A 50,292-nucleotide genomic window follows, 5' to 3' on the forward strand; every position below is an offset into this window, starting at 1 on the left:
CTTAGCTAGCCTTACTGAATCTAGCTTGCTGCAATCCAATAGTTTGAATTGGATGCTCTATGTGGCTGTATCTTTCTCAGTGAGAAGAAAATATGAAACAAAATTAAAATCATGAAACAAAAAAAACAAAGATAGCCCAATTATGGAAAAAGTGCAGCATATGTGTCGAACTAAAACTATCAAGATTATCCTGTTAGGTCCTAGCTTACTCCAGCAGGGAGGCATTTCCAATTACGAAAAACTTTTTTTGGACTATGCTCCTTCTGAAGTTAACATACGTCATGTTGTTACTCACCAAGAAGGATCTACAACGTTCAAGATAATAATATTTTTGAGTGCTATATATAAATTTTTTTGGATGTTAATCAGGGAAGAAGTTGATATTGTTCAACTGGAAATTTCTCAGCGGGGTAGTGTCTTACGACAAGCGATTATGGCACTTTTAGCTTGGGTATTTCACAAGCCGATCATTCTACATGCTCACGGTAGTCAATTTCATGTTTTCTACGCTGAACTTGCAAAATGGATACAGCAATTACTACGTTGGGTATTTTGCAAGTGTCAACGCTTAGTTGTCTTATCAGAAAGTTGGAAAACTTTTTACATAGAAAACCTTGGAATGAGACCCGAACAAGTTGTAGTTTTTTATAATCCAGTAAAAATTCCTGCTGAAGTTCCACTCCGTTCAGTCTCTAAGAAAGTAAACTTACTTTTTTTAGGACGAATTGGCCAACGAAAAGGAGCATTTGATTTGATCAAAGCCTTTTCTCTTTTACCTACTGAGCATAAAAATAAATCAAGTATGATAATGGCAGGAGATGGAGACATAGAACAAGCACGAAACTTAGTTACGGCTTTAAATCTAGAAAATTATATAAAATTGCCTGGCTGGGTAGGACCAGACGAACGTGATATTTTTTTAACTGAAGCAGATGTTTTTGTGTTGCCTTCTTATAATGAAGGTCTTCCATTAGCAATGCTGGAAGCAATGGCTTGGGAGTTACCAGTCATAGTTACACCAGTAGGAGGCATACCTGAGATAGTTACTCAATCTGACAATGGATTAATCGTTGATCCAGGTAATGTTGAGCAGTTATCAGACGCTGTTAAGTCTTTAATTGAAAATGAGGCTTTGAGGCTTTCTCTAGGATCTAAAGCAAGAACCAGTGTTTTTGCTCTCGATATCACAAATCACTGGGTTTCTTTCCTTAACTTATATCGTTCAGTGTTAAATTTAAATGATTAATAATGTGAGTGGAAACATCTAGCAACTGCAAGACTGAAAGCCATGAATATGCAGATATGCCGATTATTCAGCACCGTTTTGCCAGGTATGACTAAAAGTTACTCAAAAAGGCATATTTTAGAATTGACAAGTCAGTGTTTTATTAAACTCATTAAGAATTGAGATTATTATGGCAGTACCTAAAAAAGTACTAATTATCGTTGAAAATCTGCCAGTTCCCTTTGATCGGCGGGTATGGATGGAAGCAACTACTTTGCAAAAAGCTGGGTATGAAGTTGCCGTAATTTCACCGACAGGTAATGGTTTTGACAAAGACTATGAAGTAATTGAGCAGATTCACATCTACCGTCATCCTCTACCACCGGAAGAAAGTTCAGTCATTGGCTATCTACGAGAGTACAGTTGGGCGATTAACTGGCAATTCCGTCTAGCTAAAAGGGTATGGAAAGAGCGAGGTTTTGATGTCATACATATTTGTAATCCGCCGGATTTGCTTTTCTTAGTAGCAGGATGGTTTAAATTATTTCATGGTATATGGGTTATTTTTGATCATCATGATCTCAGTCCGGAGATGTATGAAGCTAAGTATCAACGGCGTGATATTTTTTATCATGGATTACGCTGGGCTGAACGCTTGACCTATGCCACAGCAGATATGGTAATTTCAACGAACGAGTCACATCGAGAGGTAGCTCTGAACCGCGGACACAAGAAATCAGAGAAGGTATTTGTAGTTCGTAGTGCACCTGACCTTTCGCGCTTTCGCCGAATGCCTCCAAACCCTAATTACCGTAGAGATAAAAACTACTTAATAGGGTATATGGGTGTCATGGGTGAACCAGAGGGAATTGATTATCTCCTGAGAATGGTGTATTACATTGTTAAGAAAAAAAATCGCTCCGATATTCACTTTATGCTAATCGGTAGTGGACCTGCAATTGAAAAACTTAAGGCTTTATCTAAAGAGTTAGAAGTGACTGATTTCGTCGAATTTACAGGGTTTAAGCAAGGGGAAGAACTTTTAGAGCGGCTCTCCAGTTGCGACGTGTGTGTAGAGCCTTCTCCAACATCTACTTATAACGAAAACTGCACCATGAATAAAATCCTCGAATATATGGCGATGGGAAAAGCAATTGTCCAGTTTGATTTGCGAGAGGGAAGACGTTCTGCACAGGAAGCATCTCTTTATGCCAAGCCTAATGATGAGGTGGAATTTGCTGAGAAAATTCTGGAACTTCTGGATTCTCCTGAACGTAGGGAAAAGATAGGAGCTGAGGGACGACGCAGAATGGAGGAGATCCTTGAGTGGAAATATCAAGCTCCGAAACTGTTAGAGGCTTATGATAAAATTTGGCAAAGTTAGTAGCTACTTTAAATTTCAGAATCACTGTTACGTGAGGCTGAGTAATGAGTGGATGTTTATGGTCAAAAATCACAACCTGACTAGACTGCCCATTTTTTACTTAGGCTTAGGAATTTCGGTTAGCATGTTTATTTGATAAGGGTGAGAGCAATATAATATTCGAGGAAACAATTTAAGCCTTTGATAATCCAGAAATAAATTTTCATACTAATGGTAGCTAATGACTGGCAAAAGTTTTTAATTGAACCTCCTGCTGGCAAAGGGTTGATTTCTGCTAATGCAGTGTAGTTAGAGCACCCTTAACTCACCTCAAATCCCTAATTTACCAACGTTTTTGCTCGACAATGGTGTATGGAACACCGCTGCATATTTGTACCCAAATTGAAACTAAATTTTCAACTTAAATAGTCTATACTATTGTCATATTGTAAAATAATATCAGTATTGTCAATTGCAACTGCTTATGTGATTGATCTAAGTCAATTTTTAGTTTCTTGTTTAAGACCTGTACTTTGGAAGATTTATGTCAGAAAAATCTATGGAATCTAGAGAATCTATTGATTTAGACCTTAATCGTTACTTGTTGATATTGAAGCGTTGGTGGTTACCGGCTGTCAGCATATTTGTGGCTACAGTGATTCTGAGTGCTATATCTACAAGGTTTATGAAGCCAGACTATGAAGCAGAAGGAAAACTGTTATTCAGACTTCCCTCTTTTAAGGTAGCAGGAACTAATCTTTCGCCTGGTTCCTCTGAAGGAGGAGACTCAGGAGATTTAAAACCCTTAGTAGCAACTCAAAATCCTATAAGCAGTCAGATAGAAGTTATTTCTTCCCCCAAGTTATTGCAGCGGACAATAGATAAATTACAACTCAAAGACAACGAAGGTATACCTCTAGAGGTACAAGCTCTAAAAAAAGCCCTGAATCTAAAAATTATTGGTGGTACAGATGTGTTGCTAATTACATATAGCAGTTCTGATCCCGAAGAAGCAGCGGCAGTGGTCAACACAATAATGAGCTTTTATTTAGAAAATGATATTCTGACAAACCGCTCTGAGGCAGCAGCAGCTCGTCAATTTATGGCCAAGCAGCTTCCTAAAACTCAAGCCGCTGTTAATAATGCAGAAGTAGCGCTACGTATATTTAAACAAAAGCATCAGATTGCAGATTTATCAGAGGAGACAAGATCAGCTGTTGCGACTATTGGAAATCTAGACAATGAGATGAATAGTGTTAAAGCTCAATTAAATGAGGTAAATGCCCAAACTAATCAACTCCGTCAGAAAGTAGAGCTAAATTCTCAGGAAGCGATCGCAGTAAGTGCCCTCAGCCAGTCACCTGCAGTACAGGGAGTCCTTACACAACTTCAAGAAACCGATCGGCAGTTAGCAGTTGAGCGTAGCCGTTTTCTAGATGACAACCCTGTAATTATTAACCTAGAAGCAAGAAAAGCTAGTTTAAATTCTCTCTTACAACAGCAAATTGGTCAGACTATTGGCAATCGAACACCAGTTCCTCAGAGCCTGTTGCAGATTGGAGAACTTAGACAAAACCTGATACAAAATTTTCTACAGTCAGAAATACAGCGCTTTGGGTTAACTCAAAGACTCTCTTCTCTATATAATTCTCGTTCTACCTACGAACAGCGGGTGAAACTCATACCCCAGTTGGCACAAAATCAGCGGGAGTTAGAACGGAAAGTTGAAGTTGCAGAATCAACCTATCAAACTCTATTGAAAAAGGTTCAAGAATTACAGTTAGTTGAGAATACAAATACAGCTAGTTCCCGGATTATTGCTCAAGCTTTAGTGCCAAAAGATCCAGTAGCAGGCAAAAAAATAATTGTTTTGGTACTGGGAGTGATGTTCGGTTTATTTTTTGCCACAACAACTGTGCTCTTACTGGCTATGAGAGATAGATCTCTAAAAACACTTAAAGAAGTTAGAGATATATTTGGATATACTTTGCTGGGCATTGTTCCTTTGTCTGTTAAGAAGCTTCGCTCCCGTTATTCAGGTGCAGAATCAACAGTTCAAACAATCGCCGTCAGAGATACACCCCACTCTTTAACCAGCGAAATGTACCGGATGATCCAAGCCAATCTGAAATTCCTGAGTTCAGATAAAGTGCTTAAAACTATTGTGGTAACTAGCGCAATTCCTAAAGAAGGCAAGTCTACAGTTTCAGCTAATTTGGCGGCAGCGATCGCTCAACTAGGACGTAAAGTTTTACTAATTGATGCAGATATGCGAGTTCCTTCTCAGCATCATCTATGGCAACTAACCAATGCAGTTGGTTTGAGTGAGGTTCTTGTAGGTCAGGCTGAATTTGACATTGCTGTATCCAAGGTAATGGATAGCCTTGATGTTTTAACTGCTGGAGTTAGACCTCCCAACCCACTTGCCCTGCTTGACTCAAAGCGGATGGCATCACTAATTGAGAATTTCTCATCTAAAGATAACTATGATTTTGTCATTATTGATGCTCCTCCCCTCCTTTTAGCAGCCGATGCTTTGACTTTGAGCCAAATGACAGATGGAATTTTGTTAGTCGCTCGACCTGGGGTAATTGATTCTAACAGTGCTGCTGCTGCTCAAGAAATGTTAGAGAGATCCAGTCACAACGTTTTAGGTTTAGTTGTGAATGGTCTGATTGATAAAAACGAATCTAGTAGTTATTTCAACCATGCGAAAGAATACTTTACTTATCAAGATTTGACAAAAGCCGTTAAGCGACAAAAACGTATTCCAGACAAAAGCTCTGTATAAATTAGGATTTTGTCTCACAAGTGAATTGAACACCATAATGTTTAATTAATTATCCATAAAATAATAAGCCTGCGAAAGCAGGCTTATTATTTTATGTAACTGTAGACTTCAGTCTGAGGGAACGTTACCTAATTTCGTATGCCCCAATATCATATGCACCACCAGCAGGACGAGGGTTACCGGCATAATCAGTTTTCAAATCCTTCCAATAGTAACCCTTGTTGATCGCCGGACTCGTTCCTTTGAGTCTAAAGTCACCATTTGGGGCATTTTGGAACTGTGGATCTGCAATAATATCATTAGCTCCCCTCGCCTTTGCATCGATCACCGCACCGTTGGGGTAAAGATTGTAGTTATAAGTGACGTTTTTATTCATGTAGCTGCTGTTCACATTTTTGCCAGCAACACCAAAAACAATGTTATTGAAAATCCTGGCATCATTTGAATAACCAGCATAGAGTTGCCCTTTTTTTGACAGTTCTGGACTTTGCTGATTCAAATATGCTGTGTTGTTGACAATATCGATATGCTCACTGTCATGAGCATGAATACCTGAACCGCCATTCCTGTAGGTAATATTATTTGCAATTAAAGTCCGTCCTCTATATGCACCATTTGGACCATTTTTTGATTCATCGATAATAATGCCATTACCGTCTGTGATTTTTCCATGTTGAATCCAGGGAACATAATTGCGATTGTTGTAGACCCTGTTTCTTGTCACGAACATCTTGTATCCCTGGTTGTTGTCAGAATTCCTACTCTTCAAGAACGAAATACCGCTGGTACCATACATACTATACCAGGCGTTATTGAACACTGTGTTATTATCAATCTTCACATAATCAGCGGAGATTACTGAGATACCTGGTCCTCCGCAGTTATTCACTTTGTTGTTCAGAATATTTATGTAACGAACAGAACTATTGCGTCCGTCAATACTTATGCAAGTTCCGTTTGTACGCGCATTTGATCCATTAGTCTTCTGACTTAATGCATAAGAAAGGGTTATGTTTGCATTGTCCCCGATGACCTCTAGCCCGTCGATCTCAATATATGAAACTCCATTTGACAATAGGATACCATTCCACGTATTGTGCCGAATTTTTGGGAAATGTCCAGGATATGCTTGATACCTAATCCATGCATTTGCCCTTCCAGAACGTCTTATATTGACGACACTCCCACTTCCCCCTGTATTTTTATATTCTCCATTCATAATCAACACTTTGTCGCCAGGGTTGGTAAGATTTGCCGCCCTCTGAATTGTCCTAAAGGCAGATGAGGTAGTGCGTCCGCTATTTTTGTCATTTCCGCTACCACTAACATAGTATGTTGTCGCAGTTGGAATCTGGCTGATCAACTTACGGCTAGGTAGTGGCATTACTTGATCAGTGGGAGACTGACGAACATCTTTAACTAAAGACTCTGTTATTGCCTCTCCTTGAACCAAACCTGTTAATGCCCAGGGAAGCACAAGAGATGCGCTCAAACTTAAAAAACCGAAACCATGAATCATCATAGGGAAAAATAGGGTATGTTGCAAAAACTCAATCGTCAACGGTCAGTAACTCTAGCCTTAGTTCAGTAACGTTCAGTAACTCAGTATTGGATACGGTCGTATAACTGCCATTTGTAAGTTTATACACGGTTTTTTAGGTTTGCACCTGCGGATTTTCGCGTAAATATGGCTGAACTGCCTTTTCAGCTTGTGTTTCCAAAAATGGCAGCTATCTGGTAAAACTACTGAATAAAATTTATCAGTATCCACAGCTACTCCATTAATGGACACTAAGCAACCGTACAAATGGCGTCATTTCCAATTCGACATCATTCTACTGTGTATACGCGGTATCTTTGGTTAAGATAGTATATCTGTCATCAATAAGTTAATTTACTTAAATATTTCTTATGATAATAAGAATCACTAAATGATAAAAAAACGTAAAGAGTAGCTTTTTGCGCCTCTATTCTTGAAAGTATTCTCATTATCATAAGAAATCTGAGTACCTACAACAAGGTTTTCAAAAGCCGGTCAATGCACATTAAGAATTGTTAATGTCTAAAACATGTGTCAATGAGTAATACTACTTAAAATAATTTGTAATTCGTAATGACGCTCAAGGTCTCGCTAATGTAATTCGCAATTTCGCAATTCGCAATCAAGTTTTGTAATAGGGATTAAGACTCCGCTACAAAATTTGCTGTTTATTAGTTACTGGGAACTTAAACTCCCAGAATTTGTTAAATAAAATTTTTATAAAAATAGCTAATAGAAAACACTATTTTGGAAGAAGTGATGCCTTCTCTGCGAGACGCTATGCTATCTTTCAGACACCTCTATTCTGGATGGACTTAAGAGGATGTTTGAAAAGTATTTTTGGTAACATCTAAGTCTCGGAAACCTAACCCCCCTAGCCTAGGCTGTTGACTTTGTGCATTTTTCAGGAATTTTTGGGAAAATTATTCGTGTTATTTTTTGCATGAAGTCTTATGGGCTAAAGGGTACAGAGTCAACACCCTACCCCTAGCCTAGGCTGTTGACTCTGTACCTTTTAGCCCACAAGACTTCATGCAGAAATTGTGTTTTTTATTTTGGCGTAAAGATGGCTGTTGCGGGCGCTTTCACACAAGCAAAAACCAGCACAAATAATTTTTCGGTAATTCCCAAAAAAATAGCCAAAATCAACAGCCTACCCCTAGCCCCCCTTCCCTACAAGGGAATGGGGGTTTCAAAGCCTCTCGACCTTTCGGGGAGAGGAATGGAAGTGGGGTTTTTAGTATACTTTGCGACTTTTAAAACAACCTCTAAGAGCGATCGCTTATGGTGGTGATTGAAAGCCTTAAGATATACGCCTGAAACCCTTATTATTGCGTCAAATTTCAAAATTTTTCGTGACTATTGAGCTTTGATTCAAGATATAGTGCAATTGTGGGGACGAGGAGGATTGACCAACGCCCCCAATTTGCATCTATATATTAAAAACTAGATTCCGAACAACCTCAGAATATTAAAAATAACACCTAGAGGGCCAGCTATGGTGTTTGTAGTATCCCCAGTCTTAGCTAAACCAGATCGGTTGACTACTACAACATCATTGTTACGGAGTATGGGATTAGTTTGCTCATTAATCCCAGCGGAGAAATCCACTTTTACTATACGTTTAGTCACAGAACCATTAGGGTTGAGGCGAATCAAATCAACAGCATCGCTACTAGCTCTGGCATCATTAAATCCGCCAGCAGCGAGTATAGCTTGATTTAAAGAGCTATTCGGCTGAACGTCTGTTAATCCTGGTCTTTTAACTTCGCCTACCACACCAACTTGAATGCGTGCAGGAGATAAAGTAGTGGTAGCTAATTGAGTGGCTTCTGCGGGGTTAATTTCAGTTGCCGTCGGAATAACAATTGTATCTCCGTCTTGTACGATGATGTCTTGATTGGTGTCACCACTCTGCAAGAGTTGCCAAAGATTGATATCTATAGCTTGTTCTGAGCCACTTCTTGTAGGTCGGCGTAACCTGAGATTACGAACATCAGCTTGCGCTGTAATTCCCCCAGCTAGTTGAATTACCCGCGTCACATTTGGTAGACCATTGGGAGTGGTAGTACCACTGTTAGCAGTTGCGCCCGCCTGTGCAGCATCTGTGCTGGCTGGGGTGACAAGATACGAACCGGGACGGTTAACTTCACCAATAATTGTTACCGTGCGGGGTGTTGTTTGGCTGGCGGCAAAGTTAGCTGCAAATATATTGCGAGATTCAGCCACATTGAAGTTGGTTGCTGTTGGTACAACTATAGTGTCTCCATCCCGCAAGGTAATATCCTGTGATAACCTGCCTGTTTGGATGAGTTCCTTCAAATTGATGGTGACGGCTTGCTCTGAAGAACGTCCGACTTTACGCCGTAATTGAACTTGAGTCACATCCGCAGCAAGAGTTACACCCTGCGCTGTTGTCAATGCAGCTAATACAGTGGGGAATTGTACACCTGGATTGTCTCCCGCGCCTCCGCTCAAGTTCAGAGTGTAAGCTCCTGGACGTGTCACCTCTCCGGCAACGAAAATATTGATGGGACGAGACGATAACAAATTGACTGAGATCAAGGGACGTTTGAGGAAGCGAGCATATCTTCTCGCAATTTCGTCAGCAGCCTGTTCAGTTGTTAGACCGAGGACTGACACACTACCAATTAAAGGTAGGTTGATTGCTCCACCTGGGGGAATTTGATATTCGCCTGTATATTCAGGTACTTCAAAGACATTTACACGGATGCGATCGCCGCCTCCTAATGAATAATTAGTATCTATTTGTGTTTGTGTAGCTGGTGGTTGTGTAGCTGGTGGGAATGATTGTCCCTGAGCTAGACTGGCAGATGACACAGCGGCATTGACAGCAGTTAATAAAGCCACACCCACAACAGGCTGAGTTAGGAATTTAGACAAACTTTTGTTAAGCATATTTACCTGAGACTCTGAAACTACGATCAATAAAGTACTGTCTAAACATTTTTATTTTGACTATACCTAAGTATTCAAGTTCCCCGACACTCTTATTTTCCTAGAAAAGTGTGATTTTCCGGAGGGAATTTGTTTATTGAATTTAAATTTTTAGTGAAGTTAGCTTAAAGTTAATGCTGCTTGAATATGGCAATTATCAAAAAATATAGGATTTACGCAATTAAACACAGTTTATACAATAATTTTTATCTTAGCCAATCAAGTACTTACGAAGAAATTTTTCTTGTCAAAGTTAATTTGATGACATTTTAAATCTGCCATAAGTAGTAAGAGACTACCAAAATTATGAACAAGTTCATTAAATAAATACAAACAACCTTAAAAAGAGGTAGGAATTTTATTTTTTCTGGGTTGGGTTGAGCAAAGATAATTCCAAAAGGCAGAAATTTTGAGTTTTGTTCTTCAAGTCAACCGGCAATTTGCTATTTGGTAACAAGACTAATTCAATGAGTTATCTTTTCTTTGGATTTGTTGAATAAAAAACTCTTCTAGGGAGTGACGCGACAAGTTCATGGTAATAATTTTACCTTCCATTAGACGAAGACTGGAAAGAAAATCATAGTAATCATCTTGTAGTGTACCGTGCCAGGAACCATCAGGCTCAAATATAAGAGTGGGTATCCATTTTTTGAGAATTTCCCCATCACCACCTTGACCTTTGACGTGATATGTATTTTTTCCGCCTAAGAGTTCATTGAGGGAACCAGAGCAAATTAGTTCACCTTGAGCGAGGATGGCAATGCGATCGCAAATCTGTTCTACTTCACTGAGAATGTGGCTATTGAAAAAAATCGTCTTACCAGCGGCTTTGAGTGCCAGAATAATTTCCCGCATCTGGTAGCGTCCCACCGGATCAAGCCCAGACATCGGTTCATCCAGAAAAACTAAATCTGGCTCGTTAATTAGCGCCTGTGCCATGCCAACACGCTGTAGCATTCCTTTAGAATAGCGACGCAGCAGCTTTTTACGGGCATCGGCTTGGGATAAACCGACTAATTCCAGCAGTTGGGGAATACGTTGGCGTTGGACACTTTGGGGAATTTGGAATAGCCCAGCCGCTAGCTGCAAAAACTCCCAGCCAGTGAGATAGTCATATAAATAGGGATTTTCCGGCAGATAGCCGATATGTTGCTTAACAGTGCGATCGCCTATTGGTTTACCCAACAACGATCCTCGTCCAGAGGTGGGATGAATAATTCCCAGCAACAATTTTAAAAGTGTGGTTTTACCAGCACCGTTTGGCCCCAGCAACCCAAAGGTTTCCCCTTTGTAAACCGTTAAAGAACAGTTTTTGAGAGATACGACTTTTTGATTTAGCCAAAAACCAGTGCGATAGACTTTTCGCAACTCAGAAGTTAGGACTACTGGCGGAATGTCTCTCGTATTAAGTTGAGAATTAGGGTCATCTGCAACAGACTTCATCTCGGTTAAATCACTATTTATCAGCTTGGGATTAATTACAAATTACCCGGTAGGCTGATAATAACCATCAACAACTGGTGTGTCAATTATCGTGAACTGGGGATTGGGGACTAGGGACTGGGGATTGGGGACTGGGGGTAATTATGAACAAAACTCTTCCTTTCCTTATCTACCCTGTCTCTTTTCAATGCCCCATGCCCAATGCCCAATGCCCAATATCCAATATCCAATTTGACTCCTTTCATAGAACTCCCTTAGAACTGGGAATTACACCAGCACGACGGGGGTCGATTTCCACCGCCAGCCGTGTTGCTCTTGCAAAGGCTTTAAATGTCGCTTCAATGATGTGATGGGAATTAATGCCATCCAGTTGCCGAATGTGTAATGTCATTTGGCTATGGTTCACCAAAGCCACAAAAAATTCTCGCACCAGTTGGGTGTCATAGGTTCCTACCCGCCCAGTAGGAATTTGCAAGCCGTAACTGAGGTGAGGACGGCCGGAAAAGTCTAGCGCTACCTGAACTAAGGCTTCGTCCAGTGGTGCAAGAAAATTACCAAAGCGGACAATACCTTTTCTGTCGCCTAGTGCTTGGTTCAAAGCTTGCCCTAAAGTAATGCCTACATCTTCGTTGGTGTGATGATCATCAATTTCCCAGTCTCCCTTGGCTTGGACATCAATATCAATCAGCCCGTGGGAGGCAATTTGATGCAACATGTGATCCAAAAACGGAATACCTGTTGCTGCTGTGCAAGTTCCTCTACCATCCAGGTTGATGGTAACTTGCACATTAGTTTCACCAGTGGTGCGGTGAACAGTGGCAATCCGAGGGGTTTCAGTTAAGCGATCGTAGTTTGAATTAACTTGGCGATTGGTTGATTGCATGGGGAGTGGAAAGAGTTAAAAGTTAGGAGTTAGGAGTTAAAAATTCATAACTCCTAACTCCTAACTTTATCGCGTCACATTCCCATAATTTCATATCCTGCATCTACATACAGCACTTGTCCGGTAATACCGCTGGACAAATCACTACATAAGAAAGCGGCCGTATTGCCCACTTCTAGCTGAGTGACGGTGCGTCGTAGGGGAGCTACTTCTTCAACATGATGAATCATATCTAAAATTCCACCCACTGCTGAAGATGCCAAAGTGCGGATGGGGCCTGCGGAGATGGCATTCACGCGGATATTTTGCGGCCCTAGTTCAGCAGCCAGGTAACGCACACTCATTTCTAACCCCGCCTTAGCAACTCCCATAACGTTGTAGTTAGGGATTGCTCTGACACCACCTAAATATGTCAAAGTGACGATACTACCTCCCTCACTCATCAAAGGTTTCGCTGCACCACTTAACTGCACCAGCGAGTAGGTACTAATTTCTAAGGCGGTGTTGAAGCCAGAACGAGAGGTTTGACTAAAATCTCCAGTCAAATCGTCTTTGCTGGCAAAGGCCAGACAATGAATGAGGATATCTAGCTTTCCCCATTGTTCGCGGATTGTCTCAAAAGTAGATTTAATTTGGTCTTCATCTTGGACGTTACAGGGAAGAAATAAGCTGGGGTTGAGAGGTTCTACCAACTCCGCAACTTTTTTCTCCATCTTGCCGCGTTCATCCGGCAGGTAGGTAATGCCCAGGTTTGCTCCAGCTTTGTGCAGCTGTTGGGCGATGCCCCAGGCGATCGAGCGGTTATTGGCAATACCTGTAACAAGGGCATTTTTTCCAGTCAGATTTAGCATAGAAATTGTTAATGCGATCGATCATTAGGAGCATACTAGAATCTGAGGCACGTTTTGTCTTTGTTTTATACAGGATTTGCAAAAATGAATATTGCTAAGGGTGTTTGCTGTGACAAAAATCTTGATTTTTTATAAAGATATTCTCAAGATTTCTTTATTTGTTCTTCAAAAAACCTTTTAAATACAGCTATTGGAACTACTTATCAACAATTAGTAGCTGAAAGGATCAAGAATTATGTATCATTATAAACAAAGAGTTATGAAGAGATTAGTTTGAGTATAGGAAAGTACAGAAAGGTTGACGGTGCTTTATTCATTTTTCGGGTGTATTCTTAGGTAATCAGTTTTTGTTTTTCCGGCATTGGGTAGGGGAAGGGAGATGATCGTGACACAAGATAAAGCCCTAGCAAATGTATTTCGTCAGATGGCGACCGGGGCGTTTCCGCCAGTTGTGGAAACGTTTGAACGCAATAAAACGATCTTTTTTCCTGGCGATCCTGCCGAACGAGTTTATTTTCTTTTGAAAGGTGCTGTTAAACTTTCCAGGGTGTACGAGGCAGGAGAGGAAATAACGGTAGCGTTGCTGCGGGAAAATAGTGTTTTTGGTGTATTGTCATTGCTGACAGGAAATAAGTCGGATCGGTTTTACCATGCGGTTGCATTTACTCCTGTGGAATTACTGTCAGCACCAATTGAACAGGTGGAGCAAGCACTCAAGGAAAATCCAGAATTATCAATGTTAATGCTGCGAGGTCTGTCTTCGCGAATTTTACAGACGGAGATGATGATTGAAACTCTTGCTCACCGAGATATGGGTTCTAGGTTGGTAAGTTTTTTGTTAATTCTTTGTCGGGATTTTGGCGTTCCTTGTGCAGATGGGATCACTATTGATTTGAAGTTATCTCATCAAGCGATCGCAGAAGCAATTGGTTCAACTCGTGTTACCGTTACTAGGCTACTGGGAGATTTGCGTGAGAAAAAGATGATTTCTATCCACAAAAAGAAGATTACTGTGCATAAACCTGTTACCTTAAGTAGGCAATTCACATAAAAACAATTGGAGAAAGGGGAATCGGCGCGTGTTCTATTTTGAAAAATGACACTAATAGCTAGAGGTAAATCTAAAAATTGAGTAATTTCAGCTATTGCCAATTTCCACTTCTTTCCAGACAATGCTTAAAAGTAGTAGGCTGTATCTGGAAGGGTTTCGGTAGCTAAAGATGACCACCGGATACATCCTCATCGCTGCAATTTTAATTCTGGGAGGCGTAATTGCAACCGTGGGCGATCGCATCGGCACACGAGTTGGCAAAGCCCGCCTCTCACTTTTTAAGCTTCGTCCAAAAAACACTGCTGTACTGGTCACTATTTTTACGGGTGGCTTGATTTCAGCATCAACTTTAGGGATTTTATTCGCTGCCGACGAAGGCTTGCGAAAAGGAGTCTTTGAGTTAGAGGACATTCAAACAGACCTCAGACAGAAGCGGGAACAACTAAAAACCGCAGAAACTCAGAAAAGTCAGGTAGAGAGTGAGCTAAATCAAGCCAAAATTGCCCAAGCAAAGGCACAACAAGACTTGCAGGCAATCAACCAATCTTTGCAGGCGGCCAATGCCAAACAACGCCAAACACAAGCTCAGTTGAATCGCACCATTAGTCAACAAGCCCAAACTCAAACTCAACTCCAACGCACTCAAGGTCAGCTAGAACAAGTTGTAACTCAGTACCAAAAAGCCATAGCTGAATTGCAAAGCGTTTACAACCAGAGAAAGGAGTTACAAGCGGCAGTTGAACTACTGAAAGCAGAACGTCAACGACTGTATGCTGAAGCGAAAAAAGCCATTGACGAAGCCAAAGCAGCGATTGAAAGACGCGATCGCGAACTTGCAAACCGCCAAGAAGTCATAGAACAACGCGATCAAAAAATTGCTCAATTGGATAAACTGATTCAAAAGCGTAATCTCGAAGTTGCAGCGCGAGAACAAGTGATTGTCAAACGGGAATCTCGTCTTAAAGAATTGGAAGGACAACAGGAGCAACTAGAACAGGAAGTTGCAAGGCTGGAAAAATATTATCAGTCCTACCGCGATTTGCGTCTGGGTAAGCTGGCCTTAGTTCGCGGTCAAGTTTTGTCCGCTGCTGTAGTTCGTGTTACCCAACCGGCTGCTGCTCGTCAGGCAGTTGTACAACTCTTACAAGAAGCCAATCGCAACGCCAACCTGGAATTGAGTGAACCTGGTGCAAATCCTGCAAATGCAGAGCTAATACGCTTCACCCAGGAGAGGGTTGAGAAATTGAGCAAGCAGATTGAGGATGGTCAAGAATACGTGGTGCGAATTTTTTCCGCTGGTAATTACGTCAGGGGAGAAAAGCAGATAGAATTTTTTGCCGATACAGCCCGGAATCAATTGGTTTTTTCGGGAGGTGCGGTACTGGCAACAACTAATACCGATTCCAAAAGCATGACATCCTATCAGTTACAGCAACGGCTGGAAATACTGATTTCTGCTTCCCAATTTCGGGCCCGTAACGCCGGAATTGTCGAAAATGTCCAAGTAGACGGGACTTTTTTGCGCTTTGTCAACCAATTAAGACAGTATAATCAACCCTTGGAGATCAAAGCGATCGCAGCAGAGGACACTTATACCGCTGGGCCATTGAGAGTAAAATTAGTGGCAACAGTCAACGGAAAAATTATTTTTAGTACTTAAAAAATTATTTGCACACTGTTATTATTCAGGAGGCAGGAGGCAGTTCTTGCAAGATTTAAACATATTGAACAGCAGCCAAAATAGTTGCTGTGATTGCATTTCTTAATTTCTAATTTTTAATTTCTTATGGCTTTCCGTGAATTTTCACCAACGCAACCAGTCATCTTGGGGTTTGATCCAGGTCGAGATAAGTGTGGTTTAGCGGTGATGGGACTGGATCGGCAACTGTATTATCATCAGGTTGTACTAGCCAAAGAGGCGATCGCTACCATTGAGACACTACGTCAAAGGTTTCCGATCTCTTTGATGGTGATGGGCGATCAAACTACAGCCAAGCAGTGGAGACAGCAACTATACCAAGAATTGGCAGAACCGCTGAGTATTATTTTAGTGGATGAGCGCTATACAACCTTAGAAGCACGCGATCGCTATTGGCAAATGTTCCCACCCAAAGGGCTAATAAAGCTATTGCCACAAGGTCTGCGACAGCCACCAAGACCGATAGATGACATTGTTGCCATTCTCTTAATCGAAAGATACTTAAATCGCCTCACTGAATCAGCAGTCAACCAATTTTAGATTTTGGATTGAAGAAAAAATCTAAAATCTAAAATCTAAAATCTAAAATCTAAAATTGAATTGCTTCTAACTCCTAGAGTTCCGCCCGAATAGTAAAAGCATAGTCTCCTCCAGGCTCTAGCTGGTAATCTTGTTGCTCCAAGAATCGACCGAGGGGTTCTTTGATTAAGGCGCGACCTTGGGAAGGCTTGACGGCAAGTTCTCCCCGGCGAAAATGCCACTGGAAATGCCACTCAAACTCACCCGCACTCACTTCGCCCTCAAGGAAGCCGTGTTGCCAGGATTGGCGAGTAATTCTGACATGGGCAATGGTTTCTGGCAGACGTTTTGCACTCACAATGCTTTATGTCAAGTGTGGAATAACAGCCGATCATGTAGGCTACTTATTTTATTTACCAAACTTAGCTTAATTAGACAAACTGACAAAGTGGGTATTTGTAGTTGACTAGGTTGTGTTACGACTTCATGATATTGGAGTTGCGGCTATAACCCAATACGGTTCGGTTAAAATTCGATCATCCCTCACCCTCCTTAAAAAGCAGGAAACAAAGCAAGCTTTTTTAGGCATCTTTCGGGGCAAAAAATCACTAAGCCAAGCGTATTGGGCTATAAGCTGCGCGGACTTAATACCGAAAAATTTGCTTTAGCAGACTATCCTGCGGGGAATTTTTATTAAATTTTTAGGAATGAATGTATCCGAGAAACTGCATATCGGATACTCCTTTCATCAGTATATTGTGGATTAATTGGGATTTCCTTAAAGTATTTCACCACAATTACAGCCCGATAAAGCTTCGAGTATTTAAATTGCTTTTCTTGGATATCAAAACTCATAATATTCTCTAGTGGATGTTCAATAATTTGATTGCCACGAAGACTTTTACGTTCGACAAATACCTTATCAATACTTTTATAAAAGGTACAGGTAGTTACAGGTGATGTGGCAAAATAAGCAGCGATCGCCATCATAATCAATATAAATAAAATTAATAAAAGTAGATAGTAGCGCTGATTTTGCTGCACCAATAGGGAAGTTTGACCAGAGTTGATAAAATTGTTGATTTTAAAGATAATTTCCTGATTCTCTTCATAGTTAACATGGGATAAAAGAGCAAAGCTTCCAAAAGGAGTCACAATCATAACTTGATAGGTTTTCCCTCCTTTGCTACCAGTATTTGTAAGAATGTATGCTTCCTGGAGATCAAACATTTTGAGTTTCTCCATACTTCCCAGTAAATTAAATCGTCTTAATTCACAATTCATTTGGTTTGGGGAGAGGCGATCGCAAGTTATTTGAACTGAAGCAGACTCAAAAAATAAGCAGTAAATCAAAAAGCCGAAACAGACCGTAAAAATGCACCATCCGGTGAACCAATCTCTGAGTGGTCGATGCTTTAGCTGCAATCTAGTACGGGTTTCCTCTACAATTTTCATCGGTGTCTGTGTATAGAATACTGAACCCCTGAGTAGAGTATTCCCCTCGCAGACCATTTATATATCGTCAAGTCTAAGTACCAGGGAGGATTTATGATGAATAGCTACAAAAGCTTTGCCTAACTGATAGATAATTGGGGCAGAAAACTATAGCTAGAAGCATGGAAACCAAACAGCTAGGAAAAACTGGTATCTTTGTGAGTGCGATCGGTTTGGGTGGTATGCCCATGTCAATTTCTAATCGCCCTCCCGAATCGGAATCAATCGAAGTAATTCATCGGGCCTTGGATCTGGGTATTACATTTATTGATACTGCCGATTCTTACTGCAAAGATGAGTCAGATAAGCACCACAATGAGCGGCTAATTCACAAGGCACTTACGAGTTACAAAGGCGATGTTAGCCAAGTAATTGTGGCAACGAAGGGCGGGTTGATGCGTCCCGATGGCAACTGGACAACCAACGGTAATCCAGAACATTTGCGCCAAACAATTCAAGTCAGTTTTGAGGCGTTGGGTGGTGCTAAACCCATCGATGTTTGGCAATACCATGCGCCTGATCCTAATTACACCATTGAAGAATCTCTTGCGCCAGTGAAAGAAGCAGTGGAGGCGGGTTTGATTCGGTTTGTGGGAGTTTCTAACTTTTCTGTTGAACAAATTAAGCAGGCGCGGGATCTGGTGGATATTGTCTCGGTGCAGAATCAATACAGCCCTTGGCAACGACAGCCAGAAAATGACGGGGTGTTGAAGTATTGTGAACAGCAAGGATTAACATTTTTGCCTTGGAGTCCCTTTGGTGGTAGGCGTCGCCATCAGGATTTGCAAGATATTCCTGCGATCGCTAAATTAGCTCAAGAAAAAGGCGTATCAGTGTATAATATCGTCTTGGCATGGTTGCGTTCCAAGTCACCTGCTATTTTGCCGATTCCTGGTGCTAGTAAGGTTTCCAGCATTGAAGACTCGGCACTTGCTATCAAGGTAAAACTATCTGATGAAGAAGTGCAAAGAATTGATCGGGCAACTTAATCATTCCACTAAATAACGTAGATTGAGTGAAAGTTGCCAAAGATTTACGCGCCATCTTTAGCTAGATAAACAATTCCAAATTTCAAGTCAACATAATTTTAAAGGACTTTATCAACCCGGTTTATTAAAAAAAACCGGGTTTTTAAGAAAGTACGACATACATCAAGTTTAATTTGATGTAGTATTTTCATCTAATTAATCTAAAATTTATGCTGCTAAATTCTGTAACAAATAGATTAAAGCAGATGGTAAAGATGTTTGCTATTTTGCTACTGGTTTCCCCTTTTGGCTGGCAAAATTCAGTGAACGCGCAGCCACAGTCCAATAAGCAACTTCTGCCGTTTTTTGATAATGTAGATAACCCTGTTCCTGTTCGTTTTCCCCCAGGACAACAGTTAGATATCACACCACCTCCACCACTACTAAACCCTTTTGACAAGGCTGTACTAAAACTCTGCGGCCCCATTGGTACAAAAGTTAGTCCTAATAATTTTAAACAATTGTTATCTTATTACCCAGATGTGCTGCAAAAACTTCAGCAAGTTAGTGGCAGTGAACTACATCCAGGACGTAATAATCAAGCACAATTTATCGAAGATTTAACCAATATTTGGTTCCAACGTCGGGGGTTTGAGCATATATTTTGTGGTGAAATATATAACGCCAATGATATTGGTGGCTTACATTTTCACGGCAGATATTTACAGTTACAAAATGAAGGCATAGGCGGACGGTTGCCAAATAATCAGGGACGAGAGGAAGTTGTTCCAAATGTAATTTATACAATGGGTGTAGTAATTAAGCAGGAAAATCGGACAGTAATAGATGTCATTAAAGGCTATGGCTATCTCAGTAATGCCGAAGAAATGCTTTTAGATGCCACCAAAATATTTAAGCTCCAAGGTAATAATGAGGGAGCATGTATTTATAATGTACGTGACCGAGAAACAGGTAAATCCTTTCCTACAGTTTTTATTAGGAAAGACAAAGCAATCATTACCTATTATCCTGATGCTACTCCTCAAGGTGCAAAATGTAAAAGTTAAAATTTATAGATTGCCTGTAATCAGCGCATAAAGAAAAGACATGATCTTAGAAACACACCGCTTGCTAATGCGTGACTTTGTAGAGACAGATTGGCAGGCGGTTTTGGTTTATCAATCTGATCCTTTGTATTTGCGTTACAACTACTGGACACACCGCACACAGAAGGATGTTTGCGAGTTTATTCAGATGTTTATTGATCAGCAAAAAGAGCAACCACGGACAAAGTTTCAGTTAGCTATTATCCTCAAAGCAGAAAATCAGCTTATTGGCAATTGTGGTATTCGTGTAAATGACCCAGAAATGCGGGAAGCAAACATTGGCTATGAACTAAACACTCAGTATTGGGGACAAGGTTATGCAACAGAAGCAGCACAAGCCATTTTAAAGTTCGGCTTTGAAGAACTGGGAATGCATCGTATCTGGTCTTGGTGTGTTGCAGAGAATGTTGCTTCTGTAAGGGTATTAGAAAAAATTGGTATGCGTCGTGAAGGTCATCTGCTGGAAAAAGAGTTAATCAAAGATAGATGGTACGACAATTTTCTTTACGCTATCCTTGACCACGAGTGGAAAGCAAAGTAATACTGCTTCTATGAGCTACCTCAGAGACAATATCGTAAATTCCTGAGAAATTGAGGATAAAACAAGTTCAGAGGGTCGCAGAGATGACCAACACTATCCTCAATTTCCAAACAGCTAGCGGACACGAAGTTTTAGCAGCAGCAGGTAAAAAATATCTGCGTCCCGGTGGACGAATAGCTACAGATAAATTATTTGAGTGGGCAAACTTTCAGCCTGGAGAGAGAGTTTTAGAGCTAGGTTCTAGCTTTGGTTATAGTGCGATCGCTTTAGCAAAAAGCTACGATGTCAAAGTAGTAGGCGTTGAAAAAAATCCTGATAGTGTAGCTTGTGCGCGTGCTAATATCTGCGCTGCTGGGTTAGAAAATCAAGTTGAAATCATTGAAGGTAATATTTTCAACCTAGAGACAATCCCAGGAAAGTTTGATTATGTATTGGCAGAAGCCATTCTTACAATGCAATCGCCATTGGGAAAAGCCAAGATTTTAGCTGAAATTTACAATCGACTTAAACCGGGAGGTAAATTTCTCTCCCATGAACTATTAGCTAGTACAATACGGCGTAAATAAGCAGACCATTAAATAGCCAAGACTTTACCTTTGTATGTCAACTTAAAAGGTTTAGCCATTCTTTGATTAAAATTAGCCTATCCCGCTTTCTAACTCCTCGCGCAATTGTAAAAACTTTGCTTGATGAGTTTTTGGTATAATTTTAATGGCTCGATTGCAATATATTAGAGAATCTTGCCGGTCTCCATACTCCTGTATATCTTGAAGCAACTGAAACCATCGATCAATCAATATATTTATGCCTTTAGTATCATTAATCTCTGGTTTTTGTTTAATCAATAGGCTCCGCTCAAAGCTAGCGTTCGCATCTTCAAACTGTTCCAACTTCCCTAATAATTCTCCTAATTTTAACAAACTTTTTGATAGATTTCTTTCTGTTTTATGCCCCAACTTTTCATTCAACTCATTACTTTGACGAAGGATGTTCACTGCCTCTGTCCAATATTCTCTTCCCCAATCTTTCAGTGCAATTCCCAGGTTAGCCAAGGCAGTTGCCCAACCCGACTCATCTATTGTATCGCCATTGTCAAACATCTGTTTTTCTAAGTTAACTGCCTCACGCAGTTCTTTAACCGCAGCCTGGTACTTCCTTTGTTTTTGAAGGATACTACCCACATTGGTTAAAGCTTTAGCCACTCCTTGAGGTTTATTTTTTTTGTAAAGTTTGATCACTAAACGAAGCTGAATCAAAGCATTCTGATATTGCCCATCAGCATCCAAAAGATCTGCATACGTACTACGATACCGAGCTTCTATTAACCACTTATCAGATGATTCAAATAGATTTAGAAAATTTTGTATTGGTTTTAATAATTTTAGTATTTTACGCAGATCACTTGAGCGACTTTGATGCTCATTAAGTGAGCGGTTTCTAAACATCATATATTTTGCCTGTTCTGTCCCAAATTGGACAATATATTCCCAATCTTTGACGATTTCAGCAAGCTCTCTAAAAATTGACATTAATTTGATAGCTGTATTATTGTAATTAATGTTGCGATCAAAGAACTTGCAGAATCTAAAGCCAAACGAATATTCACAAATCCTTTTTTCTTTTAACCATTCTGCTGCATAGATAATATTATCGAGTTCCTTAATAATTTTTTCGGAAGATCCGTTAGCAAGCTCCCCTAATGCTTTAATTTCATGAATTTGATTGATAAATTCTTCATGTCTACTTGTAGCTCTGGTTAACAAACAACGTTCTTCTGCTAATTCTTTGGCAAATTCTCGTAACAGTGTTTGAAGTCTATATCGTTGTCTCACTTCATAGTTGTCTTGATACAAGTTATCATTGTCGAGGAGGGAGTATCGACAAATTTCTGGCAGTAGCTTTATCCGAGTCTCGAATGCAGTCCGTCCTCCCGCTGCAATCGCAGCATCCCCCGTAAATCCATCTGCGCCACAGACCGATAAACAGGCAAACAAATTGCTTGACTCTGGTTTGAGTTGCTTAATACTTAGTTTAAAACAGGCTCTTATATTTCGTTTTATATCTTCTTCTTGACTCAGTGAATCTAACCTCGCCTCGTTTAAGAAGTCAACATAGTCAGATAAACTAAAAGAGGTATCTATACCCAGCGTCGAACCAGCAATACTCAATGCAAGGGGTAAGTTCCCAAGCAAATGTACAATTTGATGGGCTGCATTTAGTTCTGCTTTAATACGTTGTTCACCTGTTTCACCCATTTTTTTTGTAAGTAAATCAATCCCATTTTTTTCTGAAGAAAACGACTTGAGCAGTATCCGTTTCATTTGGAGATTCTCGCAAAAACGCCGATCACGGGTAGTAACGATTGCAGCACATTGTCGTCCACTAGGAAAAAGTTCTTGAATTTCTTCGCTGTCAGCATTGTCAAAAATGAACAACATACGTCGCTGTTGAAACAGCTTTGTTAAGCGGTCAATTGGATTATCGTCTTCAATTTTGCAATGTTTCAAAAAACGATGGGCAACTTCCTCAATGCTTTTACCATTTACATCTTGATACAATGCTCCATCTGCAAACCTATCCTTGTAGTATTCCTGAGCAAAATGGAAAGCAAGTGTCGATTTGCCCACACCGACTGAGCCGACTATGCAAACTAAGTTTGTCCATTGGTGATCGTTGTCTGGAATTAACCAGCTACGTAGCTTGTCTAATTCTGATCTCTCGACAAACTTATTTGGATCTTGCCCCGGAATGTAATAAGGAACTGATTCCCACGAGTCAGACCAATCACCAATAGATCTATCAATATTGCCTGATCGAGGTTCTCTTCGAGTGTAAAAGTTTTCACAATCTTCTAAATCTTTTTTAAGTCTAGCAATATCTTTATTAATGCGATTAAGTTCGATTGGATCGCGGGTTTGTATAAGTTCGTCACGCAATTTTTCGAGCGTATCACGAATGTTCGCACAATTGTCCTCCTCCCGCAGCAACTCTGGTGGATATTTCGGCTTACGCAAAGGTTGAGGCGACAATTCCACTTGCTATTTCCTCCAACGCAAGCTTGCAATTACTTGTTTCCATAATTCTTTGGGCTTCTCCAGAGCCGTCAATAAATCCATGCCAGTTCCAAACTCAATCTCGCTTTCTAACTCTACAAACGGAATAAGTGGAATTGCGATCTTCAAACGGTGCTTGATATCTAAGCTGGCATCTTTGACGATCTCTGCTACTTCGCTGGTAGCAGGGGGTAGAGTCGGCAGCACTTGTGTTTCGACAACACTCAATATTTGCTCCATTTGCGATTGAGATAGTTGATCGAGTGTACTTAGCATTGTGTACGCTAACTGCATTTGGTTTTGATTAAACGTTTCAACAACAACTTGAATAATGTGTTGCTCTCTTGCGTCGTAGGACAACAACAATTCCCGTCGCATTTTGCTCAGGGATTGGTATAAAATTGCCTGCCCACCTACTACGCGATCAACCTTTGCATTTACCTGATCGACCGTGACCTGCAACTGTTGTAATTCAGTGTGCAGTGTTTCAATTTTGGTTGGAATCTCCTGTATCCCCATTGCTGACGATTGTCCGACTGTGACTATTTTCTCGTATAAATCTTGATATTCTTGCGAATACTCGACTATATATGCTTTTAGACGTTCAATATCACTTTGATACCGCCGTAGGTCAATGGGATCGCGAGTTTCATTAATTGCCCGCTTCAGGGTTTGAATAACCGATTGAGTGTCAGCAATACTTTCGTTAAGAGATGTCAAACTATTACGCAGAGATTGAGGGAGCATAGAACTAGGTATAATTAAGAAGTTTAAGCTAGATTATCCTCTGGCATCTAAGTATTTTTATGAAGACTACTTTTGTTCGGTTTTAGGAAGTATATATAAAGACTACAAATTTTTATATCCTAACATAGCACATAGCACTTTACTTTTCACTTTTCATGAGTGCGGTAGCCATGACTGGGCAATAGAGATGCACAACACTGGCTCTCAAAACCATTGGTATCCATCGGCTATAGCAACCAATTTAAGAAAACTTGTCCTGAACTTTCTTACTTGCTTTAAGGGACTTCCAAGGAATAAAATTACCATTTATCAGAATGATAATCATTATTAATTAGGTAAGGAAACAGCAAGCGAACTCAAAGGTCAGCAAGACGGCGTTTTCAAGCACAAATTGTGATGGAGTTAGGTTACGGAGGACAATTACTAGCTCAAAAAGAGTTGGGGTGGGATAGAAATACTATTCGTAATGGCAAGGCGAACAATAGCTCTTTCAGAAACTAATCCGTGAACTGTTTCATGTAATTGCTGAATCCGACTGTTAAAAACCATCAGCATTCGTAATGCAATTTCAGGATTTTCTCCAATAGCTTTTAATAAAGCATCTCGCTCTACAGTGAGAATTTCACAATCAGATTCAGCAGTTACATTTGCCGGAGAAATTCTATTTCCTAACAAAGCAGGAGCCGCAAAAATTTCCCCAGCAGTTAAGGCGCGGAGAATCGTTTCTTTCCCCGTTGTTGCTATTTTGGTAACTTGAATTGAACCACTGACAACAGCATAAAGTTTTGCTGGTAAGACATCGCCCTCATGCAGAATAATCTCTCCTTTGTGATAGTGTTGCACCTGAGTGTAAGGTTGCAAACTTATCTTTTCTGCTGTTTCTAAACCTGCAAACACGATAATTTGCGAAAGTTGTTCCAGGGATGCTTGCATGATTAGCCCTATATTGCAAAGGCTGGACGATGATGAATCCAAGGGTTAGCCGCTTCTAATTGTGCTGCTAGGCTGATGAGTGTGGCTTCAGCGGCAGGTTTACCAATTAGCTGCACACTGATGGGTAAACCTTTACTATCAAAGCCTACAGGAATTGCGATCGCAGGTTGTCCAGTTGCATTCGCAGGCGGACAAGGGGCAACCCATTGAATAATATTTTGGAATGTCTCTTCTGCACTCAAAGAAGCCCATTCCCCAACGCGGATGGGTGAATGTAGATAAACTGGCAATACCAGCACATCCACGGTATCAAAAAATGCGACAATCTGCCGTGCCACTACCTGCATTTGGGAAACTGCTTGCAGGTATTGGGCAACAGAACCTGTGCGTGCAAATAGCCAGCGATTCAATGGCTGCAAGGCTTCAACAGGAAGTCCCGATGCAGCTACCCCAGCTTGCCAGACGATTTGGAATGGTTCAACTAAACCGCTAAAATCTGGGGATTTTTGTTCAACTTGGTGGCCGAGTTGTTCCAATAACTCAACTGTTTGGCGGACACCTTGCTGACAGTTGGCGTCAGCTTCTCCCAAAGGAGAAATGCTAGTGTCAAAAGCAATTCGCAAAGCACTGAGTTTTGTCTGAGTGGCGGCGAGAAATGATGGTTCAGGATCGGGCAACCAGTAAGGATCGCCTGTGACATAGCCAGATATGGTATCCAAAAGGGCAGCAGCATCAGCGACGGTACGCGCGATCGGGCCGTTGACGGCAATTCCAGCGAGGCGTTCGCCTACAGGTGCTTTACTCACCCTGCCTCTGGATGGTTTGATTCCCACCAAACCACAACAAGCCGCAGGCCCCCGAATCGAACCACCGCCATCAGAACCTTGAGCGATCGCACACAATCCCGCTGCTACCGCCGCCGCCGCGCCACCACTGGAACCGCCAGGAGTGTATTCTAAATTCCACGGATTTCTAGCTGGGGGAAAACCCGTAGGTTCGCTGTAAGGTAATGAACCTAATTCGGAAGTAGCTGTTTTACCGAGAATAGTAAACCCAGCTTGCTTAATCCGCGCCACAACACCATCATCATAGTTAGGGATATTGTTTAGTAATGCCGGATTCCCAAAAGTACAGGTAATACCCGCTACAGCGTTTAGGTCTTTAATGGAAATCGGCACACCAAAAAATGGCGGTAATTCTGAGGTAGTTGTCAATAATTCTGTTTTAGCTTTAGCATCTGCGATCGCTAATTCTGCCGTCACCGTAAAATAACTTCCTAATTGGGGATTTAATTGTCCAATCCGTTCTAAATATATTTCTACCAACTCTAGTGGTGATACTTCCCGGCGACGAATTAATTCCGCCAACTCTAGTGCTGGGGTAAATGCTAAATCAACTTCATTCATAGGTTAGTGAATGGGTAATTTTACCTTTCTCTGGGATTTTGAAACTGAAATTGTTACTTTAGCAGGATTTGTGGGAATTATACATTTTATAGCTCCTGAGATTTGTGACTAATTTAGGATGCTCAGATGCAACAGACGAGGTTATGTTCTTACTCAAGCCATTTTAATTGTTTTGCATAAACTTTCGACAAATCCCTAAGGGGTATTTATGGCTAACTTAGAAATACTTGTTAGTGAATTGCCAACACTGATTCAGAGTCTAAAACTGACTATTGGCGATTCTAATGAAATCATGGAACAAATTATCTTGATCAATAATGCTCAGGAACAACTACGGAATCTTAAAAAATTAATTGCTCAGGAATTGAGATTTGATCACAGCAAAAATTCTGCGATCGCTACACTTCCTCGAATCAGTACAGTCGCTACTTTGTTTATCCCTAGTCTGGGATTAGTAGATCCAGTCATAGCTGAAAAATTTGGGAACTCAGAAACTAAAATTTCATTAACTGATTTACAATCGAAAATTGATAGCTGGATTGAATGGGGTTATTTTTTGCAAGCAATAGCCGCTGATATTCTTAGTGATATGCAACTAGTAAATCAACTAAATTCTGATATTAGTCATCCAAGCATAGCTACTGAATTTAAAGCACTTAATGACAGCTTAAAGATTAATTCAGACTTCGGAAAACTTAATATTATACAACGTCAAATTCAAAATATTAGCAACACCAAAAAAGAACTATTACAGTTACAGCAAAAATTAAATTATATTTTTCATACTATTAAAAATAGTCGTAGTTTATTAAATATTTTATTAGGAGTGTCTGCTTTCTATGGTAAATCTGGCTTCGCTTTAGAGTGGTTAGATGATGACCACGAATTAATTATATCGAGTGAGGGGAAATTTCAAGAATTGACAGATATTCTCAATGATTGTGATTTTTTTCAAGAACAAATTGCTGCTTTAATTATTCAGGGGGATGCTTTAAGTGAACAAGCAGAAAAAGCCCTGAAAAAGATTGAGCAGGAAAGTAATAAAGAAGCAATCATTAGTCAGAAAGTAGAAATAGTACCAAAGTTTTGGACACCAAAAATAGTCCGTTCGGCTTTGATTATAGCCTCAAGTTTATTAATCTTGGGTTTTGGCGGTTGGAAAATTAAACAGCAAAGTCCACAATTGCAACAGATTAGTCTGAGTTTTACTCAAGAAGGAAGTGCGAGTGCTAAGTTTAAATCTGCTCAAAAACTCGGAATGGAAGCTGCTTCTCTAGTTCAAAATCCACCGCATCCTCTAAAAGTTTGGCAAGAAGCAGAAACTAAATGGCATCAGGCAATAATACTATTGGATAGTATTCCTGATAAAACATCAATTAATGACCAAGCCAAGAAGAAATTGGCTTACTATCAAATTAACTACAAATCTATCAGTAAAAGAGTCTTAATTGAAAAGAAAGCTGTAGCAAACTTAGAATCAGCTAAAAAACTAGCAATAGAAGCTAATTTATTTCTTCACAATCCACCTCATTCGCTACTAGTTCGGCAGCAAGCACAAGGTAAATGGAAACAGGCAATCAAATTATTAGAAGCTATTCCAAAGAGTACCTCTGTCTATATACAAGCTAAAGAGTTGCTTCTTATTTATAAAAATAATTCTGACTTCTGACTTATGGGTGCTGAATTCTTACTATTTTACGGATAATTTATTGCATCATTGCTTTGGTTACTATAGCAATCTATATATTGAGAATTAATCCACCCTTCTCTTCCTACAACTCTGGTGTTTGAAGTATTAGTTACACGCACATTAACCCAAGGTGTTGGGGGGTCTTGAAGTGATACAATATGAGGCTGAAGTAATGTGACATTATTCCCATTATCTAAACCTGCTGTTGACTTTCCGCCAGCTGTAGCACGTAAAGCTAATTGCCCTGATTTCAAACCAGTTACTTGGCACGTTGCAGGCTTAACTTGAGCTACATTGCCAGTACATTTTAAGCTATTACTACTCATCCAACCTTCTAAGTCTTTTTCCGCAAGACTATTTGTATCGATAACCCTAACGTAAATCCAATTTTCAATCCCTTTAGCTAGTACTTTTAACTTTGCGTCTTCATATAAAGTAATTATGCCTCCATCTTGAATTTGTCCTTGCGGTTTTTGTAGGTATAAAAAAAGTGCTTCTTCATATCCTAGTTTCTTGGCTTGACAAGTCACTTGTCTGTTAGCACTTTTTGGAGTAGCAGCGTTTGCTATTGGTAACAAATTAAGAGTAGAAAGCCACAGATAAAATACAGCAAAAGAAATGTGAGGTAGAGATTTAAGAAAACTTGCCATTTTGAGTAAAGTAAGTACAAGTGTTTTTTCCTACCTTATCCGTGATAAATTTCATCGTCCAGCATAATTTTACCTAAATCGATAAGGCGAAGAAGACAGGATTTAAACCTGAGTTGGTATTAATATTCTCTGCAATATTCTCTGCGTTCTTCTGCGTTTACCTCCGTGAACCTACCTGAAGCGCATCTACTTTCATAAAAATAAAGAGGCAAATCGCCCTATTTTGACGCTTCACCTCTCTCAACAACAGATAATTACAACTAACAATTACAATTTAGAACGGTCAGTCAAAATCTCATAACCTGTCTCTGTCACTAATACTGTATGCTCAAACTGAGCCGACAAAGAATTATCCATAGTGACTGCTGTCCAACGGTCAGATAATGTTCGCGTATGTCTAGAACCCGCATTTAAAATTGGCTCAATTGCCAGTGTCATCCCCGCACGGAGTTTAACATTTGGCATCTCGCGGGTACGGTAGTTAAATACTGAAGGTTCTTCGTGCAAGTTACGACCGACACCGTGTCCAGTGAACTCTTCGACTATACTAAAGCCGTTAGCTTTCACATGGTCTTCAATTGCTCCAGCTAAGTCAAGCAGGTATACACCAGCCTTTACTTGTTCAATGCCCTTATATAAAGCTTCTTCTGCTACGCGAATTAATTTAGCAGCTTCTTGTGTCACTTCACCGACAGCAATTGAAATGCAAGAATCACCATGAAAGCCTTGGTAATAAGCGCCTGTATCTACTTTTAATACATCCCCTGCACGAATAAATTTCTTGGGACTAGGAATGCCATGTACAGCTTCATTGTTAATGCTGGAGCAAATAGAACCTGGAAAACCGTGATATCCTTTAAAACTTGGTGTTGCACCCATTTCGCGGATACGTTTTTCTGCATAAGCATCTAAATCAGCCGTAGTCATTCCCGGCTTTACTAGCTCGGAAATTTCTTTTAAAACAGTTGCGACAATTGTCGCTGATTGCCGCATGATTTCAATTTCACGTGGCGATTTAATTTCAATTCCTCGGCGTTGTTTTTTCGCAGGTGCAGGCTGAGTAGCTTGAGAAAGTAAGTTACTGAAAATGTTCATAGGAAATTAATAATTACTGGTGGCTCTGCCGCTGAAGTATGAATGCTTTCTCTAGATTACTTGAGAAATAATATCTATAATTTAGGTTATTTTAATCCCTGATCGAGATTCTTCCAGTTTAGCCGCTAACGTATATAGAATAACACATTCGCATACTCTTAATGTGTTGGACTTGAATCAAAACTGCTATAACTGATTTTTGGATACACACTATGGTATCTAGATCAATTATCTTTAATTGAAACATTAGATGGCTACCAAATACTTAGTCGAATAGTTTCTAATTCTTAATGGCAATCTCTCCAGTCATACCTGCTTCCGTATGTCCCGGTATTGAACAACGCAAGCCATAAGTACCAGATTTCAGAGGCACAAATACCCATTCGGCCTCAGCACCAGGCTTAAGTTCTAGTTCGTGAATGGCTCCTTTGATTTCTACTTTGCCTGCTTGGACTTTTTGTGTCCAGATGCCATCAGCAAAATCTTTAGCTGTGAAATAGTGCTTCAGTTGGCTGGGATTAGTAAGCCGTAGTTGATAGCGTTTGCCAGCCTCGAATTCCAAATGATTTGGTTCAAACTTGAGTTCGTTAGCCGAATTACCCAAGCTAATTGTAATTTCTGTAGCTGGTTGCTTGAGCAAATCGCCAGACAAATTCGCCGCCATTGCTGGAGTAACAGCGATGAAATTTAGTCCTAAAAATAACGTTAATATCACGTATTTGTGTTGTAATATTTGCAGCCAAGCAGTAGTTATGAAAGTAAGAGATGTAACTATGATTTGGTATAAATGGTTGTAAGTTATCATCAGTAGTTCTCAAAAGGCAATGCTATTAATAGGTAGCGGGAAAAACCACTTTACCCATTCTTTATATTATCCATGCCTAATGCCCATCTCTACTAGTGTGTCAACTTTAAATTGATGGGTAATACCAATAATTAATGACTGCAACACATCCTTGGGTAAAGACGCGATGAATCGCGTCTCTACAAATGGTCTATTTGTCGCATTCTTTTTTCAAATTGGTATAAGAAAGTTCGTAGTAAGGACTTTAGTCCTTATTTTTTAAGCACTTTAGTGCTTACTACAAACCCTCAATAGCTTGACAAAGTACTACCTAATGCTTTTCTCTGCTAACACAGATGGGCCAGCAGTAACTACCACGATTTTATCTGGGTGGAGTAACTCACGAGCCGCTTGATTAACTTGCTCAAGGGTGACTTTCTGGATTTTATCAGTGAAGGAGTGCAATTCTCCTTTCTCTAGTCCATACACCTCATTCATCAGAATTCTATCTGTTAATTCTTCAGGGTTTGCCAGGGAAACATTGTAGTTGCTGATGAGGGTGCGTTTAGCTGTTTCTACTTCCAGTGCAGTAACACCTTGTTGATGGATTTGCTGTAGCATTTGGCGGGTACTAGCGATCGCTTTGGTGCTATCTTCTGGACTAGTCTGCATCTCAATCAAAAATGTCCCTGAATTCTTCCCAGCTTGGAAGGAGCTATAAATTCCATAGCTCAAACCTTGGCGATCGCGCACTTCTGCACCCAGTCTACTAGATAAGGTATCGCCTCCCAAAATTTGGTTCAATACTAAGGCTGAGTGAAACCGAGGATCATAACGGTTAATACCCGTATAACCCATATATGTAACGGCTTGGGCTTTACCTGGTAAAACTGGGTTGACACTCACTATTTTCTCCGGCATTGCCACTGGGGGATATTTTAATGTTGCTGCTTGGCCGCTAACTTCCCAGTTACCAAACTCATTTTTAATGAGCGATCGCACTTTGTCTAGATCAAAATCTCCCACCAGCGCTAGCACTGTCGTGTCTGGACGATAATGTTTAGCTTTGAAATCAATCACATCCTGGCGCTGAATCTGCTGTAAACTCTCCTCTGTGGGAAAGGTGTGTAAGGGATGTTTTTTCGGATAAATTGACTGGACAAATATTCTTCTAGCTACTTCTGATGGCTCATCTAATTCCTGTTGCAGATCAGTTAAAGTTTGTTGACGGTGCAATTCCAATTCTTTTGCTGGAAAGCTACTATTTTTAACAACATCAGCCAATATCTCCAGGAGTATTGGCAAATCCTCGGCTAAACTATCACCCTCAATCCGCACACCTTCGCGGTAAGCTTCAAAGTCTAAACTCGCCCCTCGTTCTGCCAAGATTTTGGCAATAGTGAATACATCTTTGCTGTCAGTGCCACTTAGCAAATTCTCTGCCACAAAAGCAGCTAGTCCAGCTTGCTCATCTGGATCAAATTCCGTCCCGGCTTGAATGTGCCCGCTCAGAGTAACGGTGGGAGTACTATGATCTGGTAACAGTAATAACCGCAGTCCGTTAGTAAATTTAAATTCCTGTGGTAAGACTTGAGCGATATCTTTGACGGCAAACAACGCATCTGTAGCCAAATCCACAGGTGGTAAGTACTTCCCTACCTCAGAAGGAAGCACAGGTGCGCCAGGAGAGAAATTTTCTGTAGTTTGGGCTGAGTCTGGTTTGTCACCAAATTCTGTTATTAACTTCTGAGTTGGTTCAAAAAAACCTACTGTCCGTGCTTCTTTTGTTAGGTATTTGTTAATCACAGCGACAACATCCGTTGGCTTCACCAGACGAACAGCTGCTAAATAGCGGTCTGTGTAGCGATAATCACCAACAGTTGTCTCATCAGTGCCCAATCGCATTGCTTGAGAGGTGATATCACGGTTACTCAAAATTACATCTGCTGTTAACTGGGTTTTGGCTCGTTCTACTTCCTCAGATGTCACACCTTTTTCTGCTACATTAGCGATCGCACGACTCAATACTGAGTCAATTTTTTTCAAATCTTGTTTAGCTCCAACCGTTACCAACACTTCATACCAGCCAGATTCTCGCAAACTGGTAACGGATGCTGTAACTTCACTAGCTAAACCTGATTCCACTAATACCTGATAAAGTCTAGAATTCCGCCCCTCTGTCAAGATGTAATCCATCACATCCAGCGCAGGTACATCTGATTGATTTGCATCCGGTAGCGGATACACAACTTGTAACAGTCTTCCTGCTCCAGGTTCTCGCAATATTATGGGAGTGCTGAGTGCTGAGTGCTGAGTGCTGAGTGTTGAGTGTTGAGTGTTGAGTGATGGAGAAATAACTCCTGCTTCCTGCCCCCTGCCCCCTGCTCCCTGCCCCCTGCCTCCTGCCCCCTGCCTCCTCGGTAGTTTTCCAAACACCTCTTTAATTGTTTCAAGGGTGTTTGCAGTTTGAAAATCTCCAACAATTACTAAGACGGCATTATCGGGAGTGTAAAAGTTGCGGTAATATTTTTGTACCTGTTCAACTTCAAATTTTTCGACATCAGCTTTGGTACCACCTACAGGCAACCCGTAAGCATGATTGGGAAACACCGCCTGCATGACGGCGCGGTTGAGGCGATATTCTGGGCTATTTTCGTAACCTTGCAACTCGGAAATTACTACCCGCTTCTCACTCGCCAGTTGTTCTGGCTCAATCTGGGAATTTTGCATTCTGTCCGCTTCCAGCACTAAGAGCGCTTTTAGCTTGTTTCGTTCCACAGTACCGTAATATGCAGTTTGGTCATAGCTGGTAAAAGCATTGGAATCACTACCCAAAGCACTAAACAAACGTCCAAATTGAATCGGACGATTTTTCGTGCCTTTAAACATCATGTGTTCCAGCTGGTGGGCAATGCCATTCACGCCCGGTTCTTCATTTCGTGAGCCAACCTTGTACCACACCTGCACCGTCACCACTGGCGCAGTATGCACTTCTTTTGTCAGGACAGTTAGACCATTCTCCAGCACTGTCTTACGGACATTTTCTGTCAGTGTTGAGGGCATTATTCTTTTTGCTATCAAGGTTGACTGGTATTTTTCTTTGTTAGATGTGGCTGTATGTTGACTACGAGCAGGTTGATCACTCAGTAAAAAAACCGCTACTAGCCATAAGCTTAAAAGTAATAACGGTAAAGGATATTTATAAAATCTGGAAAATCCATACATCTATTTAGTAAATATATCTGTAATTTAAGTTACATAATTATTTTGGAAAGTGACCATAATTTAATCTGGCAAAAAAATCTGTTGCCTCAGTAACAATACAGAAAAACAATATATTAGCAATAAAGGTAATAAAAAAGCTAAATTACGGGAGTTTTGCTAAAACTCGAATGAATTCCAGAGGTAAACCATCGGTATCGGCGATAAAAGCTACTTCGTAAATGCGATCGCCTATTTGCTGTTGTGTCGGTTCTAAAAGTACCTTCAACGGTTCTAATTCTCCAGGTTGAGTCTCAGCAGCTATCACTGCACGTTCTTGTAAATTTGTCAACCAGCTAGGTAAATCTGGTGTAATCTCAGTTAAATCGAACGAGAGATGATAATACCCGACATAATGCTCATCAGCAAAGGCATCTGGGGCTGGTTTTGGCTCAGGAATTTGGATCAGTTCAATTCTCCCGCCCAATCCTTCCATCCAGCAAGCCAGGGTGTAGCCGGTAGTAAAGCGTTCCGAAATTGTAAACCCTAAAAGTTCGTAGAAAGCGATCGCTCGATGAATATTCGCAGTCCGAATAGAGGCGTGGTGCATATTAGTCCTTAGTCCTTAGTCCTTAGTCATTTGTCCTTTGTGATTCACTAATGACAAATGACTAATGACAAATGACCATTACTCAAACAACCTGAAATAAGGGTAGCGTACAGGGACACCAGGCTCTTTTTCCAAGTCAAAATTAATCACTTCCCAACAGGGATCATCTGAGTTATCGGGGCTAAACTCCACGGGTAAACCGTACAAACGCGCAGCAGTAGCTTCTGGTTGTCCAGAACGCCAAGGTGTACTGCGTTCCAAATAGCCACTCATTAATTCCTGATAGCGTCGAGCAATAATCACTCTTGTTGCTCGATAGCCTTGGGTATACAGCTTGTCTAATGCTTCGTGAATTTCAAAGCGAATACCATCGGGATGAGTATGCTGTCTATACCATTCATTATTCCACCTCCGCCAATGACGTCCTGATTGCAAATGGATTAACTCTCCATTTTTAGGATCAGCTTCAAACGCGCCATGACGCGGACACAAATAGGTATCTGTCAAAGTCAGTGCCGGAATAGTCTGGCGACAATGGGGACACTGTATTTCCGGCCCAAACATCGGGTACTGAAAGCCTGGATTCATCATGAAGTGCGTACAAACATAATTTTGTCTTCACCAGCACTAGTGGATTGGATTATACACTTCGGCTCCACTACTTTGGGTTACTTGCTCACTGCTACACAGACACGGAGTTGCAGTAGTAGAAGCATTTCTCACTAGTGTTTTCCTCTCCGTAGAGGCTTGACGCTGTGATATCCTGGTTGTGCAACCAGCCTCAAAGGTTGGAGTTTCTCCAGTGTTCCTGGGTACCATATTAATATTCTATCGTGTCTACCGCTTCTTACTGGACATCTCCCGATTTTTCTCAAGCTGCCTTCATCGCAGCCAATGCTGTTGTAATGGGTTCGGTAAATATAGCACCAGGAGTGAGCATTTGGTATGGAGCAGTGGTTAGGGGAGATCTAGAACGGATTGAAATTGGCGAATGCACAAATATTCAGGATGGTGCAATTCTACATGGCGATCCTGGTTTTCCAACAATTTTAGAAGATCATGTTACCGTAGGGCATCGCGCTGTGATACATTCCGCTTACATTGAGCGTGGAAGTTTGATTGGCATTGGCGCAGTGGTTTTAGACGGGGTACGAGTAGGTACTGGTAGTATTATTGGTGCTGGCGCAGTGGTAACAAAAAATGTCCCGCCTCTGTCCCTAGTGGTGGGTATTCCTGGCAAAGTGTTACGCCAAATAACAGATGTTGAAGCCGCAGAACTGATTGAACACGCTAAACGTTACCAAAAGTTAGCTTTAGTTCATGCTGGCAAGGGTACTGATATTGGTTTTAGCAAGGCTTAGGGAGTGGGGACTGGGGACTGGGTACTGGGGACTGGGTACTGGGGGAGAAGTTGGAGTAAGTTTTTTCCTCTGCCCAATGCCCCATGCCATGCCCAATCCCCAATCCCCAATGCCCCATAATTTAAACATTCTTTACATTTGTATTTGGAAAAATTGCCCACTTCAGCTAAAAATAAAAATGAGAGCAGTTGACAAAACTTTAATTTCTACTTAAGAGAGGGGTTCTAGATATGGATATCGATTACCGCATAGCGATCGTTTTAGCACCAGTTGCGATCGCAGCTAGCTGGGCAGTGTTTAATATTGGCGCTGCGGCTTTAAGACAAATTCAAGGCTTTTTGGATAGAGAAGCTTAAATTCATTAATCGGGGATTGGGCATGGGGCATCGAAAAGAGGCAGAGGTGCGGAGGGGCAGAGGGGCAGAGGGGAGAAAACTTTAACTTTCTACAACTTCTCTTCTCCCCTGCTCCCCTGCTCCCCTGCTCCCCTGCTTCTTCCTTATCCCCCCACTCCCTATTCCCAACCCTTAAGACTTGGATATCGATTCTGTAATACAACCCTTGCAACGCTTTGGTGTCCATCTGGGACTCGATCGCATTGTCAATCTATTGGCAAATCTCGGCAATCCCCATCACCAAGTCCCGGTAATTCATGTTGCTGGCACTAATGGCAAAGGTTCAGTCTGTGCCTATCTTTCCTCCGTACTAACTGAAGCTGGTTATCGTACAGGGCGCTACACTTCCCCCCATCTAGTCGATTGGACGGAACGTATTTGTCTGAATGAACAGCCAATTTCTTCTGAGGAATTGAGCCAATTATTAGAAAAAGTTCAAGCTGCTATTCGTGCGGGTGATGATTCTGCAACTCAGTTTGAAGTAATTACGGCAGTTGCTTGGTTATATTTTGCCCAGCAGCAAGTCGATGTGGCTGTGGTAGAAGTCGGACTAGGAGGGCGCTTAGATGCTACCAATGTCTGTTTGGAACCATTAGTTACAATTATCACTTCCATCAGTCGGGAACACTGGCAGCAACTCGGCCCTACCATCGCTGACATTGCTAGAGAAAAAGCAGGTATTCTCAAACCAGGATGTCCCGTTGTGGTTGGAGGATTGCCAGCGGATGCAGAAGAAGTTGTGCGATCGCGTGCTTTAGAATTACAATGTCCGATTTTTACGCCTCAACCCGCCCATCAAATCGCTACAGGATGGGCAGAATATCAAAGTATTCAAAATTCTGAATTAATTAAATACCCATTACCGTTAGCGGGACAAATTCAATTAACTAATTCAGCTTTGGCAATAGCAGCTTTAGAAATTCTCCAACAACAGGGTTGGCAGATTTCTGAAGAAGCCATAATTAACGGTATGGCAAAAACTAAATGGCCAGGGCGGATGCAATGGACTACCTGGAAAAGCCATAAATTATTACTTGATGGCGCTCATAATACCGCCGCCGCCCAAGTTCTTCGCCATTATGTTGATAGCTTAGACGCAGTTAATCATAACCCCGTCAATTGGGTTATGGGAATGTTTGCGGATAAGGATCATGCTGATATTTTCACCGCCCTGTTGCGGCCAGGCGATCGCCTTTTTCTAGTACCAATACCAATAGAACCCTGGCCAGGTAGAACTTCCGCTGATCTACAAGAATTAGCAAACCTAGCTTACAGCCTCTGTCCCAAATTAAGCGATCGCCAAATCCATCCAGATTTATTCACAGCATTAGAAGCCGCAACCTCAACCGCCACCACAGACGATTTAATCGTTTTATGTGGTTCCCTTTATTTAGTCGGCGATTTTTTATCAACCACCAATATATAGCCATTTTCAATGGATTGAAAATGGCTATATAGGTGAGGTACAAGTATGCAAATAGACCTAACCCCCTAACCCCCTTCCCGATGCGGGAAGGGGGAAAAATTAAAAGCCTCTCTCCTTTTAGGAGAGAGGTTTGGAGAGAGGTCAAAATTGTACCTCACGCTTGTCGAGAACCGCTATAATTCGCAAATCATAACTACGAATTACGAATTACGAATTACGAATTTATCTATTGTTCCACTCTTGCGCCGCATCTTCTACAGCTTTATCTACAGTCTTTTGGTTTAACATTGCTGCTTGTAAGTTCTCGTAGACTGCTTTTTGCAGTTTCTTAGAATCTTTCAAAGTAGGAGTTAATATTTCTGCTTTTTGCAATTGTTCAGCAGTAATAACTCGTGCTTTTTCAACTGTTGAAGCATTAGCTGGAACATCTTTAAAGTAACTATCAGATAATGCCTTGACTGTAGAAGGTAAGACATTTGCAGCTTTAGCAAAAGCTAACTGATTTTCGTCATTGGTGACAAATAAAGCAAACTTTACAGCGCCGTCTGGTTGTTTGCTATCGCGGGGAATAACTATGTTCATCACTGCGACATTTTTCTTACCTGTGTCCCCAGTCAGTTGAGGTGCTATTGCCGAAGCTTGAGCAATTTTCGGGGCATTATTTGCGATCGTTTTCAGAAACTCTGGCCCAGAAGCTAGAAACACAGTCTCTCCAGATTGGTATAAATCGATCGCGTGGCGATGTCCTTGGGTTAAAGCCTCTTTGGGAAGCAGCCCTTTTTTATACAAATCTACCCAATACTGAAACGCCGCCTTACCTTGTGCTGAATTAAAGGCCGCTTTCCCCTCAGTATCTATTAGCGTGACTCCCATTTGCACAAAAGATTCCAGCACTTCACCGGAATCTTGCGGTACGAAAGTCACAAAAAAGGCATATTTCCCTGTCTTATCTTTAATTTGTTGGGCTGCTTGTGCCAATTCTGCGTAGGTTGCAGGGACTTTATTGATACCTGCCTGTTTTAATAAATCAGTGTTATAAATGGTTAACCGTGTGGTGAGATACCAGGGAATCCCAAAACTCTTGCCATTAAGGGTACTTGCTTTCCATATATTCGGTAGATAGGAGGAACGTACATCGTTTGGAACTTTCGCATCTAAATCTAACCAGGCATTTCGTCCAGCAAGTTGGGAAGCAAAACCTGGATTGAGGTTAACTACATCAGGTGGCGTTTTTGCTGAGACGGCTGTTAATATTTTGTTCTCCATCGCCGCCCAAGGTACATCGACCCAGTTAATCTTTATACCTGGATTTTGCGATTCAAAATTCGTAATTAGGCTTTTGAAGTAGTCGGTAAATTGAGGTTGGAGTTGCATTGTCCAAAACTCAACAGTTGACACTCCTGAAGTAGCTTGTTTTGTATTTGTACTAACATTACCTGTGCTGCAACTTACCATCCAACTGGTTAATAAGCCAAGTAGTGTAAAAGCAACAAGTTGTTTAAATTTTCGCAATTGAATCATTTTCCCAGTATTTTTACGCTTGCTCAGTGTCAAAAGCTTAGATCAGAATTGTCGAGATTATAGGCTAAATAAATTACTTAGCACCAAGTCCGTTTTTAGTATCATTTAAATTTTCAATTTAGCAGTCCAGCGGGCACAACTGTGGTAAAAACCTTCAAAAGTCTGTTTGGCAAATCGAAGAAAGGGGTCGGCATTGAACTTGCTCCCGAACGGGTAAATGTAGTTCAGTTACGCAAGCAGGGTCAAGGCTTAAAACTAGAAACCTTTACATCTGTAGCAGTTCCAGAAGGTGTAGTTACCGATGGTCAAATAACCGACCCCGCAGCAATGGCGCAATTAATCCAGCAGGCGCTAGCTGAGAGCAAAATCAAAACTTCTCGTGTTGCTACTGGTGTACCAGGGCGAGATTCCATCGTTCGGATTATACCAGTGCCAACGGAGTTAGATGACAAAGAACTGCGAGAAATGGTGCTAAACCATGAAGCAGGTTTGTATTTACCCTATCCTCGTGAAGAGGCTGATGTAGATTATCAGAAACTTGACTACTTTATAGACGAGGATGGCATTGAAAAAGTACATGTACTTTTAGTTGCAACTCGCAAGGAGATAACGGATACCTATATAAGCACTTTCGAGCAGGCAGGATTGCAAATTGATGTTTTAGAAATTAACAGTTTTGCGCTGATTCGGACTATTCGCGAGCAACTGCGGCAATTTGGACCGCAAGAAGCAGCAGTACTAGTTGATATAGAGTTCGATAGTACAGAAATTGCCATCATCGTTAACGGAGTGCCGCAATTTTCGCGCACAGTCCCAATCGGGACTTATCAAATGCAAACTGCCTTAGCAAGGGCAATGAGCTTACCCACATCACGAGATATGGAACTGTTACACGGAATGATTATTCCCCCAACTCCTATAGACGGCGGAAAAACTGGCGTCACCGAAATAGATCCTGGTATGGCAGCCATATTAAGAGTATTGGGAGAACTAACGGATGAACTGCGCCGTTCCATCGATTTTTACCTCAATCAAAGTGAAAATTTGGAGGTAGCGCAGATTTTATTAGCTGGGCCAGGAGGTGGACTCCAACAGCTAGATGAATTCTTTACCCAACGCTTGAGCTTGCCAACTACCCAAATAGATCCAATAGGGTCTTTGTCCTTAGAAGTTGACACTGATAAATATCCACAGGTACAACGCTCTGGTTTAGCGATCGTACTCGGTCTAGGAATGCGGGAGGTGTAATAAAATGTACAGCCTAGATGTTAACTTTCTTAAAGACCGCCCAGCATACCAGAAAAAGCCTGAGAGAAAGGGAGGAATAGGCCTAAAGCTGCCTACAGGGAATATGACACCAGTGTATGTGGGAGTTGCACTAGGTGTAGGTCTTCCAGCTTTATTAGGAGTTGGTTGGTGGTTGTTGCAAGGGAAGATTGTTGAGTTAGAGGGGACGATAGCACAACTAGATCAGGAAAGCAAGAGGTTAGATACAGAAATAGGAAATCTGAATAAGATCAAAGCTGAGACGAATGCCATTAAAGGTGAAACTCAAGCTTTAGTGACTGTATTTGACCAGATTCGTCCTTGGTCAGCAATGCTGCAAGATTTGCGCGATCGCATTCCAGCAGCAGTGCAGATTGAGAATATCAAGCAAATCTCACCCACTGCGGCAGTGGCAGGGCAGCCAGCAGGCAATCCCGCCGGGGGATTAGAAATTACCGGATTGGCTCGTTCATTTAACGATGTCAATGATTTCTTGTTGAGTTTACAACAGTCTCGCTTCTTGAAGTCCACAGAAAGCAGAATTCTGACGGCATCGTTAGTAGATGCTCCCTTACCACCAGGTGGAAGTCAATCTCCTGCTGCTGTAATAATTAAGCCACCCCAGGTAGTTAAATACACTATTCAATCGAGTATGAGCGATGTTCCAGCTTCGGAATTAATCCGAGAGTTAGAAAAAAAAGGCACAGTGGGGTTAGTTACTCGAATTCGTAATATGCAACAAACAGGAGTCATTTCAAAATGACGCTGAGTGATGATTTAAATTTTGCTGAACATGGCGGAGAATTCGATTCGGAAACGCCAGCTCACCCCGTGGTATTTGGTATTGCCTTCACACCAAAAATTATTGGGATCTTAGTGGGGGTAATTGGTTTAGCAGGAGCAGGTTATATATTGTTAAACCTACTGATGCCAGCTTGGGAAAGCTATCAGCAGCAGCAAGCAAAAAGCACTGAACTGCAAGCGCAAATTGAGCAAAAAAAAGCCAATATCAAACAGATTGAAAAAGTTAAAGACGAACTAGCACAGGCAAAACAGCAAAAAGTTCAGGTTTTAGGTTTATTTGCTAACGAAAAAACCTTAGATACATTGCTGTTGGATCTGAACCGCTTAATAGAGTCTGGTAATACTCCAACTTCTATTAATGCAGTGAGAGCCAAACTGAAGAAATTTGTGCCCGTTTCCCAAAAACCAGAACCAGTTATCGATGGAACTCTAGGACTACAGGTTGACGGTAAGCTGCAACGCAGCATTATCAATGCCGAAATTACAGGAACTTACGAACAAACACAATCGATAATGCGTAACATTGAGCGCTTACAGCCTTTGTTAATAGTTAAAGATTATGTGGCAACTTTGGCTCCAGTAGAGTCAAGATCCCCATTAGATAAAACGCCTGTGCGGGTAGGCCCAGCAGAGATTAATACATCATTCCAGTTACAGGTATTGATGCCACTTAGTCCAGAAGAAATAGCGGCGGCGGCAGCAGCGACGGCTAAAAATGCTCCGAAAAAGTAGTCAACTAAATCCAGGGCAAATAGAATTCGCGGCTACACAAGCGTTCGCCCTTGGCGTTCCCGCAGGGTAGTCCGTCTCCGCAGACTAAGAAGAAATTGAGGGTTTGAAACCCACAGAGGTGGGTAAAGTCTCGTGTAGACGTGGTTTCTAAGCGCCTACGCACAAATTGTCTGTAAACAAGGTTTTATTAGGTGAGGAATGAACTGTGAAACAGCTTCACGGTAATAGTTTTATATTGAGTACTGCTGCTTTTGTATTTTTGGCAGCTCAACCAGTTTGGGCACAAATCAGCCAAGTTACTAATGTACAGTTAAATGCGGTTGATGGTGGAATTAGCGTTGCTTTGAAAACTTCTTCCGGGTCACGCCCCCAAGTTTTCACTACGAAAAGAGGCAATGCTTTAATTGCAGATATTATCAATACTCAATTACGATTACCACAAGGTAATAGTTTTCGTCAAGATAGCCCAGCACCAGGAATTGCCTCTGTTGAGGTTAATCAGCTTGATGCCAATAGCATCCGAGTGACGGTAACTGGCAGTAACAACGCACCTGGCAGTCAACCCGTGGTGCGATCGCAAAATGGAATTACACTCAGCTTTAGCCCTTCCACAGGCACTACAGCATCAGCACCAACGCCAACAGCGCCTACATCCACAGCACCACCTACTTCAACCCCAGCCCAACCTGGTCAAAATTCAGGTGTTCTCGTTCCCAACCCGCAAGTCACCATTGACGGACAACCTGCACAAGCTGCTGGGCCAGGTCAACCTCTGAGTCAGGCTCCACCTTTCTTACCTAGAGCCGTCGCCCCACCAGTGGGAGATATTGCCATATCTAATACCGATGCTTCTCCTAGCACAGTTGACTTAGGAACTCAGGAACGTGTACCCCGTTTAGTACTGCGAGATGCACCGGTGCGTGAGGTTTTGTCACTGCTTGCTCGTGCTGCTGGTTTAAATCTGGCTTATATCGGAGGTGAGCAAGCTGCTGGAGGTCAACAAGGTAATGCTGCTAATGCACCAGCAGTTTCTCAAACAATCTCGCTAGATATAGAAAACGAGCCAGTGCAAGATGTGTTTAACTACGTCTTACGCTTGAGTGGTTTTGAAGCTAACCGCAGTAATCGCACGGTTTTTGTTGGGCCTAAACTACCTAATTCCACTCGTGACATGGTTATGCGTAGCTTGCGACTCAATCAGGTAACGGTGGGAGTCGCCCTGAATTTTTTGGTCAGCTTGGGAGCAGAAAGTGCTGTCAGCCGCGAACGACAAGTTACCAGTGTTAATGCCGTACCCGTGGGTACTGGAGTTGCTCCCATCACCCAAACTCAGACAACTACAGAAACTAAAGTTGAAACTCAACGCGTTGATTTTAAAGACTCTAGCCCATTACTTAGAGGTTTACAAGCATTAGGAGATGAGCGTACCAATGCTCTAACTTTGATTGGGCCTCCTCGGCTAGTTGAGATGGCTATGGCTCAACTAACTCAGCTTGATATCCGCCGTCGTCAAGTGGTAGTTAACGTAAAGATTATTGATGTTAACCTCTTGAACACCCAGGACTACAACACTAGCTTTTCCTTTGGGGTTGGTAACAACTACTTCACAAGTGATGGTGGTGCAGCATCTCTGAATTTTGGTGGTTCCAGACCAGCTACTAGCGCTGAAGCATCAACCAGTGTGACTAGTACGCCAGTTATCCAGAATCCTGTTACAGGAGGAACATTTCTGGGTGATGGATTTTTTAATTCTCAAGGCAATACACCATCAGCTACCGCTGATGTAGGTAATCCACTAGAACCAGGTATTACAGATTTTACTCCAGGAACTCCACCAACAGCCACAAGTCCTGGAACTCCTGATCAATATACATTTGCTCTCCCAACTTTATTTCAGTTCCCTAAGCGTCTTCTCGCTAGCTTGCAAGCTCAAGTGCAAAATGGCAATGCCAAGATTTTGACAGACCCGACTTTAATTGTGCAAGAAGGTCAAACAGCCAATGTAAACTTGACTCAGGAAGTGGTAGGCAATATTAAAAGGGAAATAGTTCGGGATACGAATCTTGCTACAGAAACGATTTCAGCAGAAAAAGACCGAGTAGGTTTAACCCTAGCTGTTAAAGTTGAACGGATTGATGACAATGGTTTTGTCTCTCTATCGGTAGCTCCCGTTGTCAAAGCACCCCAAGCTCCAGCTACCATCAACGTTGGAGGAGGCGGTACTCAACAAATCTTCTTAGTATCGGAGCGCTCTCTTAATTCTGGCTTGATTCGCTTGCGAGATGGTCAGACCTTAATTCTCTCAGGCATCATTCAAGATTCAGACCGGACTTCTGTTTCCAAAATTCCTATTTTGGGTGATCTTCCACTAATTGGTTCGCTGTTTAGAAGTACAAACAGACAGAACCAGCGTAATGAGGTGATTGTATTGCTCACTCCTCAAATTATGGATGACACAGAAAACTCCTCATATGGCTATAACTACGCTCCAAGCCCAGAGGTGCGGCAAATCCTTGAGCGTAGGGGGTTGAAGGTTCCAGGTAGATAATAAAGATGATATGCAGGTGAGTCAGTTCTGGCAAAGGCTCAGATCCTCGACTTCTTAAAGAAGTCGGGGATCTTCTTGTTCACGAATTCTCCGCGCAGAGCAGATAAGCGGCTGAAGCCTCGCAGTGAAATGCTGTAAGTTAGTATTTCATTGTCCTGTAGAACAAAATAGATATAGATTTGTAGCCCAGTCAGCTAACAAAAACGGGACATACTCCTATGACAGCACTTACATTAAACCTCAATTCTGTAATTAAACTGACAAGAGAGCAGTTTTATCAATTGTGTGAAGAAAACCCCGATTTAAAATTAGAACGCAATGCCGAAGGAGAGTTGATTATAATGCCACCTACGGGAGGAGAAACAGGAAAAAGTAATTCTACTATCAACGCTCAAATATGGTTCTGGAACGATCAAAATCAATTGGGCGAAGTTTTTGATTCATCAACTGGATTTACTTTACCTTCAGGGGCTGACCGTTCTCCAGATGTTTCTTGGGTGGAAAAATCTCGTTAATATGCTTTGACTAAAGAACAAAAAGGAAAATTTATTCCCCTCTGTCCTGATTTTGTGATCGAGATACTTTCGCCTAATGATAGCTTGAAAAAAACTCAGAACAAGATGCAAGAGTATATCGAAAATGGTTGTCGTCTAGGTTGGTTGATAAACCGAAAAAAACAGGAAGTAGAAATTTATCGTCCAGGACAAGATGTGGAAGTTTTAGAATTTCCTCAAACTATTTCCGGGGAAAATATTTTACCTGGTTTTGTACTCAACATACAACGAATTTGGGAAAATTTAATTTTCATATCCACACCTCTTTAACTGACATTTTTTAGTAGTGTAAAACAGTAAGTGGGGTTGTGGCTACGTTGGTAGACCTCCGGCTTGAAAAATCTGTTCGGCGGTTAAATTCACTTCTGGGAAAGTAGGCGAGAGGATACGGTCAGTGCCTCTAAATTGAGTAACTTGGTATTCACCATCGATTAATTGATAAATAGATATAGTAGGCTGTTTCGGGTTGCCAGTGAACTTTTTAGCGCCTAGACCGAGATAATCTACAACCCAGTATTCAGGAATTCCAATTCCCTCATACTTACCTTGTTTTGTGTAGTAGTCATCATCCCAGTTGGTACTAACTACCTCAACTACTAAGGGAATTGATGCTGCAAGGCTTACAGTTGATTCTTTTTTCCATAGCGGTTCATTCACTAAATTAGGGCGATTCAGTAATAACACATCTGGGGAATAGGCAGATTCCGAATTCGTTGGTTTTACCAGCGCAGTTTTGGGGATTGTATAAGGTAAATTTAATCGGTCAAATTCTACTATTAGTTTTCTTGCTACAAAACCAACAACATCTTCATGGTCTCCCGCTGGTTGTGCCATTTCAACAATCACTCCATCATGTAATTCATATCTTCCACCTTCGGGTCGCCACGCTGCAAAATCTTCAAAGGTTACTAGTTTTGGTATGGCTTGAGTCATAATCTATTACCCCTAGTAGTCGTTTCGATCGTATCGCTTTCTTACGTTCTGACAATTCAGGTTATGTGGAAAAGTCCACCAAAAACCTAACCCCCTAGCCCCCTTCCCGTGTCGGGAAGGGGGAAAATTCAAAGTCTCTCTCCTTTTAGGAGAGAGATTTAGAGAGAGGTTTTCCAGATGCCGTGAAAAGTCAGTTCTTACGTTCAGATCAAAGATTTAGTGGTCTACAAGACGCTCGCGGACTCGCTAACGCTACGCTATCAGTGGTGGGTTCAAGCCCCCAGTGATTGCAATTTTTAATTTTACATTTTTAATTTTTAATTGGAGCGAAGCGACTTGACTCACTCCGGCATGAATGCGCGGGTATTCAACAGGTACATACTCAGGGGTTTTCGACATTTTTCTTACAAGGGTTTGTTGAGTGCCTGCGTTCGTTATACCCCTATGGAGAAGTAAGCTACGCGTAGCGTCTGTCTGCGACACGCTGCGCGAACGCAGAGAAGAATTTGTGATAGTGAGCGATCGCCATCATAAATGTTAAGAAAGATGTGGCTAATTAATAGCCTTCTAGGGGAGAGGCTTTAATTTTTTCTTTTTTTTTATTAGAGAAGCTTGCTAGGGGATTAGATTTCGCGTTGGTTTTTCCAGATGACGTGAAAAGTGATCAAAATCCCCGACTTTTTAGAGAAATCGGGAATCTGAGCCTTCGATTTCCATAAAAATTGGTTAATCTCAGCAATAACTCTTCAACAACGGTAATTAATCCCAACAAATGCTGACCATCTTCCACCTCTTTACTCCTCTGTTTTATTGGCAATAGGGGTATTTACTAGGTATTTTTTCCTACTTTTGGGGTGGTTTTTAGTGAAACAAGTACCCTAAAATTACAAAAAATCCTGAAATCTATATAAATTAATGGTTTCATCTATCCACATCAGGCTACAACACCTTAGAATGATTCATTGAAAAGTCGAGCCGATGGGATGTACAGCCGTTTTGAGTAAAAATACTCCCAAAGGATGATTTTTGTATTTCTGCGAACAGAGATTCCAGTACTGATGTATCAAGGTGCATCCGTAAAAAAATCTCAAGTAAACCTTCAGGAGATTGACATGAACAAAGGTGAATTAGTTGATGCCGTAGCTGAAAAAGCTAGTGTTACCAAGAAACAAGCGGATGCAGTCTTAACTGCCGCTCTGGAAACGATTATTGAAGCGGTTTCCTCTGGTGATAAGGTAACGTTGGTGGGATTTGGCTCATTTGAATCACGGGAACGTAAAGCCCGCGAAGGTCGCAATCCGAAAACAAATGAAAAGATGGAAATCCCAGCGACGAGGGTTCCTGCCTTCTCGGCAGGAAAACTGTTTAGAGAAAAGGTAGCACCCCCAAAAGCATAGGTTCTGTCTTCGGGAACTCTTTTTTAATGCGGCAACCTGCACACGGGGGAAATTTAGCCTGGGCAGCAGCACTGGCTGGCTGTCCCCCTGACGCTATTCTGGATTTTTCTGCTAGCATCAGCCCATTGGGACCTCCAAACAGCGCGATCGCTGCTATACTGTCCCAAATTGGTAATCTTAAGCACTATCCAGACCCAAACTATAGTGAACTGAGACTAGCTCTCAGTCACTTCCATCAATTGCCTTCTGAGTGGATTCTGCCGGGTAACGGCTCCGCAGAATTACTCACTTTAGTAGGTAGGGAATTAGCTCAATTAGCCGCGATAATTTTAATCACTCCAGCCTTTGGTGACTATTACCGAACCTTGGCAGCGTATAACGCTAATGTGCTGGAGTGTCCTTTGTCATTAGTCACTGGTCATTGGTCATTATTCCTTGACAAAGGACAGAGGACAAAGGACAAAGGACTATTGTTGAATAATCCCCACAACCCAACCGGAAAACTATTTTCGCGGGACTCTATATTGCCCTACCTGGAGCAATTTGCTTTGGTTGTGGTGGATGAAGCATTTATGGATTTTGTGCCGCCCAATGAGGAACAAAGCCTGATTCCGGTGGTGCAAGAATATCCGAATTTAGTAATATTGCGATCGCTAACCAAATTTTACAGTCTCCCAGGACTGCGATTAGGATATGCGATCGCACACCCCGACTGCCTAGCTAAATGGCAGCTATGGCGTGACCCCTGGCCTGTAAACACACTAGCGGCGGCGGCGGCAATTGCGGCACTCCAGGATAAGGAGTTTCAGCAGCAAACCTGGGCATGGCTACCACCTGCACGAAATCAACTCTTTCAGGGTTTAGCTAAAGTACCAGGATTGCAACCCCAAGCAAGTGCTGCTAACTTTTTACTGGTTGAGTCCCAAGAGTCTACGTCGCAGTTACAGCAACAATTACTCAAGCATAATCAGATTTTAATCCGCGATTGCCTTAGTTTTAAAGAACTAGGCGATCGCTTTTTCCGGGTTGCTGTACGTGAAGAGTCCGATAACCAACGCTTACTCACAGCGCTAGACTCAGTGCTGAGTGCTGAGTGCTGAGTGGGGAGTAGGGGAGATGAGATAATTTTTCACTCTCCCCAATGCCCAATGCCCCATGCCCAATGCCCAATGACAAATGACAATTGACTACGATGTTGTAATTATTGGTGGCAGTCTTGCTGGATACTACGCTGCTCTTGCTGCAACCCAACTACGTGCTACAGTTGCCCTGGTGGAACCTAAAGTAGACTACGGGTTCACTCATCATCATGCTCTTACCGAAATCGGTAAACTGGCGCAGAAGTTGAATGATGCTGCTGGTTTTGGTATTTATGCCACACACACTAATACCTCAGAAGAACGCCACATATCTATGGCATGGCAAGAAGCGATGCTATATGCTCAATGCGTCGCCTCAAATCTCAGAGAACAGCATTCTCCAGCCATCCTAGCCGCACAGGGAGTCGATGTCATCGTTGGCAGTGGTCAATTTCAATCTTCACCCCAACTAGCTTTTGCAGTTAACAATCGCCTTCTACGCGCCCGTACCTATTTGCTAGCCAGTGGTTCACGTCCAGAAATTCCAGAGATTGACGGATTGCAAACCACTGGCTACCTTACCCTTTCTAATATTTGGCAATCCTTACAGGGAAAGACATTACCTCAAAATTGGGTAATTATTGGTGGAATTCCCCAAAGTATTGAAATTGCTCAAACTTTAGCGCGGTTTGGTTGCAGTGTGACGTTGGCAGTCAAGCATCCATATCTTCTACCCAATATTGACCCTGAGATAGCCATATTGCTTCAAGCACAGTTGGAAGTCGAAGGTGTGCGCGTCCTCACCGATAAACCAGTGACTCAGGTGAGGGTAATTGAGAATAAAAAGTGGGTTCAAGCAGGAGATAAGGCCATTGAAACTGATGAAATTTTAGTGGCGACTGGACAACAGCCGAATCTTGAATCTCTAAATTTGGCAATGGTAGGCGTGAAATGGCATCGGCGTAGCTTAGTGGTGAATGATAAACTGCAAACCACTAACCAGCGCATTTACGCTTGTGGTGATGTAATTGGTGGTTACGACTTTGCGAATGTCGCTAATTATGAAGCAAAAATTGCACTGAACAATGCACTGTTTTTCCCCAGATTACGAGTAAACTATCGTTCCATCCCTTGGGCAATGTTTTCTGTGCCGATGGTGGCGCAAGTTGGTCTGACAGAGATGCAGGCAAAACGCCAATTTCGTCGAGATGAAGTTTTAGTTTTGCGACAGTATTTTAAAACAGTGGCAGCAGCTCAACTTCGAGACGAAACCACTGGTATATGTAAATTAATTGTGCTACGCAATGGTGAAATTTTGGGAGCTTCAATATTGGGATTAGAAGCTGGAGAATTAATTAATTTGATTGCCTTGGCAATGTCACAAAAAATTAAAGTCAAAGATTTAGCGAATTTATCTCCCGTCTATCCTAGTTTTTCAGAAATCCTGGAACAAACAGCAAGAGAGTGGAGTAAGCAAAAGTTAAATAGCAACATTGCTTTGCAAGAGTTTTTAGAAGGCTTTTTCCATTTCCGCCGCAATTGGAATTTGTGAGTTTGCGAGTTAGGAGTTTGGTTAAGGCAAGAGACGCGATAAATCGCCGTCTCTACAAAAGATTGATTCTTGTAGAGACGGCGATTCATCGCGTCTCTTGCCTTAACCGAACCGTATTGATTG

General features: G+C 41.6%; 39 protein-coding genes and 3 pseudogenes. 23 read left to right on the top strand and 19 right to left on the bottom strand.

The window, feature by feature from the left end; genetic code table 11:
• Positions 1-142 precede the first annotated feature (142 nt).
• The 3 genes from ABF638_RS13620 (at position 143) to ABF638_RS13630 (ending at position 5,379) form a co-directional block, all read left to right on the top strand.
• Positions 143-1,246 (top strand): glycosyltransferase family 4 protein, encoded by a 1,104-nt coding sequence (locus ABF638_RS13620; RefSeq protein ID WP_435023208.1) that lies wholly within the window; start codon positions 143-145, stop codon positions 1,244-1,246.
• 169 nt (positions 1,247-1,415) lie between these two features.
• The gene (locus tag ABF638_RS13625) at positions 1,416-2,609 is read left to right on the top strand and encodes a glycosyltransferase family 4 protein (protein ID WP_435023209.1); all 1,194 of its coding nucleotides are present in this window, start codon (positions 1,416-1,418) and stop codon (positions 2,607-2,609) included.
• 523 nt (positions 2,610-3,132) lie between these two features.
• Entirely contained in the window at positions 3,133-5,379 is a 2,247-nt protein-coding gene (locus ABF638_RS13630; RefSeq protein WP_435023210.1) for a GumC family protein, read from the top strand.
• Positions 5,380-5,503: 124 nt separating this feature from the next.
• Here the strand turns inward: ABF638_RS13630 and ABF638_RS13635 are convergent, their stop codons facing one another.
• From ABF638_RS13635 to fabI, 5 genes are all read right to left on the bottom strand, one after another.
• Positions 5,504-6,940 carry a choice-of-anchor Q domain-containing protein gene (locus ABF638_RS13635; protein WP_435023211.1) on the bottom strand — a complete coding sequence of 479 codons (1,437 nt, stop codon included), beginning with the start codon at positions 6,938-6,940 and terminating at the stop codon, positions 5,504-5,506.
• Positions 6,941-8,365: 1,425 nt separating this feature from the next.
• Entirely contained in the window at positions 8,366-9,838 is a 1,473-nt protein-coding gene (locus ABF638_RS13640; protein WP_435023212.1) for an SLBB domain-containing protein, read from the bottom strand.
• Positions 9,839-10,336: 498 nt separating this feature from the next.
• Positions 10,337-11,320, bottom strand: a complete 984-nt coding sequence (locus ABF638_RS13645; RefSeq protein WP_435023213.1) for an ABC transporter ATP-binding protein — start codon at positions 11,318-11,320, stop codon at positions 10,337-10,339.
• Between the two features lie 241 nt (positions 11,321-11,561).
• Positions 11,562-12,203 carry an imidazoleglycerol-phosphate dehydratase HisB gene (hisB, locus tag ABF638_RS13650; RefSeq protein WP_435023214.1) on the bottom strand — a complete coding sequence of 214 codons (642 nt, stop codon included), beginning with the start codon at positions 12,201-12,203 and terminating at the stop codon, positions 11,562-11,564.
• Between the two features lie 74 nt (positions 12,204-12,277).
• On the bottom strand, positions 12,278-13,054 hold the full coding sequence (gene fabI / locus ABF638_RS13655) for an enoyl-ACP reductase FabI (RefSeq protein ID WP_435023215.1): 777 nt from the start codon (positions 13,052-13,054) through the stop codon (positions 12,278-12,280).
• Between the two features lie 379 nt (positions 13,055-13,433).
• Between fabI and ntcA the strand changes: the two genes are divergently transcribed.
• The 3 genes from ntcA (at position 13,434) to ABF638_RS13670 (ending at position 16,344) form a co-directional block, all read left to right on the top strand.
• Entirely contained in the window at positions 13,434-14,105 is a 672-nt protein-coding gene (ntcA, locus tag ABF638_RS13660) for a global nitrogen regulator NtcA (protein ID WP_010998529.1), read from the top strand.
• A gap of 169 nt (positions 14,106-14,274) precedes the next feature.
• Positions 14,275-15,765: a DUF3084 domain-containing protein gene (locus tag ABF638_RS13665; protein WP_435023216.1), complete on the top strand. Its 1,491-nt coding sequence runs from the start codon at positions 14,275-14,277 to the stop codon at positions 15,763-15,765.
• Positions 15,766-15,891: 126 nt separating this feature from the next.
• Positions 15,892-16,344, top strand: coding sequence for a resolvase (locus ABF638_RS13670; protein WP_435023217.1), 453 nt, complete (start codon positions 15,892-15,894; stop codon positions 16,342-16,344).
• Between the two features lie 73 nt (positions 16,345-16,417).
• On the opposite strand, the gene ABF638_RS13675 is transcribed toward ABF638_RS13670, so the two are convergent.
• Together ABF638_RS13675 and ABF638_RS13680 are read right to left on the bottom strand one after the other, a co-directional pair.
• On the bottom strand, positions 16,418-16,681 hold the full coding sequence (locus tag ABF638_RS13675; RefSeq protein ID WP_069070640.1) for a DUF3146 family protein: 264 nt from the start codon (positions 16,679-16,681) through the stop codon (positions 16,418-16,420).
• A 335-nt stretch (positions 16,682-17,016) separates the two neighbouring features.
• Positions 17,017-17,778: a hypothetical protein gene (locus ABF638_RS13680; RefSeq protein ID WP_435023218.1), complete on the bottom strand. Its 762-nt coding sequence runs from the start codon at positions 17,776-17,778 to the stop codon at positions 17,017-17,019.
• A gap of 161 nt (positions 17,779-17,939) precedes the next feature.
• Between ABF638_RS13680 and ABF638_RS13685 the strand changes: the two genes are divergently transcribed.
• The 4 genes from ABF638_RS13685 to ABF638_RS13700 all read left to right on the top strand — a co-directional run bounded on the left by ABF638_RS13685 (position 17,940) and on the right by ABF638_RS13700 (position 20,998).
• On the top strand, positions 17,940-18,806 hold the full coding sequence (locus tag ABF638_RS13685) for an aldo/keto reductase (RefSeq protein WP_435023219.1): 867 nt from the start codon (positions 17,940-17,942) through the stop codon (positions 18,804-18,806).
• 245 nt (positions 18,807-19,051) lie between these two features.
• Complete coding sequence (locus tag ABF638_RS13690; protein ID WP_435023220.1) at positions 19,052-19,852, top strand: EndoU domain-containing protein; 801 nt, start codon at positions 19,052-19,054, stop codon at positions 19,850-19,852.
• Positions 19,853-19,892: 40 nt separating this feature from the next.
• Positions 19,893-20,432, top strand: a complete 540-nt coding sequence (locus ABF638_RS13695) for a GNAT family N-acetyltransferase (RefSeq protein WP_435023221.1) — start codon at positions 19,893-19,895, stop codon at positions 20,430-20,432.
• A gap of 83 nt (positions 20,433-20,515) precedes the next feature.
• The gene (locus ABF638_RS13700; protein WP_435023222.1) at positions 20,516-20,998 is read left to right on the top strand and encodes an SAM-dependent methyltransferase; all 483 of its coding nucleotides are present in this window, start codon (positions 20,516-20,518) and stop codon (positions 20,996-20,998) included.
• 72 nt (positions 20,999-21,070) lie between these two features.
• Here the strand turns inward: ABF638_RS13700 and ABF638_RS13705 are convergent, their stop codons facing one another.
• Together ABF638_RS13705 and ABF638_RS13710 are read right to left on the bottom strand one after the other, a co-directional pair.
• Positions 21,071-23,467: an NB-ARC domain-containing protein gene (locus tag ABF638_RS13705; RefSeq protein WP_435023223.1), complete on the bottom strand. Its 2,397-nt coding sequence runs from the start codon at positions 23,465-23,467 to the stop codon at positions 21,071-21,073.
• A gap of 3 nt (positions 23,468-23,470) precedes the next feature.
• A complete protein-coding gene (locus ABF638_RS13710) occupies positions 23,471-24,232 on the bottom strand; it encodes a hypothetical protein (protein ID WP_435023224.1) in 762 nt (253 codons plus the stop codon).
• A gap of 340 nt (positions 24,233-24,572) precedes the next feature.
• Between ABF638_RS13710 and ABF638_RS13715 the strand changes: the two are divergent.
• Positions 24,573-24,703 (top strand): annotated as a pseudogene (locus ABF638_RS13715) (ISAzo13-like element ISMae28 family transposase); the annotation flags it as partial.
• Here ABF638_RS13715 and ABF638_RS13720 read toward each other — a convergent pair.
• Together ABF638_RS13720 and ABF638_RS13725 are read right to left on the bottom strand one after the other, a co-directional pair.
• Positions 24,701-25,165 (bottom strand): annotated as a pseudogene (locus ABF638_RS13720) (Crp/Fnr family transcriptional regulator); the annotation flags it as partial. The pseudogenes ABF638_RS13715 and ABF638_RS13720 sit on opposite strands and share 3 nt — an antisense overlap.
• 8 nt (positions 25,166-25,173) lie before the next feature.
• Positions 25,174-26,571 (bottom strand): amidase, encoded by a 1,398-nt coding sequence (locus ABF638_RS13725; RefSeq protein ID WP_435023225.1) that lies wholly within the window; start codon positions 26,569-26,571, stop codon positions 25,174-25,176.
• A 208-nt stretch (positions 26,572-26,779) separates the two neighbouring features.
• Here ABF638_RS13725 and ABF638_RS13730 point away from each other — a divergent pair, with 208 nt between their 5' ends.
• Positions 26,780-28,240 (top strand): hypothetical protein, encoded by a 1,461-nt coding sequence (locus tag ABF638_RS13730; RefSeq protein ID WP_435023226.1) that lies wholly within the window; start codon positions 26,780-26,782, stop codon positions 28,238-28,240.
• Between the two features lie 26 nt (positions 28,241-28,266).
• Here the strand turns inward: ABF638_RS13730 and ABF638_RS13735 are convergent, their stop codons facing one another.
• The 6 genes from ABF638_RS13735 to ABF638_RS13760 form a co-directional block, all read right to left on the bottom strand.
• Entirely contained in the window at positions 28,267-28,911 is a 645-nt protein-coding gene (locus ABF638_RS13735) for a hypothetical protein (RefSeq protein WP_435023227.1), read from the bottom strand.
• Between the two features lie 267 nt (positions 28,912-29,178).
• A complete protein-coding gene (gene map / locus ABF638_RS13740; RefSeq protein WP_435023228.1) occupies positions 29,179-30,006 on the bottom strand; it encodes a type I methionyl aminopeptidase in 828 nt (275 codons plus the stop codon).
• 280 nt (positions 30,007-30,286) lie between these two features.
• Positions 30,287-30,811, bottom strand: coding sequence for a cupredoxin domain-containing protein (locus ABF638_RS13745; protein WP_435023229.1), 525 nt, complete (start codon positions 30,809-30,811; stop codon positions 30,287-30,289).
• 306 nt (positions 30,812-31,117) lie between these two features.
• Positions 31,118-34,015 carry a M16 family metallopeptidase gene (locus ABF638_RS13750; protein WP_435023230.1) on the bottom strand — a complete coding sequence of 966 codons (2,898 nt, stop codon included), beginning with the start codon at positions 34,013-34,015 and terminating at the stop codon, positions 31,118-31,120.
• Between the two features lie 142 nt (positions 34,016-34,157).
• Positions 34,158-34,601, bottom strand: a complete 444-nt coding sequence (locus ABF638_RS13755) for a VOC family protein (RefSeq protein WP_435023231.1) — start codon at positions 34,599-34,601, stop codon at positions 34,158-34,160.
• Between the two features lie 78 nt (positions 34,602-34,679).
• Entirely contained in the window at positions 34,680-35,189 is a 510-nt protein-coding gene (locus ABF638_RS13760; RefSeq protein WP_435023242.1) for a TIGR02652 family protein, read from the bottom strand.
• A 245-nt stretch (positions 35,190-35,434) separates the two neighbouring features.
• On the opposite strand from ABF638_RS13760, the gene ABF638_RS13765 reads away from it, so the two are divergent.
• The 3 genes from ABF638_RS13765 (at position 35,435) to ABF638_RS13775 (ending at position 37,783) form a co-directional block, all read left to right on the top strand.
• Entirely contained in the window at positions 35,435-35,962 is a 528-nt protein-coding gene (locus ABF638_RS13765) for a gamma carbonic anhydrase family protein (RefSeq protein WP_435023232.1), read from the top strand.
• A 230-nt stretch (positions 35,963-36,192) separates the two neighbouring features.
• Complete coding sequence (locus tag ABF638_RS13770) at positions 36,193-36,318, top strand: photosystem II protein Y (protein ID WP_069072075.1); 126 nt, start codon at positions 36,193-36,195, stop codon at positions 36,316-36,318.
• Between the two features lie 178 nt (positions 36,319-36,496).
• Positions 36,497-37,783 carry a bifunctional folylpolyglutamate synthase/dihydrofolate synthase gene (locus ABF638_RS13775; protein WP_435023233.1) on the top strand — a complete coding sequence of 429 codons (1,287 nt, stop codon included), beginning with the start codon at positions 36,497-36,499 and terminating at the stop codon, positions 37,781-37,783.
• Positions 37,784-38,005: 222 nt separating this feature from the next.
• Here ABF638_RS13775 and ABF638_RS13780 read toward each other — a convergent pair whose 3' ends face one another.
• On the bottom strand, positions 38,006-39,304 hold the full coding sequence (locus tag ABF638_RS13780; RefSeq protein WP_435023234.1) for an ABC transporter substrate-binding protein: 1,299 nt from the start codon (positions 39,302-39,304) through the stop codon (positions 38,006-38,008).
• Positions 39,305-39,445: 141 nt separating this feature from the next.
• Between ABF638_RS13780 and pilM the strand changes: the two genes are divergently transcribed.
• The 5 genes and pseudogenes from pilM to ABF638_RS13805 all read left to right on the top strand — a co-directional run bounded on the left by pilM (position 39,446) and on the right by ABF638_RS13805 (position 45,478).
• Positions 39,446-40,552 (top strand): type IV pilus assembly protein PilM, encoded by a 1,107-nt coding sequence (gene pilM / locus ABF638_RS13785; RefSeq protein ID WP_435023235.1) that lies wholly within the window; start codon positions 39,446-39,448, stop codon positions 40,550-40,552.
• 4 nt (positions 40,553-40,556) lie between these two features.
• Entirely contained in the window at positions 40,557-41,333 is a 777-nt protein-coding gene (locus ABF638_RS13790) for a PilN domain-containing protein (RefSeq protein WP_435023236.1), read from the top strand.
• Positions 41,330-42,106 carry a pilus assembly protein PilO gene (locus tag ABF638_RS13795; protein ID WP_435023237.1) on the top strand — a complete coding sequence of 259 codons (777 nt, stop codon included), beginning with the start codon at positions 41,330-41,332 and terminating at the stop codon, positions 42,104-42,106. The genes ABF638_RS13790 and ABF638_RS13795 overlap by 4 nt, the downstream gene beginning before the upstream one ends.
• A gap of 205 nt (positions 42,107-42,311) precedes the next feature.
• Positions 42,312-44,654: an AMIN domain-containing protein gene (locus tag ABF638_RS13800; protein ID WP_435023238.1), complete on the top strand. Its 2,343-nt coding sequence runs from the start codon at positions 42,312-42,314 to the stop codon at positions 44,652-44,654.
• Between the two features lie 218 nt (positions 44,655-44,872).
• Positions 44,873-45,478 (top strand): annotated as a pseudogene (locus ABF638_RS13805) (Uma2 family endonuclease).
• 42 nt (positions 45,479-45,520) lie between these two features.
• Here ABF638_RS13805 and ABF638_RS13810 read toward each other — a convergent pair.
• On the bottom strand, positions 45,521-46,141 hold the full coding sequence (locus tag ABF638_RS13810) for a Uma2 family endonuclease (RefSeq protein WP_435023239.1): 621 nt from the start codon (positions 46,139-46,141) through the stop codon (positions 45,521-45,523).
• 1,112 nt (positions 46,142-47,253) lie between these two features.
• On the opposite strand from ABF638_RS13810, the gene ABF638_RS13815 reads away from it, so the two are divergent.
• The 3 genes from ABF638_RS13815 (at position 47,254) to ABF638_RS13825 (ending at position 50,169) form a co-directional block, all read left to right on the top strand.
• Positions 47,254-47,538, top strand: coding sequence for an HU family DNA-binding protein (locus ABF638_RS13815; protein WP_010998076.1), 285 nt, complete (start codon positions 47,254-47,256; stop codon positions 47,536-47,538).
• Between the two features lie 26 nt (positions 47,539-47,564).
• Entirely contained in the window at positions 47,565-48,638 is a 1,074-nt protein-coding gene (cobD, locus tag ABF638_RS13820) for a threonine-phosphate decarboxylase CobD (protein ID WP_435023240.1), read from the top strand.
• A gap of 76 nt (positions 48,639-48,714) precedes the next feature.
• A complete protein-coding gene (locus ABF638_RS13825) occupies positions 48,715-50,169 on the top strand; it encodes a dihydrolipoyl dehydrogenase family protein (RefSeq protein WP_435023241.1) in 1,455 nt (484 codons plus the stop codon).
• The last annotated feature ends 123 nt before the right edge of the window (positions 50,170-50,292 follow it).

Origin of the sequence: Nostoc sp. CALU 1950, from assembly GCF_051172895.1 — a bacterium.
GTDB lineage: Bacteria > Cyanobacteriota > Cyanobacteriia > Cyanobacteriales > Nostocaceae > Nostoc > Nostoc edaphicum_A.

What these genes read in the sequence shown, in the direction of transcription:
- ABF638_RS13680 (WP_435023218.1), bottom strand. Translation starts at nt 17,778, where the DNA reads ATGAAAATTGTAGAGGAAACCCGTACTAGATTGCAGCTAAAGCATCGA.
- map (WP_435023228.1), bottom strand. Translation starts at nt 30,006, where the DNA reads ATGAACATTTTCAGTAACTTACTTTCTCAAGCTACTCAGCCTGCACCT.
- ABF638_RS13745 (WP_435023229.1), bottom strand. Translation starts at nt 30,811, where the DNA reads ATGATAACTTACAACCATTTATACCAAATCATAGTTACATCTCTTACT.
- ABF638_RS13770 (WP_069072075.1), top strand. Translation starts at nt 36,193, where the DNA reads ATGGATATCGATTACCGCATAGCGATCGTTTTAGCACCAGTTGCGATC.
- ABF638_RS13645 (WP_435023213.1), bottom strand. Translation starts at nt 11,320, where the DNA reads ATGAAGTCTGTTGCAGATGACCCTAATTCTCAACTTAATACGAGAGAC.
- ABF638_RS13665 (WP_435023216.1), top strand. Translation starts at nt 14,275, where the DNA reads ATGACCACCGGATACATCCTCATCGCTGCAATTTTAATTCTGGGAGGC.
- ABF638_RS13670 (WP_435023217.1), top strand. Translation starts at nt 15,892, where the DNA reads ATGGCTTTCCGTGAATTTTCACCAACGCAACCAGTCATCTTGGGGTTT.
- ABF638_RS13730 (WP_435023226.1), top strand. Translation starts at nt 26,780, where the DNA reads ATGGCTAACTTAGAAATACTTGTTAGTGAATTGCCAACACTGATTCAG.
- ABF638_RS13690 (WP_435023220.1), top strand. Translation starts at nt 19,052, where the DNA reads ATGGTAAAGATGTTTGCTATTTTGCTACTGGTTTCCCCTTTTGGCTGG.
- ABF638_RS13810 (WP_435023239.1), bottom strand. Translation starts at nt 46,141, where the DNA reads ATGACTCAAGCCATACCAAAACTAGTAACCTTTGAAGATTTTGCAGCG.
- ABF638_RS13795 (WP_435023237.1), top strand. Translation starts at nt 41,330, where the DNA reads ATGACGCTGAGTGATGATTTAAATTTTGCTGAACATGGCGGAGAATTC.
- ABF638_RS13790 (WP_435023236.1), top strand. Translation starts at nt 40,557, where the DNA reads ATGTACAGCCTAGATGTTAACTTTCTTAAAGACCGCCCAGCATACCAG.
- ABF638_RS13825 (WP_435023241.1), top strand. Translation starts at nt 48,715, where the DNA reads ATGACAATTGACTACGATGTTGTAATTATTGGTGGCAGTCTTGCTGGA.
- ABF638_RS13710 (WP_435023224.1), bottom strand. Translation starts at nt 24,232, where the DNA reads ATGCTCCCTCAATCTCTGCGTAATAGTTTGACATCTCTTAACGAAAGT.
- ABF638_RS13815 (WP_010998076.1), top strand. Translation starts at nt 47,254, where the DNA reads ATGAACAAAGGTGAATTAGTTGATGCCGTAGCTGAAAAAGCTAGTGTT.
- ABF638_RS13625 (WP_435023209.1), top strand. Translation starts at nt 1,416, where the DNA reads ATGGCAGTACCTAAAAAAGTACTAATTATCGTTGAAAATCTGCCAGTT.
- ABF638_RS13700 (WP_435023222.1), top strand. Translation starts at nt 20,516, where the DNA reads ATGACCAACACTATCCTCAATTTCCAAACAGCTAGCGGACACGAAGTT.
- ABF638_RS13640 (WP_435023212.1), bottom strand. Translation starts at nt 9,838, where the DNA reads ATGCTTAACAAAAGTTTGTCTAAATTCCTAACTCAGCCTGTTGTGGGT.
- ABF638_RS13735 (WP_435023227.1), bottom strand. Translation starts at nt 28,911, where the DNA reads ATGGCAAGTTTTCTTAAATCTCTACCTCACATTTCTTTTGCTGTATTT.
- ABF638_RS13750 (WP_435023230.1), bottom strand. Translation starts at nt 34,015, where the DNA reads ATGTATGGATTTTCCAGATTTTATAAATATCCTTTACCGTTATTACTT.
- ABF638_RS13755 (WP_435023231.1), bottom strand. Translation starts at nt 34,601, where the DNA reads ATGCACCACGCCTCTATTCGGACTGCGAATATTCATCGAGCGATCGCT.
- cobD (WP_435023240.1), top strand. Translation starts at nt 47,565, where the DNA reads ATGCGGCAACCTGCACACGGGGGAAATTTAGCCTGGGCAGCAGCACTG.
- ABF638_RS13630 (WP_435023210.1), top strand. Translation starts at nt 3,133, where the DNA reads ATGTCAGAAAAATCTATGGAATCTAGAGAATCTATTGATTTAGACCTT.
- ABF638_RS13725 (WP_435023225.1), bottom strand. Translation starts at nt 26,571, where the DNA reads ATGAATGAAGTTGATTTAGCATTTACCCCAGCACTAGAGTTGGCGGAA.
- ABF638_RS13780 (WP_435023234.1), bottom strand. Translation starts at nt 39,304, where the DNA reads ATGATTCAATTGCGAAAATTTAAACAACTTGTTGCTTTTACACTACTT.
- ABF638_RS13685 (WP_435023219.1), top strand. Translation starts at nt 17,940, where the DNA reads ATGGAAACCAAACAGCTAGGAAAAACTGGTATCTTTGTGAGTGCGATC.
- ABF638_RS13695 (WP_435023221.1), top strand. Translation starts at nt 19,893, where the DNA reads ATGATCTTAGAAACACACCGCTTGCTAATGCGTGACTTTGTAGAGACA.
- ABF638_RS13620 (WP_435023208.1), top strand. Translation starts at nt 143, where the DNA reads ATGGAAAAAGTGCAGCATATGTGTCGAACTAAAACTATCAAGATTATC.
- ABF638_RS13760 (WP_435023242.1), bottom strand. Translation starts at nt 35,189, where the DNA reads ATGAATCCAGGCTTTCAGTACCCGATGTTTGGGCCGGAAATACAGTGT.
- ntcA (WP_010998529.1), top strand. Translation starts at nt 13,434, where the DNA reads ATGATCGTGACACAAGATAAAGCCCTAGCAAATGTATTTCGTCAGATG.
- fabI (WP_435023215.1), bottom strand. Translation starts at nt 13,054, where the DNA reads ATGCTAAATCTGACTGGAAAAAATGCCCTTGTTACAGGTATTGCCAAT.
- hisB (WP_435023214.1), bottom strand. Translation starts at nt 12,203, where the DNA reads ATGCAATCAACCAATCGCCAAGTTAATTCAAACTACGATCGCTTAACT.